Genomic DNA, 57671 nt, shown 5'->3' on the forward strand with positions numbered 1-57671 from the left:
CCTGGCAGGGCTGCGACCTCGACCTCACTGGGGTCACCATCGACTGCGACATGGACTTCAGCGGCGCCACGTTCTCCAGCGGCAAGGTGCTCTTCGCCAGCCGCTCCAGGTCCAGTCCCCGACGGGCTTCTCACCGCCGTCGGTACTCCCCCTCCTACGGAGGGTCAGCCTTCCCCCCAGATTGGCTGGCCTCATCTCCATAGCGCCAGGGAGAGGCGTATTCGGTCGTCTGCGCCCCATTCCGGTGTGCACGGATGGTCCAATCAGCTTCCGTGGAAAATCCGTGATCACTGTGCCAGCAAGCACCACCAAAGCCGATGACCCGCAGGTAGGAACACATCCCCACAACAGCCACCTGGCCACTCCACGACAGCAGCCACAGCCCAACCTCAGCCCCCTATGTAGGGTGTTCACCCCCATAACTGCTGACGCCCACCCACTGTCACCCCACCGCGTAGTCACAATGAGGGTCTGCTGTCCACGCACGGCGTCCGGCCGAGTCCGCCGGACCCGTGTCGGCTGAGCTGCCAGTTCGCGACCCCTCAGCCAGCGCCGTGGGTGTTATCGAAGGTCCACCCACAGCGCCGAGGCGACCGCAAAGGTCGCCCCCCGCCGTGGCCAGGGCAACACCCATCCGGTGCTTCCGACCTTCCTCCGAGAGGACCCACGCATAAGACACCAGCCGGGGGGAAACCGGCACTGGCCGGAGCAGCCGTGCCGCGAGCGAGGCTGTCACCGCCCCCTCCCGCAACCCCGCAGTCGGCCCGCCGCGTTCCCGGGGCAGTCGAGTGCGCCTCCACACCAGCTCCGCCCGCAGCTTCCCCTCCGTGTCGGCGAGCGCGGGCCCGGCCGTCCACGCCGCGGCCACCAGATCCCGTCCCGGCACGACTCCGCAGTGCTGGGGCAGCCCGGTGTCGGGCGTGCGGTCAAGTCCACACCCGAAGCAGTCCACAGCCCCCTCCGGCGGAGCCGCACGGTACGCCTCGGCCGCCGTCGATGCCTCGTCCCAAGAGGGCGGTTCGGGGACGTCGAGATTCAGCTCGTCGGGTGTGGCCACCGCGAGCACCCCGTCCGCACCGGTCAGCACGGCCCCGCCGTCGGCGGTCCCCGTGAGCCCCACCGGGACCGCCACCGGGGTCGGCCGTCGGAAGTCCACCCGTACGGTCTTGGCCGCCGCCCGCCCGGCGAGCATCCCCGCTACGTATCCGCCGAACGCCGCACCGGGATACCCCCGCAGATGGTGGGGCACGGTGATCATCTCGATGTCGGTCATGGCGCCCGCTCCACCACACCCCCGTTCCCGGCGGCCGGAGAGGCGGGGCAGGTCCGACGCCCCAGCCGCCCCCGAGTGGAGCCAACCATGACCGTCGAACGTATTGACCTGCCACCGGCGTTCCTGCATTTCCGCCGGGTGACAAGCAGTGGCGCGGCCTGGCCACGCGATAGGACAAGACCGTCACCATCTGCTTGGCCTGAGATTGGCTGCTGGTGAGCGGTTTCGCTTGTTGAGTAGCTTCTGTCCCATGCGGCAACCATCGAGCACGATTTCGACCAGGAAACCCGGCTCAACTGGGCCGGTGAGACGAGCTGCACGGCTCAGCTCACCGATCGCTGGAACACCGTCAGTGGTAACCCCAACGGTGGCTATCTCATGGCCGCTGGGGTTCGCGCCCTGCAAGAGCGTTCTGCCCATCCAGATCCGCTGGTGGTTTCGGCGTTCTTCCTGCGTCCGGGCTCATCGGGTTCGGCCGAAATTCAGGTGGAGTCAGCCAGGGAAGGGCGCCGAACCTCCACTCGCGAGGCACGGATGTGGCAGGGCGGCGTGGAGATCCTGCGGATCGTGGCGACGTTCAGCGACTTCGACCAGGCGGATGGTCGCAGTCTGTCGCTGGCGGAGATGCCGGACCTGCCATCGCCGGACGACCTCGGGCCGTGCATGCCCGGCCAGGATCCCGTTGATCACGCTGCTGATCTGCGTGGCCTTGAGGAAAGCCCCGGCCGGGCGGGGGAACACCGGCCGGGGCAGTCTGGGGTGGGAACTGGTTCGGTTACCGCGCGGGGCGCTGCCGTGGGTTGTGGGTTACCTCTCCCACATGGGGCGCAGGCGCTCTGACGGAATGGGGGTACGTCGTTGGGATCTCCGCGGCTGAATCCCAGCGCTTCTACCCGGGCGGAGCGTCTTCCTTCATGTTGCGCGCCTTTCGGCGTGTGAGCGCAGGGACAACTTAACCTGGGTCGCCGTCGTCGCGGCCACGTCCAACTGCGGGTTTCTGGCCGACCCTCCGCAGGTCAGGCCAGTTGACTTGCGGAGTGCGTGCGCTATTCGATGCGGGGGCATTCTAGGTCTGGGGCACCGCTGGCACCCCGTCGACCCGTGGCGTCTTCTGTGCAACGCTGGGCGGATTCGATTTCGTATAGGGGCGCGCCCGTTGGAGGGGGTCTATTGGCATGCTTGAAACAGCTTCGAGTTCGGGGGACTGGATCAGCAGTTTCCATCCGGCGCCGGACAGTCCAGTGCGGCTCGTATGCCTGCCGCACGCCGGCGGGTCGGCAAGCTTCTTCTTTCCGGTTTCCAAGGCTCTCGCACCCGCGGTGGAGGTACTGGCGATCCAGTACCCCGGTCGTCAGAATCGGCTCGATGTGCCGCCGATCGACAACCTTTCAGAATTGGCGGATGAGATCTTCGGCGCGCTACGGCTCAGCATCGATGACCGGCCGCTGGCGCTGTTCGGGCACAGCATGGGTGCTGTGCTCGCGTATGAGGTAGCGCTTCGTCTGCAGCGGAGCGGTCTTCCGCCGCCGGCTCGGCTCTTTGTCTCCGGTCGGCAGGCCCCGTCCTGCTTTCGAGACGGACGGATCCATCGGGCGTCCGATGACGAGGTCGTGGCTTCGATCCAGGCGCTGAGCGGCACCAGCCAGGCGATTTTGGACGACCCGGAGATGCTGGCGATGATCCTTCCGGCGATCCGCAGCGACTACCATGCCGTCGCGGGGTACCGGCACGACCCGGGTCAGGTACTCGACTGCCCGGTGACCGTGCTGCACGGCGACAGCGACCCGCAGGTGTCGGTCGACGAGGCACGCGCTTGGGCGGAACACACAACTGGGCAGACCGACGTGGAAGTGTTTCCGGGGGGGCACTTCTTTGTCGTCGACCGCAGTCGTGAGGTGATCGGACTGCTGTCACGGGAGTTGAGCGACCTGTGCGCGGGACTGAACCGATGAATCATCTTCGGGGACACCAGCTCGCGGCGAGCAGTGTCTTTGCAGGCGTATCCGGCGGGCCGCCGCCCTGCGGTCGCATGCTCGACGGCTGGATCAACGGCTTTGCGCACTCCCACAGCCCGTCCGAAACGATCCGACTCCATGTTTCGCTGCCGCCGGCGTTCCAGGCAGGAGTCCGCCCCAAACAGAGAAGCAGGGAGAACAATGATGCGTGTTGAAGTCGACGTTCCCAGCTGTGTTGCTTCGGGCCAGTGCGTGATGCTCGCCCCCGACGTCTTCGACCAGCGTGAGGAGGACGGCAGCGTTGTCCTCCTCGATGACACTCCGCCGTACGAACTTCACGACGCCGTGGGCGAGTCGGCCACGATGTGCCCCGCGCAAGCGATCCGGCTCGCGGAGTCGTGACCGCCGCCGAGACCCTCCACCGGTCGGGCCACAAAGGAGATCCTGTCCGGCGCCTGGGCCGGCTGCCCCTGCGCACCGGCGGCTCAGCCCGGGAGGTCCTTCCAATAGCGGGCGGAAAGCGTGCAGCGGTCGTCGTATCCGTGGTGCTGGTAGAAGGCATTGGCATCGAGCCGTGAGCGCAGGGTCGTCACTTCGACGGCGGAGCAGTCGCATTGCCACGCCAGTTCCTCGGCGGCGCTGGTCAGCCGGCTGCCCGCTCCTGTGCGGCGGGCCGCCGCGTCGACGACGAGGCTCTCGATGCGGGCCCAGCGCCCGGTTTTCTCGAGGTACGGGACGGCGTGCAGGGAAAGGAGCCGACGACGCGTCCACTGTGCTCAGCCGCCAGGACAGCGCTGAACGGATCGTCGAACCAAAAGGTGAGGCGCTTTTCGACGTCCGGTGCCGTACTGGGGTACCCGAGTTGGCACAGCAGACCGGCGATCTGGTCGGCATCCGGGAGAGTGGCTCGGCGTACGGTGACTGTCACGTCGTCAGCCCGGTCCAGGTCGCGGCACTGCGACCGTCCGGCGGTCCTCGTCGGCCCCGTCACCAGGGGACCCGGACTGCCGCCAGGCGCCACGACATCGAAGTCGCTGTCCATCCCGTGCTGGGGGTCTCGGCGGGAAGGAGCGCGTCGGCTATCCGCCAGAGTGCGGCTTTCCGGGATGCCTTGAGAAGCACGACGTCGTCGGCGCGCAGTTCGTTACGCAAGAGCGCCGTCGCGGCTTCGACGTCCGGCACCAGTTCGGTACGGGTGTCCTTGCTTGCGGTTCTCGCCGCGGCTTCATGGATCTGCCGGGCGTCCTCGCCGATCACCACGATCTGGTCGGCGGACTGCGCGGCGAGCCGTCCCCAGCTGTCATGCCTGGCGTCTCCGGAGAAGCCGGGTTCGTGTGCCGTCCCGAGCAGCGCCCACTTTCGTGCATCGACGGCCATGGCCATCGCGGCCAGGGTGCGCAGGGCAGCCCGCACCGATCCCGAGCTCACGTTGCGCGCGTCGTCGATCACGGTGCCCCCCTCCGGCGTCCGATGGACCGCCATCCGGTGCGGGGGCGTCGAGCGGTCGTTGTGCAGACCCGCGATGACCTCGTCGTGCGTGGCACCGAACTCCAGCGCGACTGCCGCGGCGGCCAGCGCGTTGTCGATCTGGTGCTCACCGCGCGTCGGCAGGGCGACTCGCGCGGAACCACTGATGCCGGGCAGGTCGAGCCGCGTGGTGAACCGCGGTCTTGATTGGCTGTCGGGCTCGATGCCGGTGGCGCGAACGTGTGCGCCGGCGGTGCGTCCGGTCAGCACGACTCGGGCCGAGGTCCGGTGCGTCATGGCGGCGACGCGCGGGTCGTCGGCGTTGAGAACGGCGACCCCGCCGGCGGATGCGTGCGGCAGTGCCTCCACGAGTTCGCGCTTGGCGGCGGCGATGGCGTCCTGGGAGCCGAACCTGCCGAGATGGGCGTCACCGACGTTCAGCACGACGCCGAGGCCGACTCCCCCGGCGCCTGGTCACCCCGTCGGTCGAAGTGGAAGTCCTGTTCCAGCACCGCAAGCGCGTCGGGCCGGTCGGCAAGGAGAGCCCGGAGGCGGTCCACCGGAACGAGCCTCAACATGCCGCCGGCCTTCGCCGGCCGCACGCACAGGAGGGTGAAGTAGTCCGGCAGCGGGAAGGGCCGCTCCGCGCCGTCGGTGTCGAACTCTCCCTGCCGGACGGCGGCGAGGAAGCCTTCCGGCCACCTGTGTCGTTGCCGATCAAAATCCACGCGGGTTCACCTTCGCAGGCTATGGAGTACACGACCGTGGAGCCATTCACATTGGGCGCACGCCGTGCGTCCCGCGAGCGCATTGGTCACGTTCCGTGGTTGCGCTGTTTGGTGCCGTGAAGGGTGGCGGCGTATTCCGGATACCAGGGCGTCCACAAAGACGCGTTGCCGGAGAGTCCGTAGCGCCCCTGCTCCAGAATGAGCAGTTCCGGGCACGCTGCTGTTCGGCGACAGCCCTTTGTCCGCTCGATGAGTTGCTGCGGCTGGATGTCGTCGAAGGCATCTTCGACGCGAGGGTCCCCGGGTGGTCGCCATGCGCGCGCTCACCGACGGTTCGGTGCTCACCCAGCGGCGTTGGCACGGTCTCGCTGTCGAAGTGGCGGATGGAGCTGCGCCACCTCGCCCGCGGGGCGACGCTGCTCAACGACTCCTACAACGCCAACCCCGACTCGATCCGCGCCGCGCTCGCGTAGTGGGCTGTGCGGTTCAGCCTCCGCGCCGTTTCATATAGAGGTCGAAGACCCGGTAGACCACCGGCCGCAGCGGCAGGTCCCACTCACCGACGTAGCGCACCGCCTGGCCGCCGGTGCCGACTTTGAACTGGACGAGGCCGACGTGCGGGTCCTGCCCGTCCAGCGTCGGCGTGATACCGCGCAGGTCGTAGACATCGCAGCCGGCGGCGAGCGCGTCGCGGATCATCGCCCACTGGCAGGCGTTGGAGCCGCGCACCTCGCGCTTCGCGGTGGCGGAGGCACCGTAGGCGTACACCGCGTGGGCGCCTACGCGGACCAGGATGGTGGAGGCGACCAAGTCGCCCTGATGGTGGGCCAGGTAGAGCGTGATCCGCTCGGGGTCCTCGGCGCTCAGCGCCGCGAACATGGTCTCGAAGTAGCGCAGCGGCCGGGGTGCGAAGTGGTCACGCTTGGCGGTGTGCACGTAGAGGTCGTGAAACGCCTTCAGGTCTTGCGGGCCCCCGTCGCCGACCGTGACCTCGACGCCCTCCTTGGCCGCCTTCTTGATGTTGCGGCGCCACTGCTGGTTCATGCCCCTGAGCAGCTCGTCCTCGGTCCTGCCTGCCAGCGGGACCTCGTACTTGAACTGCGGATGCCCGACCCCGAACCCGTCCAACGGGTTCTGCGGCAGCCAGCCCGCGTCCTTCAGCCTGCTGCTCACGCGGGCGCCGACCGGGTCGCTCCACTGTCCCGGCAGGTCGGTCAGCCGCCGGATGTCCGGGCCGGCGATACCCTCCTTGACCTGGGCGGCGCTCCAGGTGTCCGTGACCACCGGCGGGCCGAGCCGGATCGCGAACGCCCCGTGCTCCTTGAGATACGCCGCCAGCGGATCGAGCCACGCACCGATGTCACCGCTCCAGTCGATGACCGGGCCCTCGGGCAGATACGCCAGCGTGAAACGGTCGAGCCGCGGCACCGGGCGGTGCAGGACGAGTCCGGCACCGACCAGGCGCCGGCCGTCGAACCAGCCGAGGGACTCGCTGCGCCACTCGGTCTTGACGCGGGCCCACGCCGGGGTCTGCAGAAAGCTGACCGACCGCTGGGCCCGCACGAACACCAGATGCTCGACGGCGCTGATCGGCCTGACGACAAGATTCCCGGCTGCAGTTCGCATTGGTTCGCTGGAAGGGTTGTAGGACATGGCGCCAGTCAATGTAGCGGAGTGTTGCCCGGGCGTATGCGATTCTCGATACGCCGACGATATGTCACGGCAGCGACCGCCTTCTCCGAACTATCGCCCCACTCAACCGTGTTGGTCCGGAACTCCGGCGGGTACTTGCAGATCAGCGCATGTCGGTTGTCGCCAGGGAGCGGGGTGCCGGCGCCGGGAGGGGCGCTCCGCTGCCGAGTTGCGTCTCCAGGCGCTTCGGGAGCGCCCGGCGGTACAGCGGCAGGGCCGCGGCGCTCGTGACAACGGCGACCACGACGAGAACGGAGAACACCGGCTTGGTGATCAGGCCCTGCGCCAAGCCGATGTTGATGAAGATGAGGATCATCATGCCGCGGGCGTTCATCAGTCCTCCCACGGCGAAGGCCTCGCGCCAGCTGAAGCAGAGCGTCCTCATGGCCAGGGTGCTGCCGAAGTACTTGCCCGCGAATCCCGCCAGCAACACGGCGACGCCGAACAGCAGGCTGTCGGCCGAGATGCCCCGCAGGTCGGTGGTGAGACCGGACAGGCAGAAGAAGACGGGCAGCAGCAGCGTGGAGACGGTGTCCATCATCCGGCTGTGCAGCGCCTGGCGGAACCGCGGGTCACGGGGCATGGCCAGGCCGGCGATGAATCCGCCGAAGACGGAGTAGATGCCGATCAGGTCGGTGAGGTATCCGCAGGCGAGTGGGACGATGACGACGACGTACATCACGCCGGGGCTCAACGTGCCCTGCGGGCTGACGTGCCGCGCCAGCGGCCGCAACAGCCGGTTCACTCCGAACAGCATCACAGCGGTGAACAGGAGGCTGTAGCCGATCATGGGCAGCGCGTCGGCGGCCCCGGCACCGGTGTGCACGGCCGTCAGCACGGCCAGGAAGCACCAGGCCGCCGCGTCGTCGATGGAGGCGGCGACCAGGGACAGCCGCCCCAGGCGGGAGTTCTGCAGACCCCGCTCGTACAGCATTCGGGCCAGCATGGGGAGCGCGGTGAGGGACAATGCCCCGCCCACGAAGAGGGCGAACTCCCACCGGCCGACATCCTCGCGCGAGAGGTCGTCCCACATCAGCAGGCCGACGAGACCGCCGAGGACGAGGGAGGGCAGGAACCCGGAGACGGCTAGGACCGCCGGGTGGTGCTTGCGGTCGGACTCGTGGCGGCCGGGCTCGAGACCGGCACCGACGAGGAACATGTAGAGCGTCAGCCCGATGGTGCTCAGGACGTACAGCACCGGCCGTGCGTCCGCCGGGAAGACATCCGCCTGAAGATCGGGCGCCAGCCAGCCGAACAGTGTCGGGCCCAGCATGATGCCGCCCACGATCTCGCCGAGTACCCGCGGCTGTCCGAGCATGGCCGCGAGCCGGCCGGCCACGGCCGCTGTCAGCAGGATGACCGCCAGTGCGGGAAGCACGTCGAGCGCCAGTTCGAGGTTGGTGTCGCTCGCGGCCAAGGACACGTGGTCCTGCATGGGAATGGGGCCTCCTTGAGTCGGGTGCCGAAGGCTGTCGTCAGTGAGGGACCAGGCAGCGGCGGTCGCGGGTGACGTGGGTGGCATGGTCCTTCTCGGCGTACCGGATGTGGTTCATGTTCGCCTCGCGGCGAACCGGCCCACCTTGTCGATGACGTCGGCGCCGTACAGCCGCAGCGCCTGCTGGAGCGCGAACTCCGCCATGTAGCGGCGGAACTCCTCGGGCGGCTCGTCGGACAGGTTCAGCATCCGACGGTTGACGAGTACCGCTTCCCCGCCCAGCCGTTCCAGGGCCCGTTCGATCGCGGCGTCCAGGTCGGCCGGTTCGGCGACCTCGTCGACGATGAGACGGGCGTCCGGTTCGCTCGCCCACAGCCGTCGGCCGCCGAGGATCACCTGCCGGGCGGCGCGCGGGCCGACCGAACGGGTGAGGCGGAGGTTCGCGACGCCCGGGATGATGCCCTCCTTGGCGGCGGGCAGGCTGAGGAAGGCGTCGGACGCGGCCAGCACATGGTCGAAGACGAGCAGCAGCTGGGTGCCGCCGCCGATCGCGAACGCGTCGACGGCGGCCGCCCACGGCTTGGCCGCGTACGGCGGCCGCCAGTCACCGTCGTCCAGGCGCAGCCCGCGAACGATCTTGTTGATGTAGCCGAGCTCCCGGCGGAGCAGGAACCCGACGAGCGGAATGTCACCCGATGACAGGTACTTGAGGTTGATTCCGGCGCTGAACACGCGCCTGCCCCGGTAGCGCGGGTGGGTCATCTCGCCGCCGCGCACGAACCCGACCTTGACGTCGTCGTCCAGCAGGGCCAGGTCGACCGCGGTCTCCATGTCCTCGACCTGTTGCTCGTCCTCGGCGTTGAGGCGGTCGCCGCGGCACATCGTCAGGTGGGCGACGCCGTCGCGCCGCTCCAGCCGGACGGCCTCGGTCTGCAGGAGGCCGGTCCGCCGGAAATCCGGGAGCAGTGCGAGCGCCCGCGCGGTCGGCCGGAGCATCGCGTCGACCAAGTGTGGGCCCGTGACGGGTGAGCCGAGCACCGCCCGCAGGAAGATGCCCTGGTCGATCTCCCGGCCTTCTTTGTCCGCCTGGGTCCGCGACCGCTCGTCCGCGAGCTGTGCCGCCGTCGGGACCAGGCCGGGGAAGACTTCGGCGGCCTGCGCGACCAGGGCTTCGATGCGCAGACTGCGGCCGCCGGTGATCCGGGCGTACACCTCCTCGACGTGCTCGGCCAGGAACCGGGAGCGCAATCGGCGCACCTCGTCCTGGGCGGCGGCGGCCTCGGCCCGCCGGCCGGGGTGCCGTCGCGTCGGCTCGGGCAGGGCGGCGAGCAGGTCGTCGACCTGCTCGGCCGCCTTGTGCAGCGCCTCCGCGGCGGCGGTGAGACCGCTCGGGAGTTTGCTCGCGATCGTCATGCGGACGGTCCCGTGCGGCGCAGGGTGCGGTCGCAGGCGGCGAGGTGCCTGCCGAGCGCGTCCTCGAAGGCCGTCGAGCCGGCTTCGAAAATCAGCTGCCTGCGCATCGCCACCTCCGTGCCGTCCACGGCACCGGCCGCCTCGGCCAGGTGGGCCAGCGTCGTCGCCGGGTCCTCGGTCACCTCGTCGATCAGGTTGAGCGCGAGCGCGCGGTCCGTCTCGATCGGGGCCCCGAGCAGCACGGCCCGCCGGATGCCCGCCGCACCGGCCTGCTGGGTGAGCCGGTGCACGGTCATCCCCGGCCAGGTGGCATCCCCTGCCCAGGAGAGCAGCAACCTGGTGTCAGGAGCGACGATCCGGACGTCGGCGGCGAGGAGGACGTCCAGGGCCGTTCCGGCGCAGTCGCCCGACGCCACCACGACCGTGAGGCGGCCGAGCCGTTCGAACCGGCGCACCACCCGTTCCCATTTGGAGAGCAGGCCGACGGTCAGCTCCGTCCACCAGTCGGCCGGCGGGACACCCGTGACGTGGAGGGTGACCGGGCCGGATTCCCGATGGTCCTCGGCGCGGTCGCAGAGGTCGTCCATCTCCTCGACCGAGGCGGCCGACAGGGGCCGGGTGCCGTCCAGGCGCAGCATCAGTTCGCCATCCGTTTCCCCGCGCGTCACCACTGGATCAGCGCCGTTTCGATCGAGGAGCCGGGCCCCATGGTCATCAGCACTGCGTAGTCGCCGGGCCGGGCGATGTCCTCCTCGGCGAGTCGCTCGTAGGAGAAGAGGAAGGAGCCGCTGGAGAGATTTCCGTAATCGCGGAGCACACCGGTGGTGTGCCGGACGTCGTACCGGCTCAGGCCGAGGTTGACCACGACGGCGTCGATCACCTTCTTGCCACCGGAGTGCACCAGCCAATGGCTGATGTCGCTGCGGCGCAGCCCCGTACCGGACAGCAGCCTGTCGACGACGATCTCGGCGTGCGCACCGACCACGTAGGGAATCTGCGGATCGAGGAAGAAGCTGAACCGGTCCTGGTCCCGGTCCCATTCGTAGCGCATCGCGTCGATCGCGTCGGTGATGAGGTAGCTCGCGGACTTCAGCATGCGTGGGCCGGGTGCCCGCCCGTCACCGGAGACGACAGCGAGGGCGGCGGATCCGTCGCCGAACAGGCTGTTGACCACCGCGGTCCGCATCGTGCCGTCCAGGGCGTACGCGGCGGAACACGCCTCGCTGCACAGGACGACGCCGAGCTCACCCGGGTGCGCCGCGGACCAGCCCGCGACCACGTTGAGCGCGTTCAGACCCGCATTGCATCCCATGCCCACGATGTCCGAACGGCTGCAATGCGGGTCTATACCGAGTTCACGGATGATCAATGCGCTCAGGCCGGGAGTCAGGTAGCCGGTCGAGGTGACGCAGCACAGGTGACGCAGGTCCGAGAGCGTCGCTCCCGCCGACTTCAGGCAGGCCTCGAGCGCCCGGCATCCCATGTCGACAGCGATCTTCTTGTGTTTGTCCAGGAGATCGCCCTGGGGTTCCGGTACGCGCACTCCATCGGGGCCTTCCTGCGGCAGCGTGAGAAAGCGCCGTTCGATCGCGCTGTTCAGGAAGACCGATCGGACCCTGGGGTCCTCGATGTCGAGGATGTCGAGCAGTTCGGCTTGCGAGTAGGACGTGTCGGACACGGCGGTCCCGACACCTGCGAATCTGGTGATCTCGGTGAGTCCGGTGAGGACGGAAGGGTCCGCAACCGGCGCGACAGTGGTAGTCATCGGTACATCCAGCCCCAAGTCCTGAGCTTGCTGCGCAACACCGGCTTTATCTGTGACGCGGTCATTGATCTCACCTTTCGTGTTTCGTCGTGCGTAGGTGGAGGGTGCTTGTGACGCCGGGCCCCTTCCGCGGAGCATCAGCCGTACCGGGGTCTCCTCGTGCTCAGCCGTCCGGCCGCGTGCACCGAGTCGCAGCCCGCCAGGCCCAGTGCGTCCCGGAGCTCGGCGGCGAGCAGTTCGAGCACCTGTCGGACGCCGTCCTGGCCCGCCGTGGCCAGCCCCCACATCAGGGGCCGTCCGATCAGCACGGCCGACGCACCGAGGGCGACGGCCTTGAGGATGTCCGTGCCGCTCCGGATTCCCCCGTCCAGCAGCACGTGACAGCCGTCGGCGACCGCTGCGGCGATCTCGCCCAGCACCTCGATCCCGGGCACGGCACCGTCCAGCTGACGGCCTCCGTGGTTGGACACCACGATGCCGCTGACACCGGTCTCGACGGCACGGCGGGCGTCCTCGACAGCGAGAATCCCTTTGAGCACCACCGGCAGGTTCGTGCGTGCGCACACCGCCGCCACGGAGTCCCAGTTGGCCGGGGCGAACTCGCGCGCGGTGTGGTCGGCCACGGCCGAGACGCCCGGAACTCGGCGGTGCGCGGCCGCGGATGCCTCGAAGTTGGCAGCCGTCACCCACTCCGGCAGTGCGAAGCCGTTGCGCATGTCGCGCAACCGCCGTCCCATCCACGGCACATCGACGGTGAACACGATCGCCTCACAGCCGGAGTCCTCCGCCCTGCGCACCAGATCCAGAGATCGTTTCTGGTCACGCAGCCAGTACAGCTGGAACCACGGCCGGCCGCCGACGGCCGCGATCTCCTCCAGCGGCACGCTGCTCATGGTGCAGATGGTGTACGGCACACCGGCGTCCCGGGCCGCGCGGGCCGCCGCGAGCTCGCCCTCGGGATGGAACAACCGCTGGTACGCGATGGGCGCGACCGCCAGCGGCAATGCGGCGTTGTGGCAGAGGACCTCGGACTCCGTGCTGCTCTCGATCAGGTCACGCAGCATCCGGGGCACCACGAAGATCCGCTCGAGCGCGGTGCGGTTGGCCACCAGAGATGCCTCGGCGCCGCTGCCCCCGGCGAGAAAGTCCCAGGTGTGGCGGGGCAGGACGTCCCGGGCGGCACGTTCGAGCTCCTCCAGGCGAAGGTACGTCATCGTCGAACGGCGCCGGGATCGCTCTGTCCGGTCCGTTCCAGCTCCACGGCCTCGTACAGGGCCTTGATGTTGGAGCTGCCGAAGGTCTCCGCCCCCTGCCTCTCGATGATCTCGAAGAAGATCGTCCGCCGAGGATGAACGGAGGCGGTGAAGATCTGGAACATCTGGCCGCCGTGATCCTCGTCGGCGAGCACGTTCGTCGTCCGCAGATCATCCAGTTTGTGCGTATCCAGCGCGATCCGTTCACCGAGCATGTCGTAGTAGGTCGCCGGCGTCTTCAGGAACTCCACCCCGCGCCGGGACAGCGCCTGGACCGAGCGGACCGCGTCGTCGCTGGTGAATGCGATGTGCTGGACACCAGCCCCGTGGTGCTCCTTGAGGAAGTCGTCGATCTGGCCCGGGTCGGCGCTCTCATCGGGCTCGATCAACGTGAGGGTGATCGCTCCCGACGCGCTCTGCACGACGGTGGAGTTCATCGCCTGGGCACCGACCACGATGTGCTCCTCGAATATCTGCCGGAACCCCAGTGCCCGCTCGTAGAACCGCACCGTGGGGCCGAGGTCGCCCCCGCTCAGACAGACCGCGAAGTGATCGATCCCCAGCAGGTCCACGTCGCCCCCGCGATGGCCGTTCGCGTGCGGCGGGGCGGGAGTTTCGTCCCTCTGGACCAAGGTGTGCACCACATCCCCGAAACCGAGGATGGCGGCCGTGACGGCCGGTCCGTGCGGCTCCGCTGCGCTGCGCCGCGCCGGTTCCCGGACAGCGACGGCCCCGCCCCGCACGGCAGCCTCGAAAGCGGCGGCCGCGTCCGACGTACGCAGCGCGACGTCGGCCACACCGTCGCCGTGCGTCTGGAGGTAGGCCGTCGCCGGATGACGATCCGACGTCGGCTCGGTGAGAACCAGCTTGATCGGTCCCTGGCTCAGCGTGACGCTCCGGTGGTCCGCCGAGCGGCTCGTACCGGCGACGGCGAAAGCGTATTGATCCACCCAGCCGAACGCGGCCTCCTCCAGATTCCCGACATATATCTCCACATACTCGATCTCGAAATTCTGCACAGCGCTCAAGACTTCCTCCAAGAAACGGATAGATGCCTATTCACAGCATGACTGCGAGGCAATTTCGCATCAACGGTGTCAAATTGACGCCTCCTCGGCACAGGCGTCATGGATACCGGCTCCGGGTCAGCGCCCTGTGAACCGCACCGGGAGTTCCCGGTACCCCTGCACGGCGATCGCGCGCAACCAGGTGGGCTCCTGCACCAATTCCACCCGCGAGACCCGCTCGGCCAGTGTGCGCAGTACGACCGACAGTTCAATTCGGGCGAGTGCGGAACCGAGGCAGTGATGCACCCCGTGGCCGAACGTGATGTGCCGATTGGGCTTTCGCCCGGGGTGGAACGCGTCGGGGTCGTCGAACTCGGCGGGGTCCCTGTTCGCGGCGGGCAGCCACGCGACCACCGGTGCGCCCGGCGGCAGGTGACGGCCGTTGATCGTGACCTCGCTGGTCGTCACCCGGAGCACGTGCATCGCCGGCGAGGTCCAGCGCAGCACCTCCTCCACGACAGTGCCGACGTCCGCGCTCCCGTCGCGCAGGCCGGTCAGCAGGCCGGGCACCGTGGCGAGCGCGTGCACCGCGCCGGTGATCGCGTGCCGGGTGGTCTCGTTGCCGCCGATCAGTACGTTGTCGCAGTTGAGCAGGACATCGTCGAGGGTGAGGCTGTCATCGGCCATCAGCGTGCTGACGAGGTCGGCACCGGGGCGCTCACGGCGCTCGGTGATCAACTCGTAGAAGTAGACGAGGATCTCGGTGTGGGCCTGACGCGGCGTCATCCCGTCGAACAATTCGTCCGCACCGCCGAACGCGTGGTTGGTCAGCTCTATGAGCATGTCCTGGTCCCCGGTCGGTACGCCGAGGATGTCGCACACGACCGCGGCTGGAATGCGTGAGCCGATCGCCGGGGCCACGTCGCACACGCCGCCGTCGAGCGCCTGGTCGAGCACGCGGCGCACCTCGGTCCGCACCCGCTCCGCCAGCTCCTGCGCGGCCGCTCTGGAGAGTAGCGGTCCGACCAGCCTGCGCAGCCTGCGGTGCCGCTCCCGTTCGGAGACCACCATCATCCGGCCGCCCGAGGTGTCCGGATGGTCGCGGTCGAAGCCGATCATCATCCCGTACTCGGAGGTGAACGGTGCGGAGGGCGCGAGGACCGCGGCACACGCGCGGTGCGAGAACACGGACCAGAAGCCGGTGGGTGAACTGCCCGGATCGCTCCACACCATCGCGTCCTGCGCCGCGAGTGCCCGCCAGCGGGCGTGCCGGTCGAGCGTCGTGTACAGGTCGGGGTTGCCGAGATCGGTCTTGTCGGCGGTCTTCGTGCGCATGAGGGTCTCCAGGTCACGTCGGTGCGCCGTCGAGCACCTTGGCGAGCTGTGCCACGGTCGGCGCGTTGAAGAAGGCCTGCACCCGCAGCCGGACGTGCAGGCTCTCGCGGATGCGGGCCACCAGCCGAGTCGCGAGCAGCGAGTGGCCGCCGACCTCGAAGAAGCTGTCCTCGACGCCGACGCTGCTGACGCCGAGCACTTCGGCGAACAACGTGGCCAGGTGGATCTCCGTGGGGGTACTCGGCGCTCGCCCCGATGTCGCGCGTCCGGCGTCCTCGGGGTCGGGCAGGGCGGCTCGGTCGACCTTGCCGTTCGGCGATGTCGGCAGACGCGGCAGGGCGACGACCACGTCGGGTACCAGGTAGGAGGGCAACCGTCCGCGCAGCTGTGCCAGGAGGTGTTCGGTCGGAACCGGCGTGCCCGCCGTGCCGACCACGTAGGCGACCAGCCTGTTTTCGTGCTCAGTCACCACCGCCTGGGCCACCGTGTCCACTTCGAGCAGGGCGGCCTCGACCTCGCCCGGCTCGATCCGGTGACCACGGATTTTCAGCTGGCCGTCGGCGCGGCCGACGAAGACGAGCTGACCGTCCGAGCGCGCCCGCACCCGGTCGCCGGTGCGGTACATACGGTCGCCCGGAGTGCCGAACGGATCCGGCAGGAACCGCTGCGCGGTCTGCGCCGGCCGGTTCAGGTAGCCGCGGGCGAGGCCGGGGCCGCTCATGTACAGCTCGCCCACGTCCCCGTCCGGGACGGCTCGTAGCCGGTCGTCCAGGACGTACGTGCGGACGCCGGTGATCGGCCTGCCGATCGGCGGCGTTCCGTCGCCGGTCAGTGGCTCGCTCGCGGTCACCGCGACCGTGGCCTCGGTCGGGCCGTACGCGTTGATCATCACGCGGTCGGTGGCCCAGCGTTTCGCGACCGGTGCCGGGCACGCCTCGCCCGCGACCAGGAGGGTCAGCCCTGCGGGCAGGCCGCCGGCTTCCTCCAGCGGCGCCAGCGCCGACGGCGGCAAGGTGATGTGGGTGATGCTCTGGTCGCGCACCAGCCGGGCGAGCGGTTCACCCGGGACCAGGTCCGCCGCAGGAGCCAGCACCAGGCAGCCGCCGGCCAGCCAGGTCGGCCAGAACTCGGCGACAGAGGCGTCGAAGCTGGGTGACGCGAACGCCAGCAACCTGCTGTCCGGCAGCAGCCGCTGGCGGCGCACGTAGTCGGCGGCCAGGTTCGGGATCCCGCGATGTGTGACCAGCACGCCTTTCGGCCGTCCGGTCGAGCCCGAGGTGTAGATGACGTACGCGGGGTGGTCGGGAAGCAAGGCGCCGAGCCGGTCGTGGTCGGCCAGGTCCGGCTCGGACCGGGACGGCTCCCGTTCCACGCTCAGGGCGGCGGGGGCGCCGGCCACATCCTGCCCTGGCAGGGACAGCACGCAGTGCGCTGACGCGTCGTCAAGCATCTGCCGCCTGCGTTCCTCCGGATAGTCCGGGTTGACGGGCACGTATGCGGCACCGGCCTTGTGCACGGCCAGGACCGCGATGACGAACTCGATCGACCGCGGCATCACCGTTGCGACCAGCCGTTCCGGGCCGGCCCCGTGCTCGACGAGGCGACGCGCGACGAGGTTGGCCTCCCCGTTCAGCTCGGCGTAGGTCAGTGTGGTGTCACCCATCACCACCGCCGGCCGGTCCGGCTGCGCCGCGGCGGTCGCCTCGAACAGTGCGGGCGCCGTGGACGGCGGCACGATCGCGCCGGTCATACCTGCTCCTTCGCGGCTCCGGGCGCCTCGGCGCTCGTGTCGACGGGGCGTCCGGCACGGCCCGGCTGACTGTCGCGGGCTGACTCAAGGGGTGTCATGCGGTCTCCTCCCATCGCGCGGGCTCGGCGCGCAGGAACCGGATCAGCTCGCGATTCACCGCTTCCGGGTTCTCCAAGTAGCCGAAGTGCCCGCACCCGGGGATCGTGCGGTGCGTCGCGCCGGGTATCGCGGCGGCCAGCTCCCGTCCGGCTGCCGGCGGCGTCACGAGGTCGTGCTCGAACGAGACGACGTGGCAGGGCACCTTGATCGCGCGGTAGGCCTGGATGCGGTCGGGCAAAGCGCTCAGCAGCAGTTGGGCCCGGATCCCCGGGCCCCCCGTACCTGACGCCTCGAGCAGGTCGAGCCAGTCGGCGGTGAGGTCGTCGTCGGTGAGCGTCGCGGGCCCCAGATTGTGCATGGCGCGGACGGCGGCGAGGTACCTCCGCGGCAGCTCCGTACCGCGTTCGATCAGCTCCGCCTCGGCCTCGGCCAGCAACCGCTGGACGAGACTGCTCCTGCCGCAGGCCGCCATCAGCACGGCCGAGTCCAGCAGTTCGGGGCGGGCAAGTGCCAGCTCCTGCGCAATGTACGAGCCCATCGAGGTGCCGACCACGCGGCACGGCGCCACTCCGAGGTGCTCGATCAGGGCGGCCACGTCCGCGACGAGGTCGTCGATGGTGAACCCGTCCGCGCCGTCGTCGCTGGGCGGGATCCCGCGGTTGTCCATGGTGATCACCCGGAATCCGGCGGAGCGGAGCGCGGGCACCTGGTGCAGGTCCCACACCGAACTCGGCGCCCCGGTGCCGGTCAGCAACAGGACGGGCGAAGCATTTCCGTGGTCGTGGTAGGACAACCGAATTCCGCTCTCCGTTGTCATTAACATGCCGGTCCTCCCCCACCAGATGCTGTGGCATATGTGTGACCGTACCTTCGAATATCGAGCATCTGGAAGAGCGGCCATAGACATCCACAATTTCGGACGCGCCGGAGACATGCGTCCACGGCCGTCGACTTGACACCTCGACCGCCTATGAAAAACCCTGGCATTCATGAATTCATACGGTCTGTCCACGCGCTTGAGCATGGAAACTCTGCACGGCTCGCTCACCGATCCGGCTATCTCGTCGATGAACCTGCTCAATGAGCTGGTCGGCGAATATCCCGTGGCCATTTCCATGGCGGCGGGTCGCCCGTACGAAGAGTTCTTCGACGTCCGTCTCATCCACGAGTACATCGACGCCTACTGCGACCACCTCCACAATGATCGGAGGCTGACCGAGGCGGAGGTCACCCGCACGCTCTTCCAGTACGGCACCACGAAGGGCGTCATCACCGATCTCATCGCCCGCAACCTCGCCGTGGACGAGAACGTCGACGCCGACCCCGAGTCCGTGGTCGTCACCGTGGGCGCGCAGGAGGCCATGTTCCTGGTTCTCCGCGCGCTGCGGGCGGACGAGCGGGACGTGCTGCTCGCCCCCGCCCCCACCTACGTCGGCCTGACCGGGGCCGCACTGCTGACCGACACCCCGGTATGGCCTGTCCGGTCCACCGAGAACGGCATCGACCCCGAGGACCTCGCCCTCCAGCTGAAACGCGCCAACGAGCAGGGCAAGCGCGTCCGGGCCTGCTACGTGACGCCCGACTTCGCCAACCCGACGGGCACCAGCATGGACGTGCCCGCCCGCCACCGGCTCCTGGAGGTCGCCGAGGCGGGCGGCATCCTGCTTCTGGAGGACAACGCGTACGGGGTCTTCGGGTCCGAGCGCCTTCCTACGCTGAAGGCGCTCGACCGGTCGGGGACCGTGGTCCACATCGGCTCCTTCGCCAAAACCGGCATGCCCGGCGCCCGGGTCGGTTACGTCGTGGCCGATCAGCACGTGGCCGGGGGCGGCCTGCTCGCCGACCAGCTCTCGAAGCTCAAGGGCATGCTCACGGTGAACACCTCGCCCGTCGCGCAAGCGGTGATCGCCGGAAAGCTCCTGCTCAACGACTTCAGTCTGGTCAAGGCCAACGCCAGGGAAATCGCCATCTACCAACGCAACCTCCAGCACACGCTGGGCGAGCTCGCCCGCAGGCTCGACGGCTGCCCCGGGGTCGGCTGGAACGCGCCGAAGGGCGGTTTCTTCGTCACCGTCACCGTGCCCTTCGTCGTCGACGACGCGTTGCTGAAACACGCCGCCAGCGACTACGGCGTCCTGTTCACGCCGATGCACCACTTCTACGGCGGCAAGGACGGGTTCAATCAACTCCGGCTCTCGATCAGCCTGCTCACACCGGAGCTCATCGAGGAGGCCGTCTCCCGGCTCGCCGCACTCATCACCGCGCGCCTCCCCTGATCCGGGTCCGGAGAGTCATGAGGGATCGCTCCGCAAGGACGCCTGCAGCAACAAGGCGTCATGGCGGCCGCTGCCCCCGGCGGACCTGAACGAAGCCGGCTCCCTCACGTCGAATCCGGCCTGTTCCAGTTCCCGTACCACCTGATCCGGCTCCAGGAGCCGCAGGCGACTCGTGCAGACGACGAAGGGGTCCGACGCATCATCGGCGGGGTAGACGGTGATGTCCTGGATCGCTTCCGCCGGCGACCGCCGCACGTGCAACACGTACCGTCGGCCGCTGCGACCTGACAGCTCCTGATCGCGCTCGAGCGACTGCGACCCGCCCGTATCGGCCATGCTGATCAGGAATGTCCCGCCGGGCTCGAGGTGCTCACGAACCGACGCGTACAAGCCACGCCTGTCGGCGTCCTCCAGGAGACTGATCGAGCCGTAGCTGATGACCACGGCCCCAAAGCGCCGGCCCAGCACGAAGGCGCTCATGTCTCCTTGCACCACGGTGCACCGGTCCCGAAGATCTGCCGGCTCGTCCTCCAGCTGCCGCCGAAGGGCGGCGACCATCGCGGTCGACAGCTCCAGTGCGGTCACCTCGAACCCGAGCGCCAGCAAGGGGAAGGTCAGTCGGCCCGTTCCGGCAGCGAGTTCGAGGACCGGTCCGGACGCGGAGCGGATGCGGGCGCCCATCTCCTGTGCCTCCGAGACGCCGTCCGCATCCTGCATCAGATCGGACCCGGCGTCGTCGTCGTAGAAGCTGCGCAGCACACCTCGCTCACCCACGCAGGCCAGCAAAGCGTCCGCGCGAGTCGTCCGAACCGGGCCATGTTCCAGCTGATTACTCATGAGGCCAACCTCCTGGTCGACATTGGTCGGACGACAGCCCAGGTTCTTTCGCCGTATCCGCCGTGGGGCGAGCTCTCCCGCGCATGCTTCTCCAGCTGGGCGAACAAGTCCTTGTCGGGCCCGTTGAGCATCGGCATCTGAGAGGCGTAGCGCCTCAGGGCCTCGAATTTCCGCGTCCGCGCCTGCGTCTCGACGGAGCTGAAATCGGGAGGACCGAGACGAAAGCCCCTCGGCAGCTCGACGGGGTCCAGCCCGAAGATCGCGTGCGGAAGGTCTTCCCACAGGCGCACCGGAATGCCGTGCTCGTGCGCCGTGAACAGCGCGGCGTCCCGTGCGATCTCGCTGTCGATATGGCCGTTGGCGGCCGCGCAGGTGACGATCAGCCTCGGAGCACACGCGTCGACAGCCGACTCGATGTCGGCCTTCACCGCGGAGAACAGAGCCGCATCGCCCTGTGACGGTCGCCTTCTGATGGCCACCTTCTGCCGGCCCGGCACGTTGTCGGCCAGCCATTGGCCATCGGGCGACTTGCGATAAATGGCATCAAGGAACCGGCCGTGCCGGTGGCCGACCCCCAGGTGGTCGAGCGCGGCGATGTCTTCTTTCCGGCGGTGCAGCGATGCGTCGTGATCCGGCGAGATGCCCCAGATTCCGTGCAATCGCTGCGCCGCCGGGGAGTAGGGAGGTGAGGGGGTGCCGGCGAATACCGTGAAGACGGTCACCTGTGCACTGTCCTGCACCGCTTGGGCGAGGCCGGCCCCGAAGGACAGGACCGCATCGTCCAGATGAGGGGATATCACCAGTAGTCGGGTCCGGTCGGAGCCTCGAAACATGGCAGTCAATCTATGAACGGCGTTTGCCGCGTCGCAACGAGTGAGGACTGGACGGGCCGGTGTGGTTCCCGGCCAGCCGCATCGAGCAGCAGCTCCGCGGCCACCCGTGTCCCGTCGCCGCGGATCGTGCCCGCCACGGCCGTCGCTCGCGCGCGGGTTCCCGGGGCAAGGGCTGTGCCGAGCGCGGCCGACAGGGAGTCGAACGTCGGGGCCGGACCGTCATGTGCCACCCCGATGCCCAGCTCGGCCACCCGGCCGGCGTAGTACGGCTGGTCCGCGATCTGGGGGACCACGACTTGGGGGGCGCCTGCCCGCGCGGCCACGTGCGTCGTGCCCGCGCCGCCGTGGTGGATGACGGCGGCCACCCGGCCGAACAGCACCTGCTGGTTCACCTCCCCGACGGTGCAGCAGTCCGCCCGGTCGTCGGGCAGGATCAGATCGGCCCAGCCGCGGGAGAGGATCACCCGGCGGCCATGGGCACGGACCGCTTCCACGGCCACCCGGACGGCGTCCGCCGGCGCGCGCAGGCTGCCGAAGCCCACGTACACCGGCGGTGACCCGGCACTCAAGAACGCCTCCAGCTCTGTCGAAAGGGGCCGTTCGTCCGGCAGGATCCACGCGCCGGTCTGCACGGCGTCCAGGTCCGTCGGCTGCAGCGGGGCCAGGACCGCGTCCGCCGCCATCCAGGGATGATCGGTGTAGCCGAACCTGAAGATGTCCTTGACGGGTGACAGGCCGAGCGCGCCCCGCCTGTCGTTGAGCGGGCCGCCGTACCGCTGATAGGCGCTTTGGTTGTTCCGGTCCCACAGCGCCCCGATGTCGGTCACGTCCCGTGCGGGCGGCTCGCCGAGGGGCGGCGGCGGCGGGTAGTACGGCGACGGCACGTAGACCGGGCAGTGGAAGGCATAGATGTAGGGGATGCCCAGCTGCTCGGCCACCGACCGCACCCCGATCGCGACGGGCAGCAAACCGGTCGTCACCACCGCGTCACACCCCTCGGCGGCTGCCGGGAGCTGGTCGAACTGCGTGGCGATCGCCTCGGCCGAGAACCTGAGCATGTCCTCGGGCGTCGGCGGCGCGGTTCCGTGTCTCGGCGCGCGCGCCGACGGGCCGACCGGCACATGCTCCACACCGACCTCGGCCAGCCGCTCCGCGCAGTCCGGCGGTGCGCACACCCGCGCCTGCGCGCCGAGCTCCCGCAACCCCGCCGCCAGTGCCGCCAGCGGTTCGACATCTCCGCGGCTGCCATACGTCGTCAGCAATACGCGCATGTCGCACCCCCTGTTTCAGGCCGGCTGATGAGGCAGCCATTTCATCCCGTCGGGCGAGGTCACGAGGCCGCCGGGGAACAGCGGCAGCTCGGGCTCGGCGTCCTCGCCGAGCAGCGCCTTCATCTGGACCTGGCCTGCCTCCTGCATCGCCTGCCTGACCACCTGTGACTTGAACATCGGCACCATGTTTTCCTGGTCGCCGCCTGCCATCTGGTCCACGGCCGCGGCGAACTCGGCGCTGCGCTCGACTATCCTGTCCGCCGTCGTGAGCGCCGTCTCACCGGACGACACCCCACCGATCAGTTCCACGAACGACTCGATGCCGGTGTTGCTCTGACTGTTCGTTACCTTCTTGGCCTGCCAGAAGTACGAGTCCTCGTTCACGTTCATTTGGTAGAACGACATGAGGAACTCGTAGAACACCTGGTATTCGCGGCGGTACCGGGCCTCGAACTCGGTCAGTACCGTCTTCTCGTCCAGCTCGCCCGCGAGGACGCTGTTGATCGACCGGGCCGCGAGCAGCCCGCTGTAGGTCGCCAGATGCACCCCGGAGGAGAACACCGGGTCCACGAAGCACGCGGCGTCGCCGACCAGGACCATCCCCGGCCGCCAGAAGTGCGTCTGCTGGTACGAGTAGTCCTTGCGGATCCGCAGTTCCCCGTACGTGCCGGTCGTCACCCGGGTCGCGTCCGACAGGTATTCCGAGATCATCGGGCACTCGGCGATCAAGGAGTTGAGCGCCTTCTCCCGGTCTCCCTGGACCTTCTCGGCGTCCTCCCTGCGCACGACCGCGCCGACGCTGGTCAGCGTGTCGCTCAGCGGGATGTACCAGAACCAGCCGCTTTCGAAGGCCACGCTCAGGATGTTGCCCGAGACCGGCTCGGGCAGCCGCTTACCGCCTTCGAAGTAGCCGAACAGCGCCAGGCTGCGGAAGAACTCCGAATAGTTCCGCGCGCCGCCGACGTTCCCGTACAGCCGGCTCTTGTTGCCCGACGCATCGACCACGAAGCGCGCCGACACCGCACGCTCACTGCCGTCGGGATCGGTGTAACGCAGACCGGTGACACGATCGCCGTCTTCCATGACGTCGGTGACCGCGCACCCCTCCCGCACGACCACGCCCTTGCGTCTGGCGTTGTTCAGCAGAATCTCGTCGAATCGCGCCCGCTCGACCTGATAGGCGTACGACGTCGAGCCGGCCATCCGGGCGGAGAGGCCGAAGTGGAACGTCCACGGCTCCGGGCGAGCGCCCCAGCGGAACGTGCCGCCCCGCTTCACCGGGAACCCGGCACCGGCCAGTTCGTCCGCGACGCCGAGCATCCGGCACACGCCGTGCACCGTGGCGGGCAGCAACGACTCACCGATCTGGTACCGGGGGAAGTTCTCCTTCTCCAGCAGCAGCACCCGATGGCCCTGCATGGCCACAAATGTGGCCACGGTCGAACCACCCGGCCCGCCGCCGGCCACCACTACATCGAATTCTTCGACCGACATCTCGCCACCGTTTCCTCTGTTGCGGGTCAATTTATTGCGGCTGATCCTCAAAGCCTGCCCCGCTCGATCGCTACCAAGTGACTGGCACCTGGTCCGGACAGTCGACGAACGCGTTCCGGTACTTCACTTCGCCGATGGGCACTGCCAGCCGAAGCCCGGGGAACCGGCGCCAGAGGGCCTGATAGGAAATGCGCAGTATCGCCCTGGCCAGCGCCGCGCCCAGGCAGTAGTGGATGCCGTGCCCGAATCCGACGTCCGAGACCGGTTCGCGGTTCGCGTCGAGGATGTGGGGATTCGGCGTCAGCGCATCGTCCCGGTTGGCCATGAGAACCGAGCACAGCACATAATCCCCCGCCTTGATCAACTGTCCGTCGATGACCACGTCCTTGATGGCCAGACGGGGATTCGGCCCCTGCACGGGCGACAGATAACGCACCAGTTCGGCGACTACACGGTCGGCCTTCTCGCGGCCCGCGAAAAGCAACGGTATCTGGTCGGGATTGTCCAGCAGCGCGACAACCCCGAAGCCGATCGTCCCCGCGACGGTCTCGACACCACCGAGGATCAGCGCCATGCACAGGCCCTTCAACTCCTCGTCCGTGATGTTGTCCCCGTGCCCTTGCACGACCATGCCGAGGAGCCCCTCGCCGGGGTCCCTGCGCTGCCGGGTGATCAGGTTGTCCAGGTACCGGTTGAACGCCGCGCTGTCGGCGGCCCTCGCCTTGAGCCCGCGGCTCAGATCGACGTTCCGCCGGAGCCGCCGGACGAACTCGCGTCGGTCGTCCCGGGGGATGCCGAGCAGCTCACACAGGACACCCGCGCCAATCGGATCGGCGAAATCCCGCTGGACGTCCGCGGGTGGTCCCGCGGCCTCCATCATCTCGAGCCGGTCGTCGATGAGGCCTTGGATGTTGGGCTCCATCTTGCGTATACGCCGGACCGTGAACTCCGGTGTCAGCATCTTCCGCAGGCGTGTGTGCTCGGGCGGATCGTACGTCGATATCTGCCCGACGAACTGGGGCTCAATGCGTTCCGCTGTATTCCCCTGGGTGAACCGGGGCCGGGTCGTGAAATTCTCGTGGTCGCCCAGTATCCGGCGCACGACGTCGTACCCGAAGGCCTGCCACACATAGTCCCTGCCCAGCTGCTCGGACGCCTCCCCGGCAATCCGGAACAGCGGGCCATGCGCTCTGAGATCGAAGTTGTCCGTATGCGGATCGCAGTTCGTTCTCATCTTGAAGTTCGGCGGCTCGCTCAGGAGTGGCGCGACCTGATCCGTACCCTGCCCCATACGAGTGGTATCTCCTTCGCTGGCCGACTAGTCGGCGTACCCGTACTGCTTGGCGTAATGGGCGTATGCAGAGTCGCCATGCAGCAGCTCCTGATAGGCGGACTCGATCTCCTCGCCCAAGAAGGACAGTGAACGGTCGCCGTACCGGCCCTCGCCCACGAATTTCGGCCCGTCACCGCCGGCCTCTTGGCCGGTGGGTGACGTCCCGCCACCCACCCGCGCGCTCTCCTGCTCCAGTTCACGCATCCGTTCCAGAGTGCTGGCCTCCACCGCGCGGAGAATGTTGTCGATCTCGACGGGCTCCCCGAGGGCGAGGAATTCCATGATCTCGGCGAACCGTGCCACCGGATCGGCCCGCAGATCCTCGTAACGCACCGTCAGCAGGTCCGCGTCGGGGAAGCGGTCACTCGACGACTCGGTCCAGCTCCGCACGTTCTCCGGCCACGACCCGATACCGACCCCCGGCGAGAGTGCCGCCATCTGATGGCCTTCCGTGGCGATGAACTCGCGGACGAAGGCGCGGCTTCTCTCCAGGTCGTCGAGCGGTATCGCGGCCATGCGCAGCGAGCTGAGCAGGATGTCCCTCGGGTTGCGCACGAGATAGAGAACCTTGCCGGTCGACCTCCGCAGCACGTCCAGCACCGGTACATCGGCCCTGAGGTGCGTCTTCAGCAGCACCGGTTCCGTCGGCTCCATCGGCGGCAGATCGCCGTAACGCAGCATTCCCTCCAGCACGGGGGTCGTGGCGTACACGTCGTTCCAGACCTTCGGTGCCTCTCCCGTGATGTAGGCGGCCAGCATGCACCTGAGCCAGGTGTTTCCGGCCTTGGGATACGACGCGATCCATCGGATTCCGTTCATACCTACTCCTCTGTGGTCGTTTGCGTCACTGGTCACAGCAGTCATCCCAGACGATCACCAAGCGACCATCAGCTCCGTCAGTCCGTACGCGGGGGTGGTCAGGCGGAACATGTCCTCATGGGCGGGGTCCGCGAGCGTCAGCCCGGGAAAGCGCCGCCACAGAGCGGTGTAGACCGTCCGCAGTTCGAGGCGGGCCAGTGCGGCTCCCAGGCAGTGATGGACGCCGTGCCCGAACGCGACATGCGGGACGGGCTCACGCATGACGTCAAGACGTTCCGGATCCGGCGTCAGGGCGGGGTCACGGTTGGCCGCCGGAAGCGCGCAGATGACACTCTCCCCCCTCTTGACCACCTGGTCCCCGATGGTGACGTCCTCCATGGCGATGCGGGGTGTCGGGGAATAGGTGACCGTCAGGTAGCGGATCAGCTCGTCGACCGCCCGTTGCGCCGACCGCTCGTCGCCCCGGAACGCGGCGATCTGCTCGGGGTGCCGCAGCAGCGCCAGCACACCCAGCCCGATCATTCCGGAGATGTTGTCGTCGCCGGCCAGCATCACCTGGACGCAGAAGCCCCTCAGTTCCTCGTCCGTCGCCGCGTCGCCGTGTTCGGCGACGACGGCTCCGATCAGCCCCTCGCCCGGATCCTTCCGTTCCCTGGCGATCATCGCCAACAGGTAGCGGGAGAACGCCTCGCCGGCCGCCGCCCGCCTCTTCCGGCTCCGTGAGGCGTCAAGATGCCCGTGACACAGCTGCATGAACATGCCCCGGTCGTCCCGGGGCACGCCGATCAACTCGCACAGCACGGCCCCGGGCACCTCGTCGGCAACGAACCCGATCAGATCCGCGGGGGATCCCGCCTGCTCCATGGCGTCGAGACGCTCGGTCACGATCTGTTCGATGGAGGGCTGCAGACGCCGCATCTTGCGCAGCGTGAAGCCCGGAGTCAGCTTCTGCCGCATCCGGGTGTGCTCCGGCGGGTCGTAGTCCATCAGGTTGCCCACCAGCTCACGCGGCCGGAAGATGCCCTCCCCGCCGATCTCGTCCCGCCGGTCCCAGCGCCGCCGGGTGCTGAACCTCTTGTGATCGCCCATCACCTGCCGGACGACGGCGTGCGTGGTCGCCATCCAGCGGGTCTCGGCGTCCGCTCCGGATCCGACGGTGACCCTCGTCAGCGGTCCCGCCGCGAGCAGTTCGTCCGCCGGATCGAGGCCCTGTCTGCGCACGTGGAGGGGGCGCGGGTCGTGACCACTCGACGCATCGGCGGGAAGCTCCTGCCCTGCCATCGGTTCTCCTCCTAGCCTCGGCGCTACCAGTTGAGCCGCAGGGCTTCCACGTTGAGCGGCGGCCGCCCCAACTTGATCTCGCGATCCGGTTCGGCCAGCCGCAGGGTCGGAAAGCGGTGGGCCAGAGCCGGAATCGCCACCCGGAACACCATCTCGGCCAGCGACCGGCCGAGGCAGTGGTGGATGCCGTGCCCGAACGCGACGTGCGCGGGCTTTTCCCTGGTGATGTCGAACCGGTCGTCCGGGCCGGGGAAGTTCCAGCGGTTCGCGGCCAGGAACGAGGGGGTGACGGTGTCGCCCGCCTTGATGGGGCACCCACTGATGTGCACGTCCTCCAGCGCGACGCGCGGAGTGGTCTTCTCGTCGCTGGTGATGTACCGGACCACCTCGTCCAGCCAATCCGGCGCGGTGTCCGGCCTGTCCCGCAGAACGGCGAACTGCTCGGGCTCCTCGACCATCAGCCATGCGGCCGCCGCGAGGAAGCGGGCCACCTGGTCCCCGCCCGCACCCATGACGAACGCGGCCACTCCGATCAGCTCCGCGTCGGTGATCTCGTCGCCGTGCTCGCGCACCACGACGCCGAACAGGTCGTCACCGGGATCGCGGCGGGTACGCGTCACGACCTGGTTCATGTACGCCCAGAACTTGTTTCCCGCCGCCAGGCGCCGCTTGCCCGACCGTTCGGCCCGGCTGGCGTGCAGGGCACGGGACAGCTCGGCCTGATCATCGCGTGGAATGCCGACGAAGTCACAGGTCACCGTCGTCGCGATGGGCCAGGCGAAATGCGGGACGAAGTCCACCGGGCCACCGGTGGACTCGATGTCGTCAAGGGTGGCGTCGACGGTCTTCTCCACCTGCGGCCGGAATCCCTGTATCCGCCGGATGGCGAACGGGCCCGTCACCATCCGGCGCAGACGCGTGTGCTCCGGTGGATCGTACTGAGTGAGGAAGCCGGGGAATATGAAACCGGCCGCGGTGCCACGGTAGAGCAGCTTGGAGCTGAATTTGTCCGAGCCGAGAACGTGCCGGATCTCGTCGTACCCGGCGGCGAGCCACGCGGTCCGCCCTTCGGGGGCGTCCTCGACGCCCAGCACGGCCATGGGGCCCTCGGCCATCAGGGCGCGTAGCTCCGGCACCGGATCGAACCGGTCCCGTCGGTGTATGTCCAAGCCCAGGTCAACGTTGATCTCCTCGAACGAGCCCCGGACAACGTTGTTCTCCTCGAGCACTGCGCAGGTCCTTTCGCCACGTCCAGCCCTCGGATACCGAATGACCGAATGGTTGTCGCGAGCCGGCCGGACGGGCGTCGGGCCCGTCCAACCGTCCGCATTGAGCGGCTGGACACCTCGGTCTCAGGCGCCGGCTTCCTGGATGAGGCTCTTCGGCCGGAGGTCCTGCCAGTTCTCCTCGACGTAGTCGAGGCACTCCTGACGGGTGGCCTCACCATGCACACGGGACCATCCGGCAGGCACTTCCGCGAAGGTCGGCCAGAGGGAGTGCTGGCCCTCATCGTTGACCAGCACGAAAAAGGAACCGTTGTCGTCGTCGAACGGGTTGGTCATCGTTGCGTCCTTTCGCTCTTCGGCCGGGAATGGAGCTTCTCGGCGACGATGGCTCCAATCTGGGCCAGCGCCGCGGGTTGCACCAAGTCGTAGTGGTTGGACGGGATTTCGTGGGGCTCGATGGTTCCGCTGGTGAAGTCCTTCCAGCTGGCTATCGCCTCCGGCACGGGCAGATGTGCCGGCCGGTCCAGCGAGGCGATGAAGAGCAGGATGTCGCCGGCGAAGGGCGAGGCGGTGTGCCGCGGCCCGACCTCCCAGAGGTTGCGCATCACCGCCTGGAGGCGCTTCCTGGTGCCGGGCCCCTGCACCAGTCCACCGGCGAGCTCCAGGTCCTGCTGCTTGCGCTTTTGCACGGCCTCCTCGTCGCGCACGGCTTCTTCACTCACCGTGCCGGTGGCGTTCCGTCCCATGTAGACGGGATAGGCGTCGAGCAGGGCGAGCAGGCCGACCTCCTCCCCTTCCGCCTCGAGCGACGCGGCCATCGCCTGCGCGATCCGCCCGCCGAGGGACCAGCCGAGAAGGTGGTACGGCCCTGTCGGCTGCACGGCCCGGATGTGCGCGAGGTAATCGGCCGCCATCTCCTCGACGCTGCCCGGCAAGGGTTCGGTGCGGGCCAAGCCGCGCGCCTGCACTCCGTAGACCGGCTGGTTCGCCGGAAGATGCCGCAGCAGCGGCTGGTAGTTCCAGCTCAGGCCGCCGCTCGCGTGGAAGCAGAACAGTGGCGGGCGATCACCGCCGGCTCGCAGCGGCAGCAGGATCTCGTAGTCGCCCGTCTTCAACGACGGGGCCGAGCGCCTCCGCTCGCCCACGACGAGCAGGGTTTTGGCGGAGGTCTTCCGGGCGAGCAGGCCCGTGCGCAGCATCTGATGTCCCGGGGTTCCGAACGGGCAGCGCACGGTCGGCCGACCGGCCTTGCCCTCGTCCACTGCCGCCCCGGTGACGTAGAGATCGCCCACGGCCCCCGGTGTGACCGGGCGCAGCCGATCGTCGAGGAGGAGTGCGCCGAGCGGACCGTCCTCGGCCAGGCCGGCGAGCGCCGGGGGCACCGCCCCGTGCCACCGCGCCGGTGCGATGACCGGACGGCTGCGTTCGACGTCGTCCAGGAAGAGGTCCAGGTCGCTGATCCGCCGCCGGGGATCCTCCGCCACCTGTTCCAGGACGCGGACCAGCCGCCGGGCCACCGACTCGGCCGTGTCCTGGTCGAACAGGTCGGTGGCGTAGCGGAGGGTGCCTTCGAGGCCGTCCTCGTCGTCGAGGTTGTCGGTGAGCCTGAACGCGAGGTCCAGCTCCATGGCTTCGGCCCCGCCGGGTTCGACTTCGGTGCGCAGGCCCGGCAGTTCCCTCGCGTCCCAGGTGCCGAGCCCCTCTTCCAGCACCTCGAGTCCGACCTGGAACACGGGGTGGCGGGAGAGGGAGGCGGGCAGGTCGAGCAGCTCGGCGAGCCGCTCGAAAGGTACGTCCAGGTGCTCCTGCGCGGCCTGGACCGTTTCCTGCACGCGGGTGACCACGTCCAGGAAGTCCGGGTCGCCCGAGACTTCCGTGCGCAGGGCGACCGGCCGGGCGAACGGTCCGATCATCGGCTCGAGGTCGATGAGGTCCTCGTCCCGGGGCAGCGTCGTGCCGATCACCAGGTCGTGGCCCGCGCCCAGTTTCGTCAGCAGCATGGCGAGGGCGGCGTGCACCACCTGGAACGCGTCTGCGCCGGCCGGCTCCGCCGCCTCCATCAACCGGGCGTACGGGCCCGCGTCCAGCCGCAGCTCGACCGTGCCGGCCCGACGCGAAGGGACGGCCGGCCGCAGGCGGTCGAACGGCAGCACCGTCTCCCCGTCGATGCCGGCCAGGTTGTCCCGCCAGAAGGCGATCTGCTCGTGGGGCAGGCTGCCCGGCTCGTTCTCGTCCGCGAGCAGCCGCTGCTCCCAGATCGCGTAGTCGGCGAACTGCACAGCCAGGGGCGCGCGCTCCGGGACTCGGCCCTCGCGCCGCGCGCCGTACGCGGCCGCCAGGTCGCGGAAGAACACGTCCAGCGAGTCGTCGTCGGCGAGGATCCGGTGCACCTGCAGGAGCAGTACGTGCTCCTTCTCCGCGAGTCCGAGGAGCTCACATCGCCACGGCACGTCCTTGGTGAGATCGAACACCGACTCGCGCCGCTCGGCGAGCAGCCCGGGCAGGTCCTCCTCGGTGGCCGGGACGGGGGTCAGCTCGACCGCGAGGGCGTCTTGGATGTGCTGGTGGACGCTGTGTGCATCGCCGGGGAAGGTCGTGCGCAGAATGTCGTGCCGGGCCGCGACGTCGCCGAGCGCCGCCGCCAGCGCGGGCACGTCCAGTCGGCCGCGCAGGCGCAGTGCGACGGACGCGTGCAGGCCGGCCGTGTCCTTGCCGGGGTCGGCCAGCAGCCGGGCGCGCAGCTGCCGGGTGGTGACCGGCACCCGGTCCGGCCGCTGGGCGGCTTCCAGTGCGGGGCGTGACTTCGCGGCAAGCACCCTCGCCAGACCCGCGGGGGTCGGCGAGGAGAACAGCTGCCGGATGGGCAGGTCCGCGCCGAGTTCCTCACGGATCCGCGCGATGAGCCGCATGGCCAGCGCCGAACTCCCGCCGAGGTCGTGGAAGGTGTCGTCGCCACCCACGTGGTCGACGCCGAGGATCTCGGAGAACAGCGCGCACAGCATTTTCTCGGTCTCGCCCTCCGGCGCCTTCTCCGACGCGTGTCCGGCGAGATCCGGGGCGGGCAGGGCCCGGCGGTCCACCTTGCCGTGGGCGGTGACCGGCAGGCCGGGCAGGGCGACAATCGCCGTCGGAACCATGTACGCGGGCAGGACCAGGGCCATGTTCCGCCGGATCTGTGTTGCCCCCGCATCGCTGCCGTCGGAGACGAAGTAGCCCACCAGGCGCTTCTCGCCCGGCTGGTCCTCCCGCGCCACGACGACTGCCTCGACCACCCCGGGCTGGGCCGCCAGCACGGCCTCCACCTCGCCCAGCTCCACCCGGTAGCCGCGGATCTTCACCTGGTCGTCGGCGCGGCCGAGGAAGACGACCTCGCCGTGCTGGTTCCAGCGCGCCAGGTCGCCGGTGCGGTACATCGGTTCCCCGGTGAGGAACGGGCACGCCACGAACCGCTCGGCGGTCAGGCCGGGGCTGGTGAGGTACCCGCGGGCCAGCCCCGTACCGGCGATGTACAGCTCGCCGGCGACTCCCGGCGCGACCGGGCGCAGGAAGGCATCGAGGATGTAGACCTTGCGGTTGGTCATGGGGCGGCCGATCGGCAGCTCCCGCCCGAGCTCCTCTCCTGGCTCGATCGGCTTCCACGTCGCGCACAGGGTGGTCTCGGTCGGTCCGTAGGTGTTGCGCACCCGCAGGCCGGGCTGGGCCCGTCGCAGGTTCTGCACCGACTGTGCGGGGACCACGTCGCCGCCGGTCCCGATCTCGACCAGACCCGCGAAACACTCCGGGGACGTCTCCGCCAGGGCGCGGAAGGTACCGGCGGTGAGGTGGACGGCGGTCGCGCCGCGTTCGACGGCCCGGCGTACCCCGGCCGCGTCCAGCACACCCGGCTCGGTGAGCAGGACGCGGCCGCCCATGGCGAGCGGCACCCACATCGCGTAGAGCGAGGGGTCGAAGACGTGTGTCGCGTGCATCAGCACGCCGTCGCCCGGACCGATCTGCCAGCCCTCGTCACCGGCCAGGCCGGCCACGCCTCCGTGGGGGATGCCCACGCCCTTCGGGAGGCCAGTGGATCCGGAGGTGTACATCACGTACGCCAGGTCGTCGGCGCTCGGCAGGCTCTCCGGCGCCGTGGCGGCACAGCCGTCGACGGCCGCCCGCGTACTGGGCGCGTCGAGGACGATCGCGTCCTGCGGCGCGACGGCGCTGGTGGCCTCGGTGCACAGGACGGTGGAGACCGCGGAGTCATCGAGAATGAACGCGATCCGCTCGGCCGGGTACTCGATGTCCACCGGGACGTACGCCGCACCTGTCTTCCAGATCGCCAGGAACGCGATCAGCAGGTCCGGCGACCTGTCCATGGCCACACCGACCCGGTCGCCGCGGCCTGTGCCACGACCGGCGAGGTAGCAGGCCAGCCGGTTCGAGGCCCGGTCGACCTCGGCGTAGGTCTGATCCGCGCCGTCGGCGTCGGTGATCGCCACCGCGTCCGGCGCCTCGGCCACCCGCCGCGCGAACATCGCGACCACGGATGTGCCGGGCACGGGGCCCGTGGTCGCGTTCCATTCGTCCACCACCAGGGCGCGCTCGGTCTCGCTCAGCAGCGTCAGGCGGCCGACCAGCACATCGGGCTCGGCGACCAGCCGCTCCAGCACGCGGGCCAGCGCGCCCACGACGGATTCGGCGATCGCGCGGTCGAACAGACCCCGGTCGTAGTCGAGGATGAGCGGCATCTGCTCGCCGGGTCCGGTGATCAGGGTGAACGGGTAGTGCGAGGAGTTGCGCCCCCGCTTCACCGGGTGCAGGACCAGGCCGTCGTCGTCCTGCGCCCGGCCGGGTCGCTTGCGAGGGAAGTTCTCGTAGATGACGAGTGTGTCGAAGACCGCTCCGGGGCCGGCGACGGCCTGCACGTCCTGCAGGCCGAGATGGTGGTGGGCCATGAGAGCCGACTGGTCGCGCTGCAGCTCGGCGAAGAGCTCGACGGCCCGCCGCCCGCCGTCGAGCCGGACCCGCACCGGCAGGGTGTTGAGCAGCTGGCCGACCATCGACTCCACACCGGCGAGGTCGCCGGGCCGCCCCGAGGCGGTCGCGCCGAACACCACGTCGGTACGGCCGGCCAGTTGCGACAGCACGACGGCCCACGCGCCCTGCACGACGCTGTTCAGGGTGAGGTCGTGACGGCGCGCCAGTGCGGCCAGGTCTGCCGTCAGTCGCGTGGACAGCTCGAGCAGCACCGTGTCGATGTCCGGCACGCGGGTCGGATCGGCCGGGGCGACCGTGGTGGGGGTGTCCAGCCCCGCGAACTCCGCTCGCCAGGCTGCCCTGGCCGCCTCCTTGTCCTGCCGGCCCAGCCACGCGAGATAGTCCCGGTAGGACCCGGTGGGCGGGAGCCCGGACGCGTCCCCGTCCGCCGCGTAGATGGCTGCCAGGTCGCGGTGGATGACCGGCATCGACCAGCCGTCCACCAGCACGTGGTGAAGGGTGTGCACGAGCCGGTGGCGCTGCGGGCCGAGCCGGATCAGGTGCAGTTTCATCAGCGGTGCCGTCTCGATGTGCAGCCGCTCGGCCACCTCGTCCGCGGCCAGCCGGTCCACCTCGCTGTCGGCGACGTCTGCCGGCAGCCCCGACAGATCCGTCTCGCGCCAGGGGATCTCGGCGTCCCGCGCGATGACCTGCACCATCTGCGCGCCGCTGACGTAGCGGAAACACGCCCGCAGCGCGGCATGCCGGTCCACGACGGCCTGCCACGACGCCCTCAACCGGGCAGCGTCCAGCGGGCCGTCGATGCCGTAGACGGTCTGCACGGTGTAGGTGTCGGGACCGTCGTGGTCGAGTGCGGTGTGATACAGCATCCCTTCCTGCAACGGCGAAAGGGGCCAGACGTCCTCCACGCTGGAGCGGGGCTTCGGGCGGGTGCCGTCAACTGTCACGGTCTGCTCCTTACAGCGCTTGTTCATCGGCCAGTCCGGCCTCGAGTTGGTGCATCTGCTCGGACGAGAGATCGACGAGCGTGCCCGCCGAGGGCTCCGGCGCCGCGGTGGCATCGCCGTCGGCGGGGAGTTCCGCGACAAGCACCGCCAGCCGTTCCGGCGTCCTTTCCTCGAACACCTGCCACGCGCTCAGTTCCAGCCCCTTGCGGCGGGCTCGGGCCGAGAGCTGCATCGAGATGATCGAATCGCCGCCGAGTTCGAAGAAGCTGTCGTCGGCACCCACCCGGTCCAGGCCGAGCACCTCCGCGAACAGCTCGCACAGCCTCGCTTCCATCGCCGTGCGCGGATCCCGCCCTGAAGACATTCCGGCGAAGTCGGGGGTCTGCAGCGCCCGGTGGTCGAGCTTGCCGTTCGGGGTGAGCGGCATGTGGTCCAGCGACACGAACGCCGCAGGCATCATGTACTCCGGCAGGCGTTCGGCGGCCAGTTCGCGCAGCGCGGAGGTCAGCGTGCCGTTCGCGCCGGAAGCCTCGGCCGACGGCACGACATACGCCACCAGCTGCTTGTCGCCGGGTCCGTCCCTGCGGACCGCGACCGCCACCTGGCCGACCCCGGGATGCTCCGCGAGCACGGCCTCGATCTCAGCCGGCTCGACCCGGTATCCGCGCACCTTGACCTGCGCGTCGACCCGGCCCGCGAAGATCAGCTGGCCCTCCCGGCTCCAGCGGAACCGGTCGCCCGAGCGGTACATCCGCTCACCGGGGGCGAACGGACTCGCGACGAACCGCTCCGCCGTCAGACCGGGGCGTCCCAGGTAGCCACGAGCCAGTCCGACGCCCGTGATGTAGAGCTCGCCGACCACCCCCGGCGGTACCGGCTGGAGGAAGGCGTCGAGCACGTAGTGCTGCACGTTGCGGATCGGGCCGCCGAGCGGGACCACATCGTGCCCCGGAGCCAGCGGGGCGCTCATCGTCGAGCAGATGGTCGTCTCGGTCGGCCCGTAGGCCTGGATCACCCGGCGGCCCGGCGACCAGCGGTCCACCAGCGCGGCCGGCAGCGCCTCGCCGCCCGTCAGCACTGTCCGCAGGGTGTCCGGCAGGTCGTCCTCGCTCGCCAGCACACTGGGCGACACGGTCAGGTGGGTGATGTCCGCCCTGCGGATCGCGTCGCCCAGGGTCACGCGGGGCGGCATGCTCGCCGCGTCCGGCAGTACCAGGGTCGCACCGGCCAGCAGGGTCATGTAGAGCTCGGAGACGATGGCGTCGAATCCGATCGCGGACAACTGCAGGACCCGCGAGGACGACGTCACGGCCATCCGCTCGATGTGCGCGTACCCCAGGTTGACGAGTCCGGAGTGGGCGACCAGGACGCCCTTGGGTGCCCCTGTCGACCCCGATGTGTAGATCACGTACGCCGCGTCCTCGGGTGCCACTCGTGGCAGCTCGGCATCCGGATCGGCGGCGGGCAGCTCATCCAGCACCAGCACCGTGCCCGTGAACTCCGCGGGTACGACCGCTCGGGTCGTCCTCGTGCACACCAGCACCTGCGGCGCCGAGTTCGCCAGGATGAACTCGATGCGCTCGCGGGGATAGTCCGGATCGACCGGCACGAACGCCCCGCCGGCGAACGTCACCCCCAGCAGGGTCACCGCCAGCTCGGCCGAGCGCTCGACCAGTACTCCCACCCGGGCCTCACGCCGCACGCCCAGGCCCACGAGCAGTCGCGCCAGCGCTTCGGCCTCGCCGAGCAACTCGCTGTACGAAAGGCTCCGCGCCGCGTCCTGCACCGCGGGCGCTTCCGGTGTCCGCGCGGCCTGCCTGCGGAACAGCACCGGCAGTGTCTCCGCCGCGAGCGGTTCGTCGGTCCTGTTCCACTCGTCCACCACCAGGCGGCGTTGCTCGGGTCCGATCAGGCCGACCCGTCCCACCGGCGTCCGCGGATCGGCCACGACCTGTTCGAGAGCCCGGAGGAGCGACGCGAGAAGGTCTTCGACCTGGGTCCTCTCGAACGCGTCCGGGCGGAAGATGACTTCGCCGTGGACGGGGCCCGCTACGGACGCACGCATGGACAGTGGGTAGTGCCCGGTGTCGTTCGGGATTCCCGCGGGACGCATGACGAGTGCGTCGGGTTCGTCGGACACGGGCGGCGGGGGCGGGTAGTTCTCGAACACCACGATCGTGTCGAATGCCGCGCCCGGCCCGGCATGCTGCTTGATCTCGGTCAGCCCGACGTGCTGGTGCGGTATCAACGCGACCTGCCGTTCCTGCAGGTCCGCCAGCATGTCGAGGAAGGGTTCAGCGCCGACCAGGCGGGCCCGGACGGGCAGCATGTTCATGAACAGGCCGACCGCGGACTCGACACCGGGGATCTCGGGCGGACGACCGGCCACCGCGGCGCCGAAGACCACGTCGCCGCGACCGGTCAGCCGGGCCAGCAGCAGTGCCCAGACCCCTTGGAAGAGCGTGTTCGCCGTCACACCGTGCCGGCGGGTGAACTCCACCAGGCGCCGGCTCAGGTCGTCGTCGAGTGCGAATGCGACCCGGTCCGGCTCGACGGGCGCGATGATCGTTTCCGGTGGCACGACGTGGGTCGCCTCGTCGAGCCCCGCGAGTTCGGCCCGCCACGCCTCCCGGGCAGCTGCCTTGTCCTGGTGCACGGTCCAGGCGAGATAGTCGCGGTACGACGTCGGGGCCGGCAACGCCCGGCCCTCACCGCCGGCGTAGTACGCCGCGAGCACCTCACCGGTGATGAGCGGCAGGGACCAGCCGTCCGCCGCGATGTGATGCGACGTGAAGACGAGCCGGTGCCTGCGGTCACCGAGACGCAGCAGGTGCAGACGCAGCTGCGGCGCCCGGGTCAGGTCGAACCGCTCGGCGTGCAGCTCCGCCGCGAGACGGTCGACTTCCGCCAGCGCCTCGTCCTCGGGCAGATGGGACAGGTCGGTCTCCTGCCAGGGCGGCGTCACTTCGCCGGCGACCGCCTGCACCGTCGCACTCGACCCGAGCTGGTGAAAACTCGCCCGCAGGGCGGGGTGCCGGTCCAGCAGCACCTGCCACGCCCTGCGGAAGCAGGCGACGTCCAGCGGTCCCTCGATGACGAGGGTGCGCATGCTCGCGTAGACGTCCGGGCCGCGCTCGTCGGCGGCGTGGAACAGCAGGCCCTCCTGGAGCGGAGACAGCGGCCAGATGTCGAGCAGGCCGGGTACGGCGGCCTCGACCTCCGCCACGTCCCGCTGCGTCAGCGCGGTGAGCGGGAAGTCGGATGGCGTGTGCCCTCCGGCGCCGCCGGCCTCGATATGGGCGGCGAGGCCGGTCAGCATGGACAGCCAGCCCTGTCCGAGCGACTCCGCCTCGGCTTCGCCGAGTATGCGCCCGGCCCAGGTCACGGTCAGCTCGAGCTCGGGTCCTTCGGCGGTGTCCAGCACGACCGCGTCGATCTCCAGGACGTGGCGCAACGCCGTGTCCTGGTCCGTCGTACCGCCGATGGTCCCCACCGTCTGCCAGGGCTCCGCGGCACCGCCAGGCCGGGACGGGAAGCGGCCGAGGTAGTTGAACCCGATCCCCGGCTTCGGCAGCGCCGCCAGGACCGGCCCGGTCTCTGGGTTGAGGTGACGCAGCATCCCGTAGCCGAGCCCGCCGTCGGGCACGGCGCGCACGCTCTCCTTGACGCTCTTCAGCAGCCTGCCTGCCGCGTCGCCGCCCGAGAGGGCTTCGGCCGTGTCGATCCCGGTCACGTCCAGCCGGAGCGGATGTATGTCGGTGAACCAGCCGACAGTCCGGGACAGGTCCAGGTCACCGATGGGCTGGCGGCCGTGACCCTCGACGTCCACCACGACGGCCGGGTCGCCGCGCCACCGGGCCACCGCGCCCGCCAGGGTGGCCAGCAACACCTCGTGAACCCCGCAGTGGAAGGCCGAGGTCGCCTTCGCCACGAGCACGCCTGCCTTGTCCCGCGGCAACCGCCAGGACCTGCGTCCCGCGGTCGACATGGTGTCGCGCGTGGGGTCGAACTCGCCCGGCCACGACGGCGCTCCGTCGAGGATCGCCGTCCACGTCTCCAGCTCCGCGGACCGGATCGCCGCCTGATCGGCCAGTGTGCGCGCCCAGCGCCGGTACGAGACGCCGACCGGATCGAGCGCCGGTTCCCGGCCCGCGGCCACGGCCGCACACGCCGCCTGCAGGTCCGCCAGCAGGACGCGCCACGACACGACGTCGGCCAGGAGATGGTGCGCCACCACCACGAGCCGTCCGAGGCGGCCGGGTCCGGCGTCCACCCACACCGCCCTGATCATCACGCCGGCGGCGGGATCCAGCCGGGTGGCGGTCTCGCCGGCGCGGCGCTCCGCGATCTCGTCCACGTCACCGGCACCGGCCTCGACCCGCTCGACCAGCGTCGCCGCGGCCACCGCCGCCCGGTCGGCCACGACCAGCCGGGGCTGCTCCCCGTCGGTCTCCACGATCCGGCTGCGCAGCATGTCATGGGTGTCGATCACCGCGGCGAGTCCGGCCGCCAGCACGTCCACGGACAGGTCGTCGGGCGCCCCCACGGTCACCCACTGCGCCGGTGCGCGCCGGGTCATCGCGCGGGGGTCGCGTTCGAGCTGTGCCCGCACCACTGGCGTCCACGGGACCTCGCCGACGCCGTCGGCGAGGTCGGCCCGCGCCGGTCCGCCCCGCTCGGCGACCGCCGCGATCCCCGCGGGCGTCTTCCGCTCGAAGACCTGCTTCGCCCCGAAGACGAGGCCCTCGCGACGTGCGCGGGCGGCCAATCGCATCGACAGGATCGAGTCGCCGCCCAGCTCGAAGAAGCCGTCGTCGGCGCCGACCCTGTCCAGCCCGAGTATCTCGGCGAACAGGTCGCACAACACCCGCTCGGCCTCGGTACGCGGCTCGCGGCCGGCGGCCTTCGCGGTGAACTCCGGAGCCGGCAGGGCCGCGGTGTCGATCTTTCCGTTGAGCGTCAGCGGGAAGCCGTCCAGCGCCACCACCGCCGCGGGCACCATGAATTCCGGCAGCAGCGCCGCGAGGTGCTCGCGGACCGCATCCGGTTCCACATCCCCTTGCGTGGTCACATACGCGATCAGCCGCTTCTCGCCGGGCTGGTCCTCCCGCGCCACCACGACCGCCTGCGCGATCTGCGCAACCTCGGCCAGGGCCGCCTCGATCTCCCCGGGCTCCACGCGGTAGCCCCGGATCTTCACCTGGGAGTCGGCCCTTCCGGTGAACAGCAGCTCCCCCTGATCCGTCCAGCGCGCCAGGTCACCGGTGCGGTACATCCGCCCGCCCGTCGCCCGGCCACCACCTGCTGAGGCGCTGCGCGCCACCGCGTCGCCGGGGACGAACGGATCGGCGACGAACCGCTCCGCGGTCTGCCCGCTGGCGCCCGGATAACCGTGCGCGAGGCCGTCGCCGGCGAGGTAGAGCTCGCCGGTCACGTTGGGCGCCACCGGCTGGAGGAACGCATCGAGCACATAGGCCCGCCGTCCGGCCAGCGGTCGGCCGATCGGCAAGGTGGCGCCCGTTTCGTCCCACGGTTCGAGGAGGTGCCACGTGGCGCAGAGGGTGGTCTCGGTGGGGCCGTAGAGCTGCCGGACCCGAACCTCTGGGCACGCCCGGCGCACCCGCGCGACGGACGCGAGGGGCACCGCGTCCCCGCCGGTCAGGATCTCGCGCAGCCCGCGGAAGGACTCCGGCGCTTCCTCGGCCACCACCCGGAAACTGCCGGCCGTCAGATGGGCGGTGGTCACGCCTCGTTCGATCGCTTCGCGCAGCCGCTGCGCGTCGACCGCGCCCGGTTCCGCGACCAGCACGCGGGCGCCGCTGACCAGTGGCACCCAGATCTCCATCAACGACGCGTCGAACGCGTGCGACGCGTGCAGCAGCACGCAGTCGTCCGGGCCCTGCGACCAGCCGGGCTCGCTGGCCAGAGCCGCCACGCTTCCGTGCGGCACCGCGACGCCCTTCGGAACCCCGGTCGATCCCGACGTGTACATCACGTAGGCCACGTCGTGCGCCCCGACCGTGAGCGCCGGCGCCTCGTGCGGCGTTTCCTCGAGCGCCGGTACGTCCGTGACCACCGGCTCGACCCCGTCCGGCACCGCGTCGCGGGTCGCTGCGACGCAGAGCGCCATCCGTGCGCCGGCATCGGCCAGCATCCGTTCGATCCGTTCGGCGGGGTGGTCCACGTTCACCGGTACCTGCGCGGCCCCCGCCTTCCAGACCGCGAGCAGGGCGACGAACAGGTCCGCGCCGCGTTCCATCACCACGCCGACACGGTCGCCGCGCCGCACGCCCAGCCCGGCGAGGTGCCCCGCCAGCCCATCCGATCTCCGGTCGAGGTCGGCGTAGGTCAGGGTGCGTCCCCCGTCCATGACCGCCACCGCGTCCGGGGACCTGTCGGCCTGCTGCCGGAACAGCTCCAGCACCGAAGGCCGGGCGGCCGCTTCGCCGGTCGCGTTGCCGTGCTCCAGCATCGACGCGCGCGTCGATGCGTGCGTCACGGCCAGACGGCCCACCGGAAGCGAGGGCTCCGCCACCATTCGTTCGATGACCCGCACGACCTGCCCGGCGACCTCGGCGGCCGTTTCCCGGTCTATCCGATCGGGCCGGTAGGCCACATCGATCCGCAGGCGGTTTCCGGGAGAGACGCTCATCGTCAGCGGATAATGGGTACCGGTCCGGGTGCGGAGCGAGCTGATCGCGAAGCCACCGTCGTCTCCGGGACCGGCGGCGTCGTCCGGGTAGTTCGCGACCATCACGATGGTGTCGAAGATCGCGCCCGTCCCCGCCAGCCGCTGGATCTCCGACAGCCCGAGGTACTGGTGTTCCGTCAACGCCGACTGGCGCCTCTGCAAGTCCCGCAGCATCTCCAGCACCGGTCGGCCGCCTTCGAGCCGCACACGGGCCGGGACGGTGTTGATGAACATCCCCACCATCCGCTCGACATCCGGCACCTCCGCGGGACGCCCCGACACCACCGTCCCGAACACCACGTCCGTCCGGCCCGCCAGCCGCGCCAGCACCAGCGCCCATGCGCCCTGCACGATCGTGCTCAGCGTCAGTCCATGGCCACGCGCGAAGTCGGTGAGCGCCTGCGTCGTCTCCTCGGGCAGCCATGCGGCATGCCCGTCCGGCATGACCATCGTCTTGTCCGCGTCGGCGTCCGTCAGGGTCGGTTCGTCCGCCCCGGCCAGCTCGGACCGCCACGCCGCTCGTGGCGCCTCCACGTCCTGACGGCGGAGCCACGCCAGGTAGTCCCGATAGGACGGTGCCGTCGACGGGCCCTGCCCACCCGCGTACCCCGTCGACATCTCGCCCAGGACGATCGGTGTGGACCAGCCGTCCAGGACGACATGGTGCGACGTCACGATGAGCCGGTGCCTGCTCTCACCGAGACGGATCAGCAACAGCCGGAGCAGCGGCGCCCTGGTCACGTCGAACCGCTCGGCCTGATCCTGCGCGAGCAGGCGGTCGGCCTCCGCGGCCACGGCCGCCTCATCGAGGTGCGACAGATCGGCCTCGCGCCATGGGACAGCGACCTCGTCCGCGACGGCCTGCACCGTTTCGCCGGATCCGAGCTGGTGGAAGCTTGTCCGCAGCGATGCGTGCCGGGCGACCAGCCGTTGCCACGCCGCACGCAGCCGTGGCGCGTCGAGCGGTCCTTCGAGGTCCAGGATCCGCTGGCTCTGGTAGACGTCGACGCCGTCCGCGTCGATGGCCCGCTCGAAGAGCATGCCTTCCTGCAGCGGTGACAGCGGCCAGACGTCCCTCAGCCCCGGCACCGCGGCCTCCAGCTCCGCCACGTCCCGCTGCGTCAGCTCTACGAGGTCGAAGTCGGACGGTGTGTGCCCGCCGGCGCCGGGATCCTCGGCCAGTGCCGCGAAACCGGTCAGCATCTCCAGCCATGCCTCGCCGAGCCGCTCCACCGTGGCGGGGTCGAGGTCCCTGCCGTCGATGGCCAGTCTCAGCCGGGGTCCTGCGGGCGTGTCCTGGACATCCGCAGCGACCTCCACCGGGTGGGCCGCGGACATCTCCGGACCGCCGCCGAGCGACTCCTCGCTCGCCTGCCACGGGATGTCCTCGGCGGCGAGGCCGGACCGGCCGAAGTAGTTGAATCCGATCTGCGGGGACGGCAACTCGGCCAGCCTCGCCCCGGTTTCGGGGTTGAGATGGCGCAACAGCCCATAGCCGAGGCCATCGCCGGGGACGGCGCGGGCCTGTTCCTTCACGGCCTTCAGCAACTGCCCGGCGGCGGCGTTCCCCGCTGCCGCGGCAGAAAGGTCGACGTCGGAGACATCGAGGCGGACCGGATGGACGCTGGTGAACCAGCCGACGGTGCGCAACAGATCCATCCCGTCGGCGCCGTGGCGACCATGGCCCTCCACGTCCACCAGGATCCCGGCGCCGGTACCGCGCCAGCGCGCCACCGCACCTCCGAGACCCGCCAGCAGGACTTCGTGGATCCCGCAGTGGAAAGCCGCCGGCAGCCGGGCCACCAGACTGCGCGCCGTGGTTCCGGACAGCGTCCGTGACCAGGAGTGGGACTGCCCGGTCTGCTTTCCGGTCTGCTTCACGATGGACGAATCCGCACCGTCCAGTACGGCGACCCAGTGATCGACTTCAGCGATCGTGCTCGCGCTGAACGCCTGCTCGGTCAGCCGCCGCGCCCAGTGCCGGTACGAGGTCGACGCGGGCTCCAGGGCAGGGGGCCCGCCGGAGACCACCTCGTCGTACGCCGAACGCAAATCCGGCAACAGGATGCCCCAGGAGACCGCGTCGACCGACAGGTGATGCGCCACCAGAGCCAGCCGGCCCGGCCGGTCGCTTCCGGCGTCGAGCCATACGGCCCGCACCATGATTCCCGCCGACGGGTCCAGCGTGCCTGCCGCCGCCCTGGCCTCGTGCGCGGCGAGTTCATCGAGGTTCCCGGTCCCGGCCGGCACCCGCGTGAGCAGGCCGGCCGCGTCCACCGCGCCGCGCTCGGCCACGAACAGCCGTCCGTCGGGCGCCACCCGTGCCCGCAGCAGATCGTGCACATCCAGCACCGCCTGCAGGGCGCCCACCAGGGCATCCGGATTCAGGCGTGCCGGGGTGACGACGACTTTCGCCTGCACGAAGCCAGGGCGTACCGCGGCATCCCCAAGGGCACGCATCACCGGCGTCCATGGGATGTCTCCCACGCCTGTGACCGCCTCGGAGCGATCCCGTGCCGGTGTCGTCGGGGCCTCTTGTGCCAGTCCCGCGAGCCGCTCAGGGGTCCGGTGCTCAAAGATCTGCCGCGGGGTGAGGGAGATCCCCTCGCGCCGCGCACGGGCGGCCACCTGCATCGACGAGATCGAGTCCCCGCCCAGTTCGAAGAAGCTGTCCTCGACCCCGACCCGTTCCAGGCCGAGGACTTCGGCGAACACCGAGCACAGGATGCGCTCAGCCTCCGTGTCCGGCCCCCGGCCGACCGCCTTCGCGGCGAAGTCCGGTGCGGGCAGGGCCTGCCGGTCCACCTTTCCGTTGACCGTCAACGGCAGTTGGTCCAGCACCAGCACCACGGCCGGAACCATGAACTCGGGCAGCGTCGCGGCGAGCTGTTCGCGCAACCGCTCCGGGTCGGCGTCGTGCCCCGTTTCGGCGACCACATAACCGATCAGGTGCTCGTCCCGTACGGACACCACCGCCTGGCCGACACCGGGCAGGCCGGCGAGGACCACCTCGATCTCGCCGGGCTCCACCCGATACCCGCGGATCTTGACCTGGTCATCGGCGCGTCCGGCGAACACCAACGCGCCCTGGTCCGTCCAGTACGCCAGGTCCCCGGTCCGGTACATCCGCTCACCCGGCACGGAGGCGCTGCCCACAGCCGTGTCGCCGGGAACGAACGGGTCAGCGACGAACCGCTCCGCCGTCAATGCCGCACGGCCGAGATAGCCCTGCGCCACACCGGCTCCGGCGACATACAGCTCGCCCACCACGCCCGGCGGCACAGGTCGCAGGAACGCATCGAGGACGTAGGTTCGCCGCCCCGGGAGCGGTCGTCCGATCGGCAGCACCGTTCCCGTCGTGTCGCCGGGTTCGAGCATCCACCACGTCGCGCACAGCGTGGCCTCCGTCGGGCCGTAGAGATGCCGCACCCGCACGCCCGGACTGCCGCGCCGCACCCGCTCCACCGCCGCGGGCGGCACCGCGTCCCCACCGGTCAGCACCTCGCGCAGACCGACGAGCGACTCCGGTGACTCCTCGGCCACCACCCGGAAGGTCCCCGCGGTCAGGTGGGCGGCCGTGACACCGCCGGCCACATGTCCGGCCAGAGCCTCGCCGTCCACCGCACCCGGTCCGGCCAGCACCACCCTGGCACCCGACAGCAGCGGCACCCACAGCTCGAACAGGGATATGTCGAAGGCGTGCGAGGCATGCATCAGCACGGCGTCATCGGGGCCGATCGCCCATCCCGGCTCGCCGACCAGCGCCGCGACGCTGCCGTGCGACACCGCGACGCCCTTCGGTGTTCCCGTCGACCCCGACGTGTACATCACGTACGCGAGGTCGTCCGCATGTACGTCTACGGACAGGCGGGTGCACTCCGCCACCGCCTGCCGCGTCCGGACATCGTCCAGGACGATCGGATCGAGCCCTCCGACCAGCACGACATCTCGGTACGCTTCCGCGCAGATCACCGCCGCCGGCTCCGCATCCGCGAGCATGAACTTCAGGCGTTCCGCCGGATAGGCGGGATCCAGGGGGACGTACGCCGCTCCTGCCTTCCACACCGCGAGCAACGTCGCGATCAGCTCGGGCGACCGGCCCAGCACCACGGCCACCCGGTCCCCACGCCGCACTCCCCTGCCGCGCAGATAGCCGGCGAGCCGCTCCGCGTGCTCAGCCAGTTCCCCGAACGACATCGCCCGATCGCCCTCGACGACCGCCACCCTGTCGCGGCGGCGCTCCACCTGACGGTCGAACAGTTCCGAGGCCAGTCCGGCCGGATGCTGTGGCCGGCCCTGCGTCAGGGCGGCTGCCGCGCCCCATGCGTCCACCACCAGTTCACGCTCGGCCGCACTCGTCACGTCGATCTCGGCCACCGTCAGGTCGCCCGCACCCGTCAGCTGACGCAGAACCTCCTTCAACCGCTCAGCGATGGAGAACGCTGTGGCCCAGTCGAAGAGCTCCGTCAGATAGTCGAGTTTGAGGAGCATCTTTTCGCCGGGGACGCACACCAGCGTCAGCGGATAATGGGCGGCTGCCCGGCCCTGATGTATGCGAATGCCGAAGTTCCCTGCGGAGTCCGATTCGGCGGGCTTATTGGGGAACTTCTCGAAGACAATCATGGTGTCGAAGACCGCGCCGGGGCCGGCCGCCTGCTGTATGTCCACCAACCCCACGAACTGGTCAGGTATGAGCGCCGACTGCTGTTTCTGTAATTGCGCAAGCAACTCCATGACGGGCGTCGAGCCGCAAAGCCGCACACGCACCGGAACGGTGTTGAGGAACAGCCCCGCCATCTCCTCCACTCCGGGCAGATCCGGCGGGCGCGCCGACACCGCCGCCCCGAACACCACGTCCGTCCGGCCCGCCAGTCGCGCCAGCACCATCGCCCACGCGCCTTGCACCACCGTGTTCAGCGTCAGCCCATGGCTACGAGCCAGCTCGTCCAGCGAGCGCGTGAGGGTCTCGGACAGCTCGACCTCGACGCTCTCCGGCACACCGGGCGCTCGCCCCGGATCGGCGGGCGCCACCAGCGTCGGCTCCTCGGCACCGCGCAGCTGCGCCACCCATGCCGACAGCGCCCTCTCCTTGTCCTGCCTGCTCAGCCACGCGAGGTAGTTCCGGTACGACGTCACCGCGGGCAGGGCCTGCGGATCGCCGTGGGCCGGGTACAGCTTCGACAGCTCGTTGACCACGACCGGCAACGACCAGCCGTCCATGATCGTGTGATGACAGGTCATCACCAGCCGGTGCGTACGGTCGTCGAGACGGATCAAGGTCAACCGCAGCAACGGCGCCTGCGCGAGGTCGAACCTCGTCGTCCGATCCTCCTCGGCCAGCTCTCGCACGGCCTCCTCGGGGTCCTCGAGGTGCGAAAGGTCGACCTCCCGCCACGGCAGTTCCACCTCTTTGAGGACGATCTGCACCGTCTCACCCGATTTACGCTGCCGGAAGCAGGCCCGAAGTGGCGCGTGCCGCGTCAGCAGCGCCTCCCACGACGCGCGCAGCCTGGCCGCGTCCAGCGGCCCGTCCAGGTCCAGGATCCAATGGCCTATATAGACGTCGGGTCCTTCGCCGTCGTAAACCGCGTGGAAGAGCAACCCAGCCTGCAGTGGCGACAGCGGCCAGATGTCCTCGATACGCGACTGGGCCATCAATGTCTCCCTCGGTCAGCTGTGGGATTGACGTGCGTCGTCGAACTCAGCCGTGAATTCCTCAACTCGCCCTGTTCCAGGTCGAGGAGGTCGACGTCGAATGCGAATGCGAAACGTGCCGCACAGGAGAATCATCACCTGACGGGGCGAGCCCGGACAACATGTCCAGTCGCACCTGACGCGGTCGCTCGGTCTTCACTGCTCGTGCCAGCCACCCGTCCGCAGAGCTTCCCGCAGCGGTGCCGTCATGCCGGGAGCGACGCTGACATGGACCAGGCCGGCCTGCCGGCCGGTGGCATGTTCGATGCGGATGTCCTCGATGTTGACGTCCGCGCGGTCCGCGTCCGTCAGCAGCCGTGCCAGTTCGCCCTGCTGGTCCCCGATCATCACGGTCACCGATTCGAACCGCTCGGGCCGGCTCCCGTGCTTGCCGGAGATGCGGCTGCGGCCCGACACCCCCCTGCGCAGCATGGTCCCGACCGTCTTCATGCCGCTGCTGCGCTTGGCGTCGTCCGTCGCCGCCATGGCGCGCAGCCCGGCGACCATCTCGCTCAGATCGGCGCCCAGTTCGTCCAGGAGGTCCGCCACGACCGAGGCGTTGCCGCCCAGTATGTCCAGCCAGAGCTGGGGGTCGGCCTCCGCGATCCGGGTCAGGTCCCGCAGGCCCGGGCCCGCCAGACTCACCTCACGTTCCCCGGCGCTCTCCAGGCGCATCGCGACCAGGCTCGCCACCACATGGGGCGCGTGGGACACCAGCGCCACCGCACGGTCGTGCACCGCCGCCTCCATCAGCACGGGAACAGCGCCGCACAGCGTCACCAGTTCCAGTGCCGTGTTGAGCGTCTCCGTGTCGGTGTCCGCCGTCGGCGTCAGCGCCCAGGTGCGGCCCTCGAAGAGGTCGCCCCGGGCCTTCAGCGGACCGCTGCGCGACGCGCCCGCCATGGGATGTCCGCCGATGTAGCACGAGGTGTCGCAGGCGAGGTCGATGATGTCGTGCTGCGTTTCCGCCTTCACGCTCGCCACGTCCGTGTAGTGCCGCGCCAGGTGTCTGCCCTGTGCGTCCGCCAGCACCTTGCCGACCAGCGGCGGCGGCACCGCGACGATCGCCAGGTCGACGGTTTCCGTGGGCGGCCGCACCGTACCGGCGCCCAGCGACGCGGCCGTCCGGGCGGCCGCCGAGTCGACGTCCTCGAGGTACACGGTCACGCCACGCGCCCGCAGCGCCAACGCCGCCGACGTGCCCATCAGTCCTGTGCCTATCACCAGCGCGGAGTGCATCACGGCCACGTCCATTCCTTCGGTTGCCCCGCATGAGCGGCGGGATCGGCGGTCCTACTGGTGGTCGAACTCGGCCTCGAATGCGTCGATCTCCGACTGGTCCAAGTCGAGGAGGTCGACGTCAGCTGTGATGTCTCCACCCGCAGCGGGGTCGTCCGCGCCCAGCTCCACGATCGTCGCGATGCCCGCGGGCGTGCGATGCTCGAACACCTCTCGCGAGCCGAAGACCATGCCGTCACGGCGGGCCCGCGCTGCCAGTTGCATCGAGAGCAGCGAATCCCCGCCCAGCTCGAAGAAGCTGTCGTCCGCACCGACCCGTGGCAGACCGAGCACCTCGGCGAACAGATCGCACAGCATCCGTTCGACCTCCGTGACCGGCTCCCTGTCCGAGACGCGTCCGCTGAAGTCGGGTTCCGGCAACGCCTTGCGGTCGATCTTCCCGTTCGCCGTCAAGGGCAGCGCATCGAGCACCACCACCGCCGCCGGCACCATGTATTCCGGCAACCGGGCCGCCACGCCCTCGCGCACCGCGACGGCATCCACCGCGCTGGCCCCGGCGGCGGTCACATACGCCACCAGCCGTTCGCCGGCGCGGCTGGCGCGGACCGCCGCCACCGCCTGCCCCACCGACTCCTGCGCCAGCAGGGCCGCCTCGACCTCACCGGGTTCGATGCGGAACCCCCGCACCTTCACCTGGTCATCCACACGGCCGACGAAGACCAATTCCCCTTCCGGGTTCCAGCGGACCAGGTCCCCGGTCCGGTACATCCGCTCACCGGAACCGAACGGATCGGCTACGAAGCGTGCCGCGGTCAGCCCCGCTCGTCCCAGATACCCCCGCGCCACACCCACGCCGGCTATGTACAACTCGCCCACCGCACCCGGTGGCACCGGACGCAGCCACGAGTCCAGCACGAACGCCCGCGCGTTCGCGGTCGGATAGCCGACCGGCGGGATCTCGTCACCGGGCGGTATGTCCGGGCCGATGGTCATGGCGATGGTGGCCTCGGTCGGCCCATAGGTGTTGATCATCCGGCGCCCGGGCGACCACCGGTGCACGAGTTCAGGAGGACACGCCGCCACACCCAGTACCAGGCACGGCAGTACCGTCTCGGGCACTGCGGGCACGGTGGCCAGCACGGGGGGCGGGATCAACGCATGGCTGATCTCCTGGCCGGCCAACACCTCGGCCAGCTCTCCACCGGCCACAACACCCTCGCGCGGAACCACCAGTGCCGCGCCGCCACCGATCGCCATGAGCAGCTCCAGCACCGAGACATCGAAACTCGGCGATGCCAGCGCCAGGACCCGGCTCCGCGCCCTCAGATCCAGCCGCTCGGCCAGGCTGCGGGCCAGACTGGCCAGACCGGTGTGGGTGACCACAACGCCTTTGGGCTGCCCGGTGGAGCCGGAGGTGTAGATGACGTAGGCCGCGTTCTCGGGCACTGTCCGCGACCGCACAGGACCAGTGGGGTATTGGCTGACCTCGCGCACCACCGACTCGTCCACCACGACCGCCGGCCGCGCGTCGGCGAGGATGTAGTCGATGCGCGCCTGGGGGTAGTTCGCGTCGATGGGCAGCCAGGCCGCGCCGGCTTTGGTGACACCCAGCACGGCGACCACCAGTTCCAGGCAGCGAGGCAACATGATCGCGACCCGGTCCTCGGGTCCGACACCGTGATCGATGAGCCAGTGGGCGAACTGGTCGGCGCGGGCGTCGAGCTGGGCGTAGGTCAGCGACTGGTTCTCGAAGACCGCCGCAGTCGCCTCGGGGGTGGCGGCGACCTGCGCGGCGAACAACTCCGGCAGCGTCTGTGCGGGCACCTCCGCCGCAGTGTCGTTCCACGCCCCCAGCTGTTGCCGTTCGGAGTCCGTCAAGACCGGCACCATGGACAGCGGTGACTGCGGCGCGGCGATCAGGGTTTCGAGCACCTGCGTGAACCGGTCCAGCACGGCATCGGCTTGCGCGGCGGTGACCAGCGCCGGCTGGCGTTCCAGCCGCAGCCGCAGGCCGTTGTCCGGGATGGCCGTCAGAGCCAGGGGGTAGTGGGTGGAATCGGCGTCGGTCACACCCCGCACACGCAGCCGGTCCGGTTCCGCATCGGCGGCTCCGTCACCGATCGCGGCGGGCTTGGGGTAGTTCTCGTAGACGAAGAGGGTGTCGAAGAGCTGCCCAAGTCCGGCGGCCTGCTGAATGTCGGTGAGCCCCAGGTGGTGATGGGGAAGCACCGCTGTCTGCTCGTCCTGCAAGCGCCGCACCAGCTCGGTGAAGGTGTGCTGCGGCCGCATCCGTACCCGGACCGGGACGGTGTTGATGAAGAGTCCGACCATGGTCTCGCTCCCGTCGAGCCCGGCCGCGCGTCCGGACACCACCGAGCCGAACACCACATCGTCGCGACCGGTCATCGCCGCCAGCACCACTCCCCACACCGCCTGCAGCAGTGTGCTGACCGTGACGCCGAACTCACGGGCCCGCGCCGTCACCGCCTCGAAGAACGCCTCGTCCAGTGCGGCCCAGATCTGTTCGGACATCTGGACCGGCACCGGCCGGTCCGCCGCGATCAGAGTCGGCTCCGGCAGGCCGGCCAGAGCGTTGCGCCACGCGGCCGTCGCGGCGTCCCGATCGGTCCGGCTCAGCCAGGCCAGGTACTGCCGGTACGGCGTCACCGGCGCCAGCGCGAGCGGATTTGCTCCGTTGCCGTACAGCTTGAACAGTTCATCCAGCAGCAGATGTATCGACCAGCCGTCGAGCAGGATGTGATGAGAGGTCAGCACCAGCTGGTAATGGTCCGGTCCCACCGAGATCAGCACGAACCGCAGCAGCGGGGGGCGGGACAGTTCGAACGGCCGTGCCCGTTCGGCCGCGGCCACCGCCACCGCCTCGGCCTGCGGATCCACCGATTGATCCACGTCCACCTGGGTCCATGGCACCTCCGCGGTGCCAGCGATCACCTGGTAGGGGACCCCGGCGGCGCTGTGCCGGAATCCGGCCCGGAGATTGGTATGCCGGTCCAGCAGCCCGCGCACCGACTTCCGCAGCAGCTGTGTGTCCAGCGGACCGGTCAGGTCCAGCACCGCCTGTGCGGTGTAGACATCGACGCCGTCGCCCACGTAGCCGGCGTGGAAGGCCAGCCCGTGCTGCAACGGGGAGAGCGGCAGCACCTCGGCCAGCCCACCGGTGCCCGCGTGTTCGGCCTCGAGGGCCTCGATCTCGTCCTGCTCCAGGTCGACGAGGCCGAAGTCGGACGCGGTGTGTCCGCCCGCGGCAGGATCGTCCGCCTGACGGGCCAACCCGGACAACATGTCCAGCCATTCCTGGCCCAGTCGTTCGATCTCGGCCTCGTCGAGCAGACCGTCCGGCCATTCCAGCGTGAGCGTCAGCTCCGGACCGTCCGGCCGGTCCTGGACGATCGCGTTGGCGTCCACCGCGTGCGGCAGATCCGTGCTCGCATCCATCGAACTGCCGATGTCCCCGGCCAACCGCCACGCCCGCACACCGTTGTGGTCACCGACAGCGAACCGGCCCAGGTAGTTGAACCCGATCCGGGGTGACGGCAATGCCGCCAGAATCGGCCCGGTCTCACCGTTGAGATAGCGCAGCAACCCGTAGCCGAGGCCGTCGCCGGGCACCGCCCGCGACTGCTCCTTGACCGCCTTCAGCAGGCGTCCGGCCGCCGAACCACCGCACAGCACATCCGCCAGGTCGATCCCCGTCACGTCCAGCCGCACCGGATGCACGCTGGTGAACCAGCCCACTGTCCTGGACACATCCATTCCGTCGACGGGATGACGGCCATGGCTCTCCACATCCACCAACAGCGCGTCCTCGCCGTGCCACCGCGCGACCGCGCCGGCCAGCCCGGCCAGCAGGACTTCATGCGCCCCGCAGTGGAACTCCCTGGGAGCCCGCCCGAGCAGCACCGACGCCTCCGCCTTCGGCGCGACCCACGACCGCGAGCGCACGGTACCGCCCGCGTCCCGGCCTGGGGTCAGCCCACGCGCACCGACCGGCCGGTCCTCCTGACCGACGATCGCCTTCCATGCCGCCAACTCGCCGACCCGCTCAGCGGACAGAGCCCACTCCTCCAACAGGCCTGCCCACCGCCTGAACGACACCGCCACGGGTTCCACTTCCGGAGCCCGTCCGGCGGCCACCGCCTCGCAGGCGGCCTGCAGATCCGGCAGCAGGATGCGCCACGACACCCCGTCGACGGCCAGGTGATGTACCGCCACCACCACCCGTCCCGGCCGATCCGGCCCGCCGTCCACCCACACCGCCTGTACCACCACACCCGCCGCGGGATCGAGCCGTTCCACCGCCCCCCGGGCCGCGTCCTGCACGACCTCGTCCAGCCGACGTCCGGCAGCCGCTACGCGCGTGACCAAGGCGGACGGATCCACCGACCCTGGCTCACCCACCACCAACCGCCCCGGCTCCACCCGCACACGCAACATGTCATGCGCGTCCACCAGCGCCGCCAGCCCCGCCGCCAGCACGTCCTGCGTCAGATCCGGTGGCGCACCCACCACCGCCCACTGGGCAAACCCCGCCCCCGTCACCCCGTCCCCCAGCATCCGCATGACCGGCGTCCATGCGACACCGCCCACACCATCGGCGGCGGGGGATGGATCGCTGTACGGCAGCGGCGATTGCGCCGCCAGCCGGGCGAGCCGCTCCGGCGTCCTGCACGCGAAGACATCCCGCGAGGTGAACGTCAGACCGGCATGCCTCGCCCGCGACGCCAGCTGCATCGAGAGGATCGAGTCCCCACCCAGCTCGAAGAAGCTGTCGTCCGCACCGACCCGGTCGAGACCAAGCACCTCGGCGAAGAGGTCGCACAGCACCCGCTCGGCCTCCGTGGCCGGCTCCCGTCCCGCGGTCGCGGCGGCGAAATCGGGATCGGGCAGCGCACCCCGGTCGATCTTCCCGTTCGCCGTCACCGGCAGCGCGTCCAGCGCCATCACCGCCGCAGGCACCATGTGCTGAGGCAACCGGGAGGCAAGCCTTTCGCGCACCGCCCGCGGATCGACGTCGCTCGGTGAAACGTAGGCAAGGAGTCGGTCCGCGCGGACGGTCACCGCGGCTTGGGAGACCCGTGGGTGGTCGGACAGGACAGACTCGATCTCGCCGGGTTCGATCCGGAACCCACGGACTTTGACCTGGTCATCGGCGCGCCCGGCGAACACCAACTCACCCTGGCTCGTCCAGTACGCCAGATCCCCCGTCCGGTACATCCGCTCACCAGGGGCGAACGGATCGGCCAGGAACCGCTCGGCCGTCAGCCCCGCGCGGCCCAGGTAGCCGCGTGCCAGCCCGACTCCGGCCACGTACAGCTCACCAGCGATCCCCGGCGGCAACGGAAGCAGGAACGCGTCGAGCACATAACAACGGCCCCCCGGGATCGGCGTCCCGACCGGGACCACATCCCGGCCCGCCGCCAACGGCGTACTCATCGCCGCGCATACCGTGGCCTCGGCCGGGCCATAGGCGTCGATCAGCCGCCGCCCCCGGGACCAGCGATCCACCAGGCTCGGCGGACAGGCCTCCCCCGCCACCACCACCGTCTGCAGCGCGTCCGGCAAGGCGTCGGCCGTGCCCAGCACCGACGGCGGAACCGTCACATGTGTGACCTGCCACCGTTCCAGCGCCTCGGCCAACGACACCTGCGGCGGCAGGTCCCGCGCCGGCGCCATGACCAGCGTCGCCCCCGACAGCAATGCCATCAACACCTCCGACACCATGGCGTCGAAGCCCAGCGCCGCGAACTGCAGGACCCGTGACGACGGCGACACACCGAACCGGTCGATCTGCGCCGCCGCCAGATTGCCGAGCCCCGCGTGGGAGACGACGACCCCCTTCGGAGCGCCCGTCGAGCCCGACGTATACATCACATACGCCGCGTCACCCGGACCCGCCTGCGGCAGCCCCGCCTCCGAGCCCCCCGCCAGATCGACCTCGTCGACCATCACCAGCCGGTCCGCGAACTCCTCCGGCACCGCCGGGCGCGTCGTTCCCACACACACCACCGACACCGGATCGGCGTCGTCCAGCATCCACTTCACACGTTCGGCCGGATACGCCGGATCCACCGGAACGAACGCACCGCCCGCCAATGACACGCCCAGGATTCCGACCAGCCACCACGACGACCGCTCCACCACCACGCCCACCCGGCGCTCCGGCCCGACCCCGCGAGCCCGCAGCACAGCGGCCAGTCCCACCGCCCGGTCCCACAACTCCCCGAACGACAGCTCACCCGCACCGTCCACTACCGCCACGTCGTTCGACCGCTCCGTCACCACCCGCCTCACCAAGGCCGGCAACGACTGCCCCGCCACCAACGCCGGGCCCGCGTCATGCGCATGGCCCGCGGCCACACCGACCCGCCCCACCAGTCCGGACGGATCGGCGACCAACGCGGCGAGCGCATCGACGAACCACTGCAGAGCCGACTCGGCAACGCTCTCCCGGATCTGCCCGCGCCAGTAGCTGAGCTGGATCCGGAAATGATCTCCCGGAATGATGCCGAGGGTCAGCGGATAGTGGGTCCCCTCGACCGTGCCCAGATACGTGAACCGGCCCGCGAAGTCGCGCGGATAGTTCTCGAACACCAGCAACGTGTCGAACGCCGCGCCGGAGCCGGCCGCCTTCTGGATCTCCGGCAGCCCCAGATGCTGATGCGGGATCAGGGCCGCCTGCCGGTGCTGCAACGCGGCGAGCATGTCCACAACCGACTGCCCGCCGTCCAGTGGCACCCGGACCGGCACCGTGTTCATCATGAGGCCCGGCATCGACTCCACACCCGGGAGCACCGCGGGACGGCAGGCGACCGTGGCGCCGAAGACCACATCGGTCCGCCGCAGAAGTCGCGCCAGGACCATCGCCCACGCACCCTGTACCACCGTGTTCAGCGTCAGCCCGTGGTCGCGGGCCAACCGCGTCAGCCGGGTGTGCAGATCCGTCGACAGGTGGACGACGCGGTGGTCGTAGTCCGCCGCAGGGGCCGCTGTCGCGACCAGCGCCGGCTCGTCCGTACCGGACAGCTCCGCCCGCCAGGCCGCACGTGCCGCATCCTTGTCCTGCCGGTCCAGCCAAGCCAGGTAATCCCGGTAGGAGGCCGAACCCGCCCGTTCGGGGAGCTGCCCGCCGGCCGTGTACGCCTCGGCCACCTCGTTGAGGATGACCGCCACCGACCAACCGTCGATCAGGGTGTGGTGAATGACGACCAGCAGGCGGTGCCGGTCCTCCGCGATCCGCACCAGCACCAGCCGGGCCAGCGGAGCCTCGGCGAGATCGAACCGCTTCTCCTGTTCCCGTTCGACCAGGGCGTCGACGGCCGCATCGACATCGCTCGCGCCCGTCAGATCCACCTCCTGCCACGGCAGGGTGACGTGCCGGTGGACGACCTGCACCGTCTTGCCCGACGGGAGTCGATGGAAGCTCGGTCGCAGCTGGGGGTGCCGGGCGAAAACCGCTTCCCACGTGGCCCGCAGCCGGGCCGCGTCCAGCGGTCCGTTCAGCTCCACGAGCCAGTGCACCTGGTAGATGTCGCGACCCTGATCACCGAGGCCGTGACCATCGAGACCCTGATCATCGAGGGTCGACTGGAAGACCAGCCCCTCCTGGAGCGGTGCCAGCGGCCAGACCTCCTCCGCCTGCGGATCGGCGATCGCGGGCTCCGCCTCGTCCTGCGCGGTCAGAGCGATCAGCGGCCGGTCGACGGGGCGATCAGCCTGTACGGCACGCGCCACGGCCGCCAGCCGTGCGGGGGTCTGCTCCTTGAGGATCTGGGCGGGTGTCACCAGCAGGCCGGCTTTGAACGCACGTGCCGCCATGCGCATCGCGACGATCGAGTCCCCGCCCAACTGGATCAAGCCGTCGTCGACACCGACCCGCTCCTGGCCGAGCATCTCGGCGAAGAGATCGCACAGGACACGCTCCGCCTCGGTCACGGGTTCACGGCCGGTAGCGCTCGCCGCGAACTCGGGCGCGGGCAACGCCGCTCGGTCCACCTTGCCGTTGCCGGTAAGCGGCAGCGCGTCCATCACGATCACGGCGGCCGGCACCATGTACTCCGGCAGTTGCGCCGCGAGGCGCTCGCGGACGAGTTCGGGGTCCACGTCCCCATCCGCCACCACATAACCGATCGGGCGCCCGTCGACCGCCACAAGCACGGCGTCGTGGACGCCCGGCTGAGCCGTCAGCGCGGCCTCGATCTCGCCGGGCTCGATCCGGTACCCACGGATCTTCACCTGGTGATCGACCCGGCCCGCGAACAGCAGCTCACCGTCCGCGGTCCACTGGGCGAGGTCCCCGGTCCGGTACATCCGCCCGCCCGTCACCTGGTCACCGCCCCCCTCGGAAGCGCTGTCGGGTGCGTACGGATCCGCCACGAACCGCTCCGCCGTCAGACCCGGCCGGTTCAGGTAGCCGTCCGCCAGACCGGCACCGGAGAGGTACAGCTCCCCGACCACACCCGGCCCCACGGGCCGGAGGAACTCGTCGAGCACCTGAGCCCGGCGGCCCGACAGCGACCGTCCGATCGGCAACGTCGGACCCATCACGTCACCTGGTTCGAGCACATGCCACGTCGCCCACACGGTCGCTTCGGTCGGGCCGTAAAGGTGCCGGATCCGCGCCCGGGGACAGGCCTCCCGCACCCTGTGCACCGCGTGCGCGGGCACCAGGTCGCCACCGGTCTGCACCTCACGGAGCCCCGCGAACGACTCCGGCGACTCCTCCGCCACCGCGCGGAAGTTCCCGGCGGTCAGATACGCCCTCGTCAACCCGGCCGCGACCAACTCCCGCAGGCGCCGGGCATCCACCGGCCCCGGCCCGGCGATCATCACACGGGCGCCCCACGCCAGCGGCACCCAGATCTCGAACATGGAAGCGTCGAAGGCGTACGGCGCGTGCATGAGGACCGCATCGCCGGGCTCCATCGCCCAGCCGGAACTCTCCACCAGCTCCACCAGGCTCCGATGCGGAACGGCCACCCCCTTCGGGGTGCCCGTCGAGCCGGAGGTGTACATCACGTAGGCCAGATCGCCCGGGCGCACCGTGACCGCCGCCGCATCGCACGCGCCCTCGTCCGTGCCGGCGTCCGCATCGATGGGCTCGATCGACTCGATCCCGTCCGGTACGCCGTCGCGCGCCGCGGCTGAGCACACCATCAGGGAGACCCCTGCATCCGCCACCATGAACGCCACCCGCCGCGCCGGATAGGCGGCGTCCACGGGCACGTACACCGCCCCCGCCTTCCATGCCGCGAGCAGGGCCACCAGCAGGTCGGCGGAACGGTCCATCATGACCGCGACGCGGTCGCCACGGCGGACGCCCCGACGGACAAGGCGCCCGGCCAGCCGGCCCGCGTGCTGATCGAGTTGCCGGTACGTCAGAACCCGATCACGGTCGACGACGGCCACCGCATCGGGGGTCCGGTCCACGTGCGAGGCGAACAGCTCCAGCACCGTCGGTGTGGCTTGCGCTGTGGAATTCATCGTTCTCCTTCACGAACCGCCTGAGGCACCGGCCGGAGTGCGTTGTCCGGTCCGAGCCCGGTCCCGAGTCCGGCGGGCTC

33 protein-coding genes (1 of these 33 running past the window's edge) are annotated in these 57671 nt (G+C 69.9%); 5 read left to right on the forward strand and 28 right to left on the reverse strand.

Annotated elements, in window-relative coordinates; genetic code table 11:
* Positions 1 to 442: 442 nt before the first annotated feature.
* Complete coding sequence (locus OG542_RS00005; protein WP_328407005.1) at positions 443 to 1273, reverse strand: hypothetical protein; 831 nt, start codon at positions 1271 to 1273, stop codon at positions 443 to 445.
* 261 nt (positions 1274 to 1534) lie between these two features.
* Here OG542_RS00005 and OG542_RS40565 point away from each other — a divergent pair, with 261 nt between their 5' ends.
* The 3 genes from OG542_RS40565 (at position 1535) to OG542_RS00015 (ending at position 3630) form a co-directional block, all read left to right on the forward strand.
* The gene (locus OG542_RS40565) at positions 1535 to 2113 is read left to right on the forward strand and encodes a thioesterase family protein (RefSeq protein ID WP_408057837.1); all 579 of its coding nucleotides are present in this window, start codon (positions 1535 to 1537) and stop codon (positions 2111 to 2113) included.
* 335 nt (positions 2114 to 2448) lie between these two features.
* Positions 2449 to 3225 (forward strand): thioesterase II family protein, encoded by a 777-nt coding sequence (locus OG542_RS00010; RefSeq protein WP_328407007.1) that lies wholly within the window; start codon positions 2449 to 2451, stop codon positions 3223 to 3225.
* A gap of 207 nt (positions 3226 to 3432) precedes the next feature.
* Positions 3433 to 3630: a ferredoxin gene (locus OG542_RS00015; protein ID WP_328417669.1), complete on the forward strand. Its 198-nt coding sequence runs from the start codon at positions 3433 to 3435 to the stop codon at positions 3628 to 3630.
* 83 nt (positions 3631 to 3713) lie between these two features.
* Here the strand turns inward: OG542_RS00015 and OG542_RS40570 are convergent, their stop codons facing one another.
* The 3 genes from OG542_RS40570 to OG542_RS00025 form a co-directional block, all read right to left on the reverse strand.
* The gene (locus tag OG542_RS40570) at positions 3714 to 3974 is read right to left on the reverse strand and encodes a GNAT family N-acetyltransferase (RefSeq protein WP_408057838.1); all 261 of its coding nucleotides are present in this window, start codon (positions 3972 to 3974) and stop codon (positions 3714 to 3716) included.
* Positions 3975 to 4215: 241 nt separating this feature from the next.
* Positions 4216 to 5139 (reverse strand): Mur ligase family protein, encoded by a 924-nt coding sequence (locus OG542_RS00020; RefSeq protein WP_328407009.1) that lies wholly within the window; start codon positions 5137 to 5139, stop codon positions 4216 to 4218.
* Positions 5133 to 5423: a hypothetical protein gene (locus OG542_RS00025; protein WP_328407011.1), complete on the reverse strand. Its 291-nt coding sequence runs from the start codon at positions 5421 to 5423 to the stop codon at positions 5133 to 5135. Before OG542_RS00025 ends, OG542_RS00020 begins: the two co-directional genes overlap by 7 nt.
* 383 nt (positions 5424 to 5806) lie before the next feature.
* Between OG542_RS00025 and OG542_RS00030 the strand changes: the two genes are divergently transcribed.
* Positions 5807 to 5896, forward strand: a complete 90-nt coding sequence (locus OG542_RS00030; protein ID WP_328407013.1) for a glutamate ligase domain-containing protein — start codon at positions 5807 to 5809, stop codon at positions 5894 to 5896.
* A gap of 13 nt (positions 5897 to 5909) precedes the next feature.
* Here the strand turns inward: OG542_RS00030 and OG542_RS00035 are convergent, their stop codons facing one another.
* The 10 genes from OG542_RS00035 to OG542_RS00080 form a co-directional block, all read right to left on the reverse strand.
* On the reverse strand, positions 5910 to 7049 hold the full coding sequence (locus OG542_RS00035; RefSeq protein ID WP_408057697.1) for a lipid II:glycine glycyltransferase FemX: 1140 nt from the start codon (positions 7047 to 7049) through the stop codon (positions 5910 to 5912).
* 169 nt (positions 7050 to 7218) lie between these two features.
* Positions 7219 to 8550: a cation:proton antiporter gene (locus OG542_RS00040; protein ID WP_328407017.1), complete on the reverse strand. Its 1332-nt coding sequence runs from the start codon at positions 8548 to 8550 to the stop codon at positions 7219 to 7221.
* 114 nt (positions 8551 to 8664) lie between these two features.
* Positions 8665 to 9963, reverse strand: coding sequence for a (3,5-dihydroxyphenyl)acetyl-CoA 1,2-dioxygenase DpgC (dpgC, locus tag OG542_RS00045; RefSeq protein ID WP_328407019.1), 1299 nt, complete (start codon positions 9961 to 9963; stop codon positions 8665 to 8667).
* A complete protein-coding gene (gene dpgB / locus OG542_RS00050) occupies positions 9960 to 10631 on the reverse strand; it encodes an enoyl-CoA-hydratase DpgB (protein ID WP_328407021.1) in 672 nt (223 codons plus the stop codon). Before dpgB ends, dpgC begins: the two co-directional genes overlap by 4 nt.
* Positions 10628 to 11728 (reverse strand): 3,5-dihydroxyphenylacetyl-CoA synthase DpgA, encoded by a 1101-nt coding sequence (gene dpgA / locus OG542_RS00055; protein ID WP_328407023.1) that lies wholly within the window; start codon positions 11726 to 11728, stop codon positions 10628 to 10630. Before dpgA ends, dpgB begins: the two co-directional genes overlap by 4 nt.
* Before the next feature lie 137 nt (positions 11729 to 11865).
* Positions 11866 to 12942, reverse strand: coding sequence for an alpha-hydroxy acid oxidase (locus OG542_RS00060; protein ID WP_328407025.1), 1077 nt, complete (start codon positions 12940 to 12942; stop codon positions 11866 to 11868).
* Positions 12939 to 14009: a 4-hydroxyphenylpyruvate dioxygenase gene (gene hppD, locus OG542_RS00065; RefSeq protein WP_408057698.1), complete on the reverse strand. Its 1071-nt coding sequence runs from the start codon at positions 14007 to 14009 to the stop codon at positions 12939 to 12941. Before hppD ends, OG542_RS00060 begins: the two co-directional genes overlap by 4 nt.
* A gap of 117 nt (positions 14010 to 14126) precedes the next feature.
* Positions 14127 to 15323 (reverse strand): cytochrome P450, encoded by a 1197-nt coding sequence (locus OG542_RS00070; RefSeq protein WP_328407027.1) that lies wholly within the window; start codon positions 15321 to 15323, stop codon positions 14127 to 14129.
* Between the two features lie 13 nt (positions 15324 to 15336).
* On the reverse strand, positions 15337 to 17073 hold the full coding sequence (locus tag OG542_RS00075; RefSeq protein ID WP_328407029.1) for an amino acid adenylation domain-containing protein: 1737 nt from the start codon (positions 17071 to 17073) through the stop codon (positions 15337 to 15339).
* Between the two features lie 94 nt (positions 17074 to 17167).
* On the reverse strand, positions 17168 to 17989 hold the full coding sequence (locus tag OG542_RS00080; RefSeq protein WP_328407031.1) for an alpha/beta fold hydrolase: 822 nt from the start codon (positions 17987 to 17989) through the stop codon (positions 17168 to 17170).
* Between the two features lie 205 nt (positions 17990 to 18194).
* On the opposite strand from OG542_RS00080, the gene OG542_RS00085 reads away from it, so the two are divergent.
* Positions 18195 to 19448 carry an aminotransferase-like domain-containing protein gene (locus tag OG542_RS00085; RefSeq protein WP_328407034.1) on the forward strand — a complete coding sequence of 418 codons (1254 nt, stop codon included), beginning with the start codon at positions 18195 to 18197 and terminating at the stop codon, positions 19446 to 19448.
* A 15-nt stretch (positions 19449 to 19463) separates the two neighbouring features.
* On the opposite strand, the gene mpaM is transcribed toward OG542_RS00085, so the two are convergent.
* The 14 genes from mpaM to OG542_RS00155 form a co-directional block, all read right to left on the reverse strand.
* Positions 19464 to 20285, reverse strand: a complete 822-nt coding sequence (mpaM, locus tag OG542_RS00090) for a daptide-type RiPP biosynthesis methyltransferase (protein ID WP_328407036.1) — start codon at positions 20283 to 20285, stop codon at positions 19464 to 19466.
* Positions 20282 to 21118 (reverse strand): PIG-L deacetylase family protein, encoded by an 837-nt coding sequence (locus OG542_RS00095; RefSeq protein WP_328407038.1) that lies wholly within the window; start codon positions 21116 to 21118, stop codon positions 20282 to 20284. The genes mpaM and OG542_RS00095 overlap by 4 nt, the downstream gene beginning before the upstream one ends.
* 5 nt (positions 21119 to 21123) lie before the next feature.
* Complete coding sequence (locus tag OG542_RS00100) at positions 21124 to 22389, reverse strand: glycosyltransferase (protein WP_328407040.1); 1266 nt, start codon at positions 22387 to 22389, stop codon at positions 21124 to 21126.
* A 15-nt stretch (positions 22390 to 22404) separates the two neighbouring features.
* Complete coding sequence (locus tag OG542_RS00105; RefSeq protein ID WP_408057839.1) at positions 22405 to 23883, reverse strand: tryptophan 7-halogenase; 1479 nt, start codon at positions 23881 to 23883, stop codon at positions 22405 to 22407.
* A gap of 70 nt (positions 23884 to 23953) precedes the next feature.
* Positions 23954 to 25174, reverse strand: coding sequence for a cytochrome P450 (locus OG542_RS00110; RefSeq protein WP_328407044.1), 1221 nt, complete (start codon positions 25172 to 25174; stop codon positions 23954 to 23956).
* Between the two features lie 27 nt (positions 25175 to 25201).
* Positions 25202 to 26035, reverse strand: coding sequence for a sulfotransferase domain-containing protein (locus OG542_RS00115; protein ID WP_328407046.1), 834 nt, complete (start codon positions 26033 to 26035; stop codon positions 25202 to 25204).
* 54 nt (positions 26036 to 26089) lie between these two features.
* On the reverse strand, positions 26090 to 27316 hold the full coding sequence (locus tag OG542_RS00120; protein ID WP_328407048.1) for a cytochrome P450: 1227 nt from the start codon (positions 27314 to 27316) through the stop codon (positions 26090 to 26092).
* Between the two features lie 23 nt (positions 27317 to 27339).
* Entirely contained in the window at positions 27340 to 28545 is a 1206-nt protein-coding gene (locus OG542_RS00125; protein WP_328407050.1) for a cytochrome P450, read from the reverse strand.
* 123 nt (positions 28546 to 28668) lie between these two features.
* Entirely contained in the window at positions 28669 to 28878 is a 210-nt protein-coding gene (locus tag OG542_RS00130; protein WP_266490775.1) for an MbtH family protein, read from the reverse strand.
* Complete coding sequence (locus OG542_RS00135) at positions 28875 to 34466, reverse strand: non-ribosomal peptide synthetase (protein ID WP_328407052.1); 5592 nt, start codon at positions 34464 to 34466, stop codon at positions 28875 to 28877. Before OG542_RS00135 ends, OG542_RS00130 begins: the two co-directional genes overlap by 4 nt.
* Before the next feature lie 10 nt (positions 34467 to 34476).
* Positions 34477 to 46812, reverse strand: a complete 12336-nt coding sequence (locus tag OG542_RS00140) for a non-ribosomal peptide synthetase (RefSeq protein WP_328407054.1) — start codon at positions 46810 to 46812, stop codon at positions 34477 to 34479.
* 195 nt (positions 46813 to 47007) lie between these two features.
* Positions 47008 to 48099: a prephenate dehydrogenase gene (locus OG542_RS00145; RefSeq protein ID WP_328407056.1), complete on the reverse strand. Its 1092-nt coding sequence runs from the start codon at positions 48097 to 48099 to the stop codon at positions 47008 to 47010.
* A 45-nt stretch (positions 48100 to 48144) separates the two neighbouring features.
* Positions 48145 to 57591 carry a non-ribosomal peptide synthetase gene (locus OG542_RS00150; RefSeq protein WP_328407058.1) on the reverse strand — a complete coding sequence of 3149 codons (9447 nt, stop codon included), beginning with the start codon at positions 57589 to 57591 and terminating at the stop codon, positions 48145 to 48147.
* A protein-coding gene (locus OG542_RS00155) for an ABC transporter ATP-binding protein (protein ID WP_328417673.1) crosses the window boundary here: on the reverse strand, positions 57588 to 57671 show its end. It continues 1875 nt past the right edge of the window; 84 of the gene's 1959 nt are visible here — the last part of the coding sequence; its start codon lies off the right edge, out of view; the stop codon is at positions 57588 to 57590. Before OG542_RS00155 ends, OG542_RS00150 begins: the two co-directional genes overlap by 4 nt.

Origin of the sequence: Streptomyces violaceus (genome assembly GCF_036014075.1) — a bacterium.
Taxonomy (GTDB): domain Bacteria; phylum Actinomycetota; class Actinomycetes; order Streptomycetales; family Streptomycetaceae; genus Streptomyces; species Streptomyces violaceus.

Bases quoted from the DNA above. Each gene is read 5' to 3' on its own strand.
- OG542_RS00080 (WP_328407031.1), bottom strand. From the start codon at position 17,989: ATGACAACGGAGAGCGGAATTCGGTTGTCCTACCACGACCACGGAAAT.
- dpgC (WP_328407019.1), bottom strand. From the start codon at position 9,963: ATGACGATCGCGAGCAAACTCCCGAGCGGTCTCACCGCCGCCGCGGAG.
- OG542_RS00100 (WP_328407040.1), bottom strand. From the start codon at position 22,389: ATGCGCGTATTGCTGACGACGTATGGCAGCCGCGGAGATGTCGAACCG.
- OG542_RS00085 (WP_328407034.1), top strand. From the start codon at position 18,195: ATGGAAACTCTGCACGGCTCGCTCACCGATCCGGCTATCTCGTCGATG.
- OG542_RS00105 (WP_408057839.1), bottom strand. From the start codon at position 23,883: ATGTCGGTCGAAGAATTCGATGTAGTGGTGGCCGGCGGCGGGCCGGGT.
- OG542_RS00005 (WP_328407005.1), bottom strand. From the start codon at position 1,273: ATGACCGACATCGAGATGATCACCGTGCCCCACCATCTGCGGGGGTAT.
- OG542_RS00110 (WP_328407044.1), bottom strand. From the start codon at position 25,174: ATGGGGCAGGGTACGGATCAGGTCGCGCCACTCCTGAGCGAGCCGCCG.
- OG542_RS00070 (WP_328407027.1), bottom strand. From the start codon at position 15,323: ATGCGCACGAAGACCGCCGACAAGACCGATCTCGGCAACCCCGACCTG.
- OG542_RS00035 (WP_408057697.1), bottom strand. From the start codon at position 7,049: ATGCGAACTGCAGCCGGGAATCTTGTCGTCAGGCCGATCAGCGCCGTC.
- mpaM (WP_328407036.1), bottom strand. From the start codon at position 20,285: ATGAGTAATCAGCTGGAACATGGCCCGGTTCGGACGACTCGCGCGGAC.
- OG542_RS00030 (WP_328407013.1), top strand. From the start codon at position 5,807: ATGGAGCTGCGCCACCTCGCCCGCGGGGCGACGCTGCTCAACGACTCC.
- dpgA (WP_328407023.1), bottom strand. From the start codon at position 11,728: ATGACTACCACTGTCGCGCCGGTTGCGGACCCTTCCGTCCTCACCGGA.
- OG542_RS00040 (WP_328407017.1), bottom strand. From the start codon at position 8,550: ATGCAGGACCACGTGTCCTTGGCCGCGAGCGACACCAACCTCGAACTG.
- OG542_RS00115 (WP_328407046.1), bottom strand. From the start codon at position 26,035: ATGAACGGAATCCGATGGATCGCGTCGTATCCCAAGGCCGGAAACACC.
- OG542_RS00150 (WP_328407058.1), bottom strand. From the start codon at position 57,591: ATGAATTCCACAGCGCAAGCCACACCGACGGTGCTGGAGCTGTTCGCC.
- OG542_RS00130 (WP_266490775.1), bottom strand. From the start codon at position 28,878: ATGACCAACCCGTTCGACGACGACAACGGTTCCTTTTTCGTGCTGGTC.
- OG542_RS00060 (WP_328407025.1), bottom strand. From the start codon at position 12,942: ATGACGTACCTTCGCCTGGAGGAGCTCGAACGTGCCGCCCGGGACGTC.
- OG542_RS00015 (WP_328417669.1), top strand. From the start codon at position 3,433: ATGCGTGTTGAAGTCGACGTTCCCAGCTGTGTTGCTTCGGGCCAGTGC.
- OG542_RS00075 (WP_328407029.1), bottom strand. From the start codon at position 17,073: ATGACCGGCGCGATCGTGCCGCCGTCCACGGCGCCCGCACTGTTCGAG.
- OG542_RS00010 (WP_328407007.1), top strand. From the start codon at position 2,449: ATGCTTGAAACAGCTTCGAGTTCGGGGGACTGGATCAGCAGTTTCCAT.
- OG542_RS00095 (WP_328407038.1), bottom strand. From the start codon at position 21,118: ATGTTTCGAGGCTCCGACCGGACCCGACTACTGGTGATATCCCCTCAT.
- OG542_RS00140 (WP_328407054.1), bottom strand. From the start codon at position 46,812: ATGGCCCAGTCGCGTATCGAGGACATCTGGCCGCTGTCGCCACTGCAG.
- OG542_RS00120 (WP_328407048.1), bottom strand. From the start codon at position 27,316: ATGGCAGGGCAGGAGCTTCCCGCCGATGCGTCGAGTGGTCACGACCCG.